Raw genomic sequence first — 56577 nt, 5'->3', positions numbered from 1 at the left:
GGTGCGTCTTTACGGCGAAATCGAATTCTGGTTTGCGATGATCAAAGTCACCACCATTATCGTGATGATCGTTATCGGCCTCGGCGTTATCTTTTTTGGCTTCGGTATCGGCGGTCAACCGACCGGCTTAGGTAACCTGACAGAGCACGGTGGGTTCTTTGCGGGTGGCTGGAAAGGCTTCCTGACGGCGCTCTGTATTGTCGTCGCCTCGTATCAGGGCGTGGAGCTTATCGGCATCACCGCTGGCGAAGCGAAGAATCCGCAGGTTACCCTGCGCAGCGCGGTCAGCAAGGTACTATGGCGTATTCTGATCTTCTACGTCGGTGCGATTTTCGTCATCGTGACGCTGTTCCCGTGGAATGAGATTGGCACCACCGGCAGCCCGTTCGTGCTGACGTTCTCCCGAATCGGTATTGTTGCTGCGGCGGGCATCATCAACTTTGTGGTACTGACTGCCGCGCTGTCCGGATGCAACAGCGGAATGTACAGCTGCGGCCGCATGCTCTACGCGCTGGCGAAAAACCGCCAGCTGCCAGCGGCGATGGGGAAAGTGTCGCGCAACGGTATCCCGGTTGCCGGGGTCGCGCTGTCGATCGCGATCCTGCTGATTGGCTCCTGCCTGAACTACATTATTCCGAACCCGCAGCGCGTATTTGTTTACGTCTACAGCGCCAGCGTGCTGCCGGGTATGGTGCCGTGGTTTGTGATCCTGATTAGCCAGCTGCGTTTCCGCAAAACGCACCGCGAGGCGATTGCATCACATCCGTTCCGCTCTATTTTGTTCCCGTGGGCAAACTGGCTGACGATGGCGTTCCTGATCTGCGTTTTGGTCGGTATGGGGTTGAACGAAGATACGCGTATGTCACTGATTGTCGGGGCCATCTTTATGGCGGCGGTCAGCATGGCGTATAAGTTATTTGGTTTACATCGCCATGTAATTACGACGAAAGCGGACGGATAAGAAGCAAAATGCGCAAAGCATAACCAAACGCGCATTTTCTTCAAAAAAGCACTAGACAGCTGGGCACGAAGTCCGTAGTATCCCCCTCCGCAACGGCGCTACGCGCCCGTAGCTCAGCTGGATAGAGCGCTGCCCTCCGGAGGCAGAGGTCTCAGGTTCGAATCCTGTCGGGCGCGCCATTTAGACAGGCGCTTGAGCTGCGGTGGTACGATGTTAGTGGTACCGCGTAAAAGAATACAGTGGTGGCTATAGCTCAGTTGGTAGAGCCCTGGATTGTGATTCCAGTTGTCGTGGGTTCGAGTCCCATTAGCCACCCCATTATTAAAAGAGTTCTGTGGAATGCGAAGGTGGCGGAATTGGTAGACGCGCTAGCTTCAGGTGTTAGTGTCCTTACGGACGTGGGGGTTCAAGTCCCCCCCCTCGCACCACAACTTAGATTGAACTAAAAATTCAAAAAGCAGTACATCGGCGAGTAGCGCAGCTTGGTAGCGCAACTGGTTTGGGACCAGTGGGTCGGAGGTTCGAATCCTCTCTCGCCGACCAATTTTGAACCCCGCTTCGGCGGGGTTTTTTGTTTTCCGCAATCTTCCTCAGCGTTCATAAGCCCTTCACTTTGTTCTCCTTTCTACTTTTCCTTTCCTTGCTTGTGCAGCACGGCTCGAGTCCACTGTCCTCTTTTAACGACAGCGCAGTACGCCATTGTCTCAATCAGGAGACATATAAGTTAATGATATTAATGATATTACCAGGATAAGAGGATAACTGTCGTCTGCTGGAGACAGCTCAGACCGCTGTCAGTGGATAAAAAGGCGGTTTTCCAGCCCAGTGCGGGCGCCAGCTAACGTCTTGTAAATCCTTGCCAAAAACCTGCTGATTTTGAGGATCTACAAACCTGGCACGATCTGTGCAATAATTATTGCGTAGATGCTCATTCCACTTCTTATGTTCGCCTCAGGCCTCATAAACCCAGGAATGACGCAGAGCCGTTTACGGTGCTTATCGTCCACAGACAGATGTCGCTGCTCCGCAGTCTCATCAGACACCATGGACATAACGTTGAGTGAAGCACCACAATAAGTTGTCTTAGACCTGTTTAGACCTGCCCTCGGGCAGGTCTTTTTTCTGCACGTCATCTTTCACGCACTGGCTGTGTTGGCTGCGTGCGCTCACCCCGGTCACTTACTGATGTAAGCTCCCGGGGATTCGTTTACTTGCCGCCTTGCCAGAACGCGAAATCTAACGCGCAGACGTGTAGCTGATCTTTCACGTTCTGACGGCGTTGGCTGCGTGCAGATATAAAAAACCCCTCCGGAGAGGGGTTGGCGTGTTATTGCGGGGCGTTGTTTTGCAGGGTGAGCAGTAGCCCATCGCGTCGCATGGTGGCGGCCTCTTCCGGCTGGTGCAGTCGGTCAAGGGTGTCGGCAAGCCAGGCGTAGTCGAAGGCATCCGGTCGCTGCTTCAGCGCTGCGCGGAAGGCGAGCGCTGCCTCCTGCCATTCGCCACGCTTCATGCGCAGCTGGCCGAGCGTACTCCACAGCAGCGGGCGATCGCCCAGCGTGCGGATCTGATGACGCAGCGCTTTTTCCAGCTGCTCTGGTTCGCTCGATTTCAGACGCGGCATCAGCAATACCAGACGCTCGTCATACTGGCGCTTCAGCCCGTCGAGAATAATCTCCTGCGCGGTATCGTGATCGTCACACTCAATCAGATGCTCCGCCATTGCCACCTGCAGGGCTGGCTCATGGCGCGTTTTGCGGCTCTGGTTTTTCCACCACAGCTTCAGCCCTTCGCTACCCTGATCGGCGCGCGCCTGATCCATCATGCCAATCCACGCCTGGCGCTGCAGAGCGATACGATGCTCTTCGTCACCGACCTGCGCTTTTTCCATAGAAGGAATGATGTCCAGCAGTGATGCCCAGGCACCGGTATGAATGTACGCCTGTTCGGCCAGGCGCAGCACTTCCGGATGGCGCGGCGAAATCTCCAGCAGCTTATCGATGCCGTGGCGTGCCGCGTGAAACTCGTTGCGGGCCAGCTGCAGGCGAACGCGGGTGATCTCTACCGGGATCGGGTCGTTATCCGACAGCTCGGCGGCGCGCTCTAGATGCTGATTGGCACGGATCTCATCCCCACGTTGCTGCGCGGCTTCTGCGGCGAGCAGGTAGTTCACCACCGGCTGTTCAGCGTGATCGGCATTGCGTGACATCAGTTTCTCAACCTGCTGATAGTCCCCTTCGGCCAGCTTGAGCAGCGCCTGATTAGTCTGCTTGTGTGCGCGACGGCGCTTGCGGCCCATGAACCAGCCGCGGGTATAGGCTCCGGTACGGAACAGGCGGCGCAGCAGCCACTCAACGGCAAACAGCACCACCAGCGACAGCAGCAGAATGATCACCAGCGCGGTGACGCTGGTTTCGATGTTGTAGTTGTCGGTCTGAATCAGCACGTAGCCCTGATGACCAGCCATCATCGGGCCAAGCACGATACCGGCGATTAGCAGCAGAAAGAGCAATAAAACTTTAAGCATGGTTACTCTCCCTGTGCCGGCGCGGCAGGTGCGGGTGCGGCGTCAGTGGCCGGTGCGCTCTGCGCGGTCGGCTGCGCCATCAGATTACGCACGCGGTTTTGCATCATTTTTTCCAGAATCGGCTGGCTTTGCAGCGCTTCCGGAATATCCATGCGGATGTTCTGCTGGCTCAGGTTATCCAGCTCCTCCAGGAATGCTTTGGTGGAGGCGTCGTCGGTATCGTAGTAAGCACGAACCCACGTCGAGACGTTATCCAGCGCCTGCTTGTAGGTTTCATCCTGATGGCGCGGCACGGCCTGGGCTGCGACCAGCAGACGTGAACGGATGTTTTCGCGCAGGTAGACGTCCTGATTTGGTGCCAGCAGCGGCACATCGGTATCATCGCGGCGACGAATGGTAATGAAGCTGTCCATAAAGTTGTGCCAGCTTTTTACCAGGTTAACGCGCCATTCGCTGAGCGAGCTGGAAAGCTCGCTGCTGTCAGCATCCATCGGCGCGCTGTCGCTGTTGTTGTCGGCCAGACGCAGGTTATCGATCTGGTTGGAGAGCTGGTTCACTTTAAGGATGATGCCGTCGTAGTCCACCTGCGTTACCGCAGAGAGGCTGGCGATATCTTCCGTAATGGCACGACGCGCGGTAATCAGGCTCGGATCGTTCATGTCCGCCAGGCTGGCATCGGCGCTTTTCAGCAGCGCGGCGGCGGTGGTGACATCCTGATCGCTCCACAGCTTACGGCCGGCGAGCTTCACGAGGAAATCTGACTGCGCCAGCAGCCAGGTTTTGGCATCGCTGCCGGAAATAGTGGCAACTTTCTGCTGCACTTCGTCAAGCTGACGCGTCAGCGTCGCCTGCTGGCGATTTGCCTCTTCCAACTGGCTGGCCTGCTGCTGAATGAGCTTTTCGAAATCCGCTTTCTGCGACGCCTGCTCTTTTTGCAGCGCGGTTAACTGATTCACCAGCGTATCGTTGGTCGTGCGCTGGGCGGAGGCCTGCTGTTTACCCCAGCTGTAGAGGCCTGCGCCCGCTGCCAGCGCAATAGCGATGGCAATCACGCTCAGCACCAGACCGGTACGGCCCGGCTTTGCCGGTTCCGGTGAACGCGGCGTTTCTGTCGCATCCCTGGTTTCTGCATCCACGGCGGAGATATTCTGTTGTTCCGTCATTATGGCTTCCCGTTATGAGATTTAGAGTAGCGCGCGCAGCAGCGCGTCATTGTCGGCGTTATCGGCAACCTTAATATCCTGCCAGCCCAGTTCCCGGGCGAGGGTTGCCAGCCGCTCGCTGACTACCACTGCCTTACAGCGCAGTAGCCAGCGGGTGCGATACCACTCAGGCACCAGTCTGAAAAGCTGATGCAGCATCTCACCGCTGGTGATCACCAGAGTATTCACTCCGCGCATCTGCCAGCGATGGGCTTCCTGAGCGCCATCGTAAACCTTTTCACAGCGTTGATAACATTCGCAAAACGTCACGTCGGCACCGCGTGCGGTCAGGGTTTCCCCGAGCAGTTCGCGTCCGCCGTTGCCGCGCAGAATCAACGCTTTTCTTCCGATAATATTTTGTAATTCAGGTAATTGTAGCAAGACTTCGCTGATTTCCCGATCGCGGGGATAATTGACCGGTTGCCCGCTCACCTGATGGAGCGCCAGCGCCGTAGAACGGCCTATCGCAAAATAGCGCAGCGAAGCCGGCCATGTGCGGCCCGCACGCGTAAGCGCCGCGTGGGCATGTTCTACCGCATGACGCGATACCATAAACACTAAATCGTCAGGCTGCAGGGCATCAAACAGGGCAGGAAGCTGCGTCAGCTCTGCGCCAGGGGCAAATTCAATCAGCGGAAAACTCCAGGCCACCAGACCCTGCATGCGCAGACGACTGACTAACGCTTCACCGTCAGGAGAGGGGCGGGTGACCAGGATACTCATGCCGGACCTTCACCGTCATAGACATCAGCCAGAATTTCGCGCGCGCCGTTGTTCAGCAGCTCTTCTGCCAGGGAAACGCCCAGCGCTTCTGCGGATTCAGGTTTGCCGCGACGTTCGCCGCGCACGATTTCAGACCCGTCCGGTGCGCCAACCAGCGCCCGCAACCAGAGTTCACCGTTCACCAGTTCGGCATAGCTGCCGATTGGCACCTGGCAGCCGCCTTCCAGCCGCGTGTTCATGGCGCGCTCAGCGCGCACGCGGATAGCGGTTTCCAGATCGTTGAGCGGGGCGAGCAGGGCGCGGGTCTGTTCATCGTCCAGACGGCACTCAATGCCGACGGCGCCCTGGCCCACGGCGGGAAGTGAAATTTCCGGCGGCAGCGCGGTGCGGATGCGCGCTTCCAGGCCAAGGCGTTTCAGCCCGGCCACGGCCAGTATAATGGCGTCGTAATCACCGCTATCGAGTTTGCTCAGGCGGGTGCCCACGTTACCGCGCAGCGAGCGGATCACCAGATCCGGGCGGCGGGCGGCAATCTGGCACTGGCGGCGCAGGCTGGAGGTACCCACTACGCTCCCCTGCGGCAGTTCATCAAGGCTGGCGAAGCGGTTTGAGACAAAAGCATCGCGCGGATCTTCGCGCTCGCAAATGGTCACCAGACCAAGCCCATCGGGGAATTCGACCGGCACGTCTTTCATTGAGTGCACAGCGATGTCGGCGCGGTTCTCAAGCAGGGCCATTTCCAGCTCTTTGACAAACAACCCCTTGCCCCCTACCTTAGCAAGCGGCGTGTCGAGAATTACATCGCCTTTTGTCACCATCGGCACCAGCTCCACATTGAGGCCGGGATGGCTGTCCATCAGGCGCTGCTTAACGTAGTGCGCCTGCCAGAGTGCGAGAGGGCTTTGTCGGGTGGCAATTCGAATTACTTTGTCTAACATGCTTGTTACCGTCTTTATCGTCCGCTGACCATCCTAACATTGTTAGCGAAACCCTGTCAGTTTTCACGCCGGGCGGCGTAAATAGCGAAGGAAGACCACCGCTGCCTTTACGGGTACGCTGTTTAAATCGTGAGCTAGCGCATCTTTCTTTACGGTCAACCAGCAAGGTGTTAAATTGATCACGTTTTGAACCGAAAATCAGCCTGCCATACTATAATTATCAAAGCGTCGAGCTGAGAGTCGGTCTTTTACCGTAATAGTTAAACGCCAGTGCGTCTCGGGTTGCAGTCTGTCCCGTAGCGCCCGGGGCATAACCATCAGGCGATACGTCTTGTACCTCTATATTGAGACACTGAAACAGAGACTGGATGCCATTAATCAACTGCGTGTGGATCGCGCGCTTGCTGCCATGGGGCCTGCGTTCCAACAGGTCTACAGTCTGCTGCCTACACTATTGCATTATCACCACCCTCTGATGCCGGGTTACCTTGAAGGTAACGTCCCCTCCGGTATCTGTCTCTACACGCCTGATGAAACCCAACAGCACTATCTGAACGAACTTGAGATCCGCGACGGCGTGCCGGTGCAGGAAACGCCGAAAGGTGAACTGCCAATCACCGGTGTTTACACCATGGGCAGTACCTCATCCGTCGGGCAGAGCAGCTCTTCAGATCTTGATATCTGGGTCTGCCATCAGTCCTGGCTGGATAACGACGAACGTCTGCTGCTGCAGCGTAAGTGCGGCCTGCTGGAAAACTGGGCGGCATCGCTTGGCGTGGAGGTCAGCTTCTTCCTGATCGATGAAAACCGCTTCCGCCATAATGAGAGCGGCAGCCTCGGCGGCGAAGACTGTGGCTCCACCCAGCACATCCTGTTATTAGACGAATTCTACCGCACTGCGGTGCGTCTGGCCGGGAAGCGTATTCTGTGGAATATGGTGCCGGACGACGAAGAAGAGCACTACGACGACTACGTCATGTCGCTCTACGCTCAGGGCGTGCTGACGCCGAACGAGTGGCTGGATTTAGGCGGCTTAAGTTCGCTTTCCGCTGAAGAGTATTTCGGTGCCAGCCTGTGGCAGCTCTATAAAAGCATCGACTCGCCGTACAAGGCGGTGCTGAAAACGCTGCTGCTGGAAGCCTACTCCTGGGAGTATCCCAACACGCGCCTGCTGGCAAAAGACATCAAACAGCGCCTGCACAATGGCGAGATCGTCTCGTTCGGCCTCGACTCCTACTGCATGATGCTGGAGCGCGTTACCCACTATCTGACCCAGATCGACGACATGACGCGTCTCGATCTGGTGCGTCGATGTTTCTACTTAAAAGTGTGCGAAAAACTGAGCCGCGAACGCGCCTGTGTCGGCTGGCGTCGCGAAGTGTTAAGTAGCCTGGTAAAAGAGTGGAACTGGGACGATGCTCGTCTGGAGATGCTCGACAACCGGGCCAACTGGAAAATCGACCGGGTGCGTGAGGCGCACAACGAACTGCTTGATGCGATGATGCAGAGCTACCGTAACCTCATCCGCTTTGCGCGCCGCAACAACCTGAGCGTCTCTGCCAGCCCGCAGGACATCGGCGTGCTGACCCGTAAACTGTATGCCGCTTTCGAAGCGCTGCCGGGGAAAGTGACGCTGGTTAACCCACAAATTTCGCCGGATCTCTCCGAGCCGAACCTGACGTTTATCCATGTACCGCCGGGCCGCGCCAACCGTAGCGGCTGGTATGTCTATAATCGCGCCCCGAGTATGGACTCCATCATCAGCCATCAGCCGCTGGAGTATAACCGCTACCTGAATAAGCTGGTGGCCTGGGCGTGGTTTAACGGCCTGCTGACGTCGCGCACGCGCCTGTTTATCAAGGGCAACGGCATTGTCGATCTGCCGAAGCTGCAGGAGATGGTGGCGGATGTGTCGCACCACTTCCCGCTGCGTCTGCCGGCCCCGACGCCGAAAGCGCTCTACAGCCCGTGTGAAATTCGCCATCTGGCGATTATCGTCAACCTGGAATATGACCCGACGGCGGCATTCCGCAATCAGGTGGTGCACTTCGATTTCCGTAAGCTCGACGTGTTCAGCTTCGGTGAAGAACACAACTGCCTGGTCGGCAGCATCGATCTGCTCTATCGCAACTCGTGGAACGAAGTGCGTACCCTGCACTTCAACGGCGAGCAGGCGATGATCGAAGCGCTAAAAACCATTCTCGGTAAGATGCATCAGGACGCCGCGCCGCCGGACAGCGTGGAAGTGTTCTGCTACAGCCAGCACCTGCGCGGCCTGATCCGTACCCGCGTACAGCAGCTGGTGTCGGAGTGCATTGAGCTGCGCCTCTCCAGCACGCGTCTGGAGCCGGGCCGCTTCAAAGCGCTGCGCGTGGCCGGGCAGACCTGGGGACTGTTCTTCGAGCGCCTGAACGTGTCGGTGCAGAAGCTGGAAAACGCGATCGAATTCTACGGCGCGATTTCCCACAACAAGCTGCACGGTCTGTCGGTGCAGGTTGAGACTAACCACGTACAGCTGCCGTCCGTGGTGGATGGCTTCGCCAGCGAAGGGATTATTCAATTCTTCTTTGAACCGACGAAAGACGAGAAGGGCTTTAATATCTATATTCTGGATGAAAGCAACCGCGCGGAAGCCTATCACCACTGCGAAGGCAGTAAAGAGGAGCTGGTGCGCGACGTGAGCCGCTTCTACTCCTCGTCGCATGACCGCTTCACCTACGGCTCCAGCTTTATCAACTTCAACCTGCCGCAGTTCTACCAGATTGTGAACGCCGACGGGCGCCAGCAGGTGATCCCGTTCCGCAACCAGAGCCTGAATATCGCAGCGCCTGTCGGTCAGGACGATGACGCTGCGTTGTTGCAGCAGTATCAGTCGTAATTAACGAAAGCTGACCGCTTCGCCAGCCTGCTGGCTGGCCGCGTTTTCCAGTACATCCCAGAAGTTCTCACCGCTGCGATCGCAGACCCAGTCGTTACCCTTCAGGGAAAAATGGTAGCCGCCGTGCTTGGCCGCCAGCCATACCTGGTGCAGCGGCTCCTGGCGATTGATAATGATTTTAGTGCCGTTTTCGAAGCTCAGCGTCAGCACGCCGCCGTTGATTTCGCAGTCGATATCGCTGTCGCCATTCCAGTCATCCAGGCGTTCTTCAATGGTCAGCCACAGGCTGTCGGCGAGGCGGTGAAATTCACTGTCGTTCATGTCTGCTTCCTGTTATAGGTGATGGCGGCAAGTATAAAAGGTCTAAAAACGAATAGAAACCACACGCCGCGGCAACGAACCGGTTGTTAAGCAGCAACGCGAAAGGCAAACTCTTGCTTTTCAGGGTTCACCTGCGATGATAGACAGCAGAAAGCATGGACTACAGGCATCCCATAATGAAACAACTTTTCCGTCCGCTGGCGGTTGTGCTGGCGTTATTCACCCTTGCGGGCTGTGGCCTGAAAGGGCCGCTCTATTTCCCGCCGGCTGATAAAAATGCCGCACCGCCAGCGCGTCCGGCTGCAGATGAAACCCAGAGCACGACCCCTGTGCGTAACGATCGCGGTCAGGGCGATAAGCCCACGCAGGTGATTTACTGAGATTAACGTTGTTGATGCCGCGGTACGGAGCACATGATGCAATTCGCTAAAATGCATGGTCTGGGTAACGACTTTATGGTCGTGGACGCGGTAACGCAGAATATCTTCTTTTCACCTGAGCTGATCCGCCGCCTGGCGGATCGTCATCTTGGGGTCGGGTTTGACCAGCTGTTAGTGGTGGAACCGCCCTACGATCCCGACCTTGATTTTCACTACCGCATCTTTAACGCCGACGGCAGCGAAGTGGCCCAGTGCGGCAACGGTGCGCGCTGCTTCGCCCGCTTTGTACGCCTGAAAGGGCTGACCAACAAGCGCGATATCCGCGTCAGCACCGCCAACGGCCGAATGGTCCTGAGCGTCAGCGAAGACGATCTGGTGCGCGTGAACATGGGCGAGCCGGTATTCGATCCGGCGCAGGTGCCGTTTCGCGCTAACAAAGCGGAAAAAACCTACATCATGCGCGCCGCCGAGCAAACGATACTGTGCGGCGTAGTGTCGATGGGGAACCCGCACTGCGTCCTGCAGGTCGACAGCGTCGATACCGCGCCGGTGGAAACTCTCGGCCCGGTGCTGGAAAACCACGAGCGTTTTCCCGAACGCGCCAATATCGGCTTTATGCAGGTAGTGAACAACGAACATATCCGGCTGCGCGTGTTTGAGCGCGGGGCCGGTGAAACCCAGGCCTGCGGCAGCGGCGCGTGCGCGGCGGTGGCCGTCGGGATCCAGCAGGGGTTACTGGCAGAACAGGTGCGGGTCGATCTGCCTGGCGGACGTCTCGATATTGCCTGGAAAGGGCCGGGACAACCGCTGTTTATGACCGGGCCTGCAACACACGTTTATGACGGATTTATACATCTATGAGTAACACCGGGGAACAGCAGCAGAACGTTACGGAACTCGACGATCGGGACGTGGTGGAGTATCTGATGCGGCACCCGGATTTCTTTATTCGCAACGCCGCTCAGGTCGAGCAAATGCGCGTACCGCATCCGGTGCGCGGCAGCGTTTCGCTGGTGGAGTGGCATATGGCGCGCTCGCGCCAGCACATTGACCAGCTGCGCGAAAACATGTCGCTGTTAATGGAGCAGGCCCAGACCAACGAAAGCCTGTTTTCACTCGTGTTGACGCTGCAGGGCCAGCTTGCCGCTGCGTCCAGCCTGCAGGATATGCTCAACCGCCTGCACCGTTGGGCGCGTGATATGGGCCTTGCGGGTGCCAGCGTGCGGCTGTTCAGCGACAAATGGCGCATCGGCGCACCTTCCGGCTTTACCGAACTGGCGCTCAACCGCACCGCTTTCGAACCGCTGCGCATCCAGCGCATGGGCGACGCACAGCACTACCTCGGCTCGCTGAACGGCCCCGAGCTACTGCTGGTACTGCCTCAGGCAAAAGCTATCGGCTCGGTGGCGATGTCGATGCTGGGCGGCGACGCGTCGCTCGGGTTGATTATTTTCTCCAGTCGCGATCCGCACCACTACCAGCCGGAGCAGGGGACACAGCTGCTGCAGGAAGTGGCGATGCTGCTGCCGGGTCTGCTGGAGCGCTGGGTTGAACGTGCATGACCGCGCCATTACTTCAGGAGAGCGTTGAGCGCTTCCTGCGCTATCTTAAAGTTGAGCGTCAGCTCAGCCCGCTGACGTTGCTGAACTACCGCCGTCAGCTGGATACCATCATCGCGATCCTCACCGACATGAAGCTGACGCGCTGGGAACAGTGCGATGCTGCTGCCGTGCGCAGCCTGGCGGTACGCAGCCGCCGCGCCGGGCTGGGGGCCGCCAGTCTGGCCCTGCGGCTGTCGGCGCTGCGTAGCTTCTTCGACTGGCTGGTCAGCCAGGGCGAGCTGAAAGCCAATCCGGCGAAGGGCATTTCTACGCCAAAAGCGGGCCGGCATCTGCCGAAGAATATCGACGTCGATGACATGAACCGCCTGCTGGAGATCGACCTGAACGACCCGCTGGCGGTGCGCGACCGGGCGATGATGGAAGTGATGTACGGGGCCGGGCTGCGTCTCTCAGAACTGGTCAATATGGATTGCGGCCACCTCGATCTCACCACCGGCGAAGTATGGGTTATCGGCAAAGGCAGCAAAGAGCGCCGTCTGCCGGTCGGCCGCAGCGCGGTGGAGTGGGTGGAGCACTGGCTCGACCTGCGCGAGCTGTTTGGCCCGGAAGATGACGCGCTGTTTCTCTCAAACCAGGGGAAACGTATCTCCACCCGCAACGTGCAGAAGCGATTTGCCGAGTGGGGCATCAGGCAGGGGCTGAACAGCCACGTGCATCCTCATAAGCTTCGCCACTCGTTTGCGACCCACATGCTGGAGTCGAGCGGCGATCTGCGCGCCGTGCAGGAGCTGCTGGGCCACGCCAATCTGTCAACGACGCAAATCTACACCCATCTTGATTTCCAGCACCTTGCAACGGTGTATGACGCAGCGCATCCGCGCGCTAAACGGGGGAAAAAATAATGCGCTTTTACCGCCCGCTGGGGCCAGTTACCGCCCTGACGTTCGATCTCGACGATACGCTCTATGACAATCGCCCGGTCATTTTACGCACCGAGCAGGAGTCGCTGGCGTTCATGCGCAGCTACCATCCCGATCTGAGCCAGTTTGAAGCGGCGGAATATCATCGCCTGCGCCAGGCGCTGCGCGAGGCGGAGCCGGATATCTGTCACGACGTTACCGAGTGGCGACGCCGCGCCGTTGAGCGCGCGATGCTGGACGTCGGGTTAAGCCCGGATGCCGCTGCCGCCGGGGCGCAGGCGGCGATGGAAAACTTCGCCAGATGGCGCAGTCTGATTGACGTCCCGCAGGAAACCCACGACACCCTCGCCGCGCTGGCGGAAAAGTGGCCGCTGGTGGCGATCACCAACGGCAACGCTGACCCGCACGCGTTCGGGCTGGGCGACTATTTCAAATTCGTGCTGCGCGCCGGTCCTCACGGGCGCTCAAAACCCTTTGGCGACATGTATGAGCTGGCCGCGCAAAAGCTGGGTGTGGCACCGGGCGAGATCCTGCACGTTGGCGACGACCTCACGACTGACGTCGCGGGGGCGGTGCGCCACGGCCTTCAGGCCTGCTGGATTAACCTGCGCGGCGGCGATCTGATGCAGATTCACGACAGCCGTCTGTTACCGCACCTCGAAATTACACGGTTGGCATCCCTCACCACGCTGATATAATCGCCAGCAGTTCTGTATAAAATACCAGTATTCATCACCGGCGGTGCCAATGGACGTTTCTTACCTGCTCGACAGCCTTAACGATAAACAGCGTGACGCCGTGGCGGCAGCGCGCACCAATATGCTGGTGCTGGCTGGGGCGGGCAGCGGCAAGACGCGCGTGCTGGTGCACCGTATCGCCTGGCTGATGAGCGTTGAGAACTGCTCTCCATACTCCATCATGGCGGTGACTTTCACCAATAAAGCCGCAGCGGAGATGCGTCACCGTATAGGCCAGCTGATGGGAACTACCCAGGGCGGTATGTGGGTCGGCACCTTCCACGGTCTGGCGCACCGTCTGCTGCGTGCGCACCACATGGACGCCGGGCTGCCGCAGGATTTCCAGATCCTCGACAGCGAAGACCAGTTGCGCCTGCTTAAGCGCCTGATCAAAGCGCTGAATCTGGATGAGAAGCAGTGGCCGCCGCGCCAGGCGATGTGGTTTATCAACGGTAAAAAAGATGAAGGGCTGCGCCCGCACCATATCCAGAGCTACGGCAACCCGGTAGAGCAAACCTGGCAGAAGGTGTATCAGGCATACCAGGAAGCGTGCGATCGCGCCGGGCTGGTGGACTTCGCCGAGCTGCTGCTGCGCGCCCACGAGCTGTGGCTCAATAAACCGCACATCCTTAATCACTACCGCGAGCGCTTCACCAATATTCTGGTGGACGAATTCCAGGACACCAACAGCATCCAGTACGCGTGGATCCGTCTGCTGGCGGGGGACACCGGCAAGGTAATGATCGTCGGCGACGATGACCAGTCGATCTACGGCTGGCGCGGTGCTCAGGTTGAGAACATTCAGCGTTTCCTGAACGATTTCCCCGGCGCAGAAACCATCCGTCTGGAACAGAATTACCGCTCAACCAACAATATCCTGAACGCGGCCAACGCCCTGATCGCTAACAACACCGGGCGTCTGGGGAAAGAGCTGTGGACTGACGGCAGCGACGGCGAACCCATTTCACTCTACTGCGCCTTCAACGAGCTGGACGAAGCGCGCTTCGTGGTCAACCGCATCAAAACCTGGCATGAGAACGGTGGCCAGCTGGCCCAGTGCGCCATTCTTTATCGCAGCAACGCCCAGTCGCGCGTGCTGGAAGAGGCGCTGCTGCAAGCGAGTATGCCGTACCGCATTTACGGCGGGATGCGCTTCTTCGAACGCCAGGAGATCAAAGATGCGCTCTCCTACCTGCGCCTCATCGCCAACCGTAACGACGACGCGGCGTTTGAGCGTGTAGTGAATACCCCGACGCGCGGCATCGGCGATCGCACGCTGAACGTGGTGCGTCAGACCGCCCGGGAACGACAGCTGACGCTGTGGAGCGCCTGCCGCGAGCTGCTGCAGGAAAAAGCGCTGGCCGGTCGCGCAGCCAGTGCCCTGCAGCGTTTCCTGGAGCTGATCGACGCCCTGGCCCACGAGACGGTTGATATGCCGCTGCACGTCCAGACCGATCGGGTGATTAAAGACTCCGGCCTGCGCCAGATGTATGAGCAGGAGAAAGGTGAAAAGGGCCAGACCCGTATCGAAAACTTAGAGGAACTGGTGACGGCAACGCGCCAGTTCAGCTACAACGACGAAGATGAAGACCTGATGCCGCTGCAGGCGTTTCTCTCCCACGCTGCGCTGGAAGCGGGGGAAGGGCAGGCGGATACCTGGCAGGACGCGGTGCAACTGATGACCATGCACTCCGCGAAAGGGCTGGAATTCCCGCAGGTATTCATCGTCGGAATGGAAGAAGGGATGTTCCCGAGTCAGATGGCGCTGGATGAAGGCGGTCGTCTGGAGGAAGAACGCCGTCTGGCCTACGTGGGCGTGACTCGCGCCATGCAGAAGCTGACCCTGACCTACGCGGAAACCCGCCGGCTTTATGGCAAAGAGGCCTATCACCGTCCGTCGCGCTTCATCGGCGAGCTACCGGAAAACTGCGTGGAAGAGGTGCGTTTGCGCGCCAGCATCAGCCGCCCGGTAAGCCATAAACAGATGGGCACGCCGATGGCGCAAAACGATTCCGGCTATAAGCTCGGCCAGCGCGTGCGTCACCCGAAATTCGGTGAAGGCACCATCGTTAACCTTGAAGGCAACGGCGAGCACAGCCGCCTGCAGGTGGCGTTCCAGGGGCAGGGGATCAAGTGGCTGGTTGCCGCTTATGCGAAGCTCGAAACCGTGTAAGTCATCGTAAATTCACATAATTCTCCGCCCGTCTGCTACCCTTTATGTATTACGGGCATTTATTATTCTTTGGCGCCCCCGTTGCGTGTTGACGCTGGTTTTTCGCTGGCGTAACATGCGCGCACGATTACGCTAAGAGGACATTCGCCTTGGACACACCCAGTAGATACTGGCTCAACCTGTCATCCAGGAACAACTCCTAAGGCTATCTCCTCGCGCTGATGGCCTTAGTGGTTGTCAGCGACCTGTTATCCCCTTCTCGTCGCGCTGAGTCAGACTGTCAATGGTCTGAAACCTTACGTTTCTGTGTGCCCACCGAACTGTCCGATAATTTTATGCATTGGGAGTCCCGGTCATGCTGAGCGCATATCAACTGGAAAAAAACCGTCTTTCACGCCTCGAATCCGATGAGAAGCAGCTTCTCGCTGCCTCCGTATGGGTCGATCTGGTCGAGCCGGACGACAGCGAGCGTCAGTACGTTCAAACCGAGCTGGGTCAGAACCTCGCCACTCGCCCGGAACTGGAAGACATCGAGGCGTCGGCGCGTTTCTTCGAAGACGAAGACGGTTTGCACATTCACTCTTTCTTCTTCTTCGAAGATGCGGAAGGGCACTCCGGTAACTCAACCGTGGCCTTTACCATTCGCGAAGGGCGTCTCTATACCCTGCGCGAGCGCGAACTGCCGGCGTTTCGCCTGTACCGCATGCGCGCCCGCAGCCAGGAGATGATGGACGGCAACGCCTACGAGCTGCTGCTCGACCTGTTTGAAACCAAAATCGAACAGCTGGCGGACGAAATTGAAAACATCTATAGCGATCTGGAAAAGCTAAGCCGCGTCATCATGGAAGGTCATCAGGGCGATGAATATGACGAAGCGCTCTCGACGCTGGCCGAGCTGGAAGACGTGGGCTGGAAGGTGCGTCTGTGCCTGATGGATACCCAGCGCGCCCTGAACTTCCTGGTGCGTAAAGCGCGTATTCCTGGCGGACAGCTTGAGCAGGCGCGTGAGATCCTGCGCGATATCGAATCCCTGCTGCCGCACAACGAATCCCTGTTCCAGAAGGTGAACTTCCTGATGCAGGCGGCGATGGGTTTTATCAACATCGAGCAGAACCGCATCATCAAGATCTTCTCGGTGGTCTCGGTGGTGTTCCTGCCGCCGACGCTGGTGGCCTCCAGCTACGGGATGAACTTCGAGTTTATGCCAGAGCTGAAGTGGAGCTTCGGCTACCCCGGTGCAATCATCCTGATGCTGCTCGCCGGACTGGCGCCGTATCTCTACTTCAAGCGCCGTAACTGGCTGTAAAAACAGGGAGCGAAAGCTCCTTTTGATGTTTTCTGTGCGGCGCTTTTTATCTGATACGCGATCTACGCTGGGTGTATATCGCATCCATCACGAAGACCGCCAGCGCGATCCAGATAAAGGCGAAGGTCACCATCTTATCGGCACCCGGCACTTCGTCGTAGAACAGCACCGCCAGCAGGAACATCAGCGTCGGACCAATGTACTGGAAGAAGCCGAGCGTGGAGAGACGCAGGCGCGTTGCGGCACCGGTGAAGCACAGCAGAGGAATGGTGGTCACCACACCGGCAGCGATCAGCAGCAGGTTGAGCGACATCGGGTTGTTGCCCATGTGGCTGGTCGGGCTGTCGGCGTAGAAGAACAGGTAAAACGCCGCGACCGGCAGCAGCCACAGGGTTTCAAACAGCATACCGACCTGCGCCTCGACGGCGATCTTCTTGCGCACCAGACCATAGAACGCAAAGCTGAAGGCGAGGCCCAGGGCGATGATCGGCAGCGAGCCGAAGGTCCAGAGCTGTACCAGTACGCCGCCCACGGCCAGCAATACCGCGACCCACTGCATACGGCGGAAGCGTTCGCCGAGGAACACCATCCCGAGCAAAATATTCACCAGCGGGTTGATAAAGTAGCCGAGGCTGGCCTCCAGCATATGATGGTTATTCACGGACCAGATAAACAGCAGCCAGTTACCGCCAACCAGTACCGCACTCAGCGCGAGGGCAAACACTTTTTTCGGGGTCTGGAACAGGCGCTTGATCTGCCCCCACTGGCGCGTAATGGCGATCAGCGCCACCATAAAGAAGAACGACCAGATAACGCGGTGGGTCAGGATCTCATCCGCCGGAACGTAGTGAATGAGCTTGAAATAGGCCGGGGCGATACCCCAAATAAAATAAGCGGCCAGCGCGAGTAACACGCCCTGCCGCGTCTGCTTAGCATCCATGAAAACAACTCGTCGTAAAATCGTGGAGGCATCTTATCATTCAGCGCAGATTTACCCTACCTACCCCACCATGTAGGTTGCGGTGGCGCTGGCGATATGGCGCAGCTCTTCATTATGCAGTTCGACGCGGGCCACCGAGACTTTATTCCCGGCGCGCAGCAGCGTGCTGGTTGCGGTGAAGCGCGTACCGCGGCCGGGGCGCAGGTAGTCCACGCGCAGATCGATAGTGCCCATCTTTGACAGGCGCTGACGCAGTTCCTCTTCGGTGATACTCTCGTGGCGCGTCAGCGTACTGCCGACGCACACCAGCCCGGCGGCCACGTCCAGCGCCGAGGCGATCACGCCGCCGTGCAGAATGCTTTGCGCCCAGTTACCCACCATCATCGGCTGGTTACTGAAGGCGAGCTGCGCGAACGCCGGCTCGTAGCGCTCCAGTTCGAGGCCCAGAGCGCGGTTAAACGGCATATGATAGACGAAGATTTCACCGACAAGTTGTAACGCCTGGTCGGCGCTCAGGGTGGTAGACATGGTGCATCCTTAGACCAGCAAACAGCATTGGTTAATAGAATGTTGATTTTATGATTATGATTTGTTGGTTTCCACTTTAAGAAACGATAACCGCGCAGATATGCCGGAAATATGTAGAATAGCTCGCAGTAAATAATAACTACGCAATAATCAGGTTCGGGAGAACATTCAGATGCGTTCGTTTCTGGGTTTTGTAATGGCAGCAATTCTGCTGCCCTGCGCCGCTCTGGCACAGGAAGCCACGATTAAAGAAGTCCATGATGCGCCTGCGGTACGCGGCAGTATCATCGCTAACCTGCTGCAGGAGCACGACAATCCGTTCACGCTCTATCCGTATGAAAGCAACTATCTGCTCTATACCGTCACCAGCGATCTGAATAAAGAAGCTATCGGCTCCTATGACTGGTCAGATAACGCCCGTAAGGACGAAGTTAAATTCCAGTTAAGCCTGGCGTTCCCGTTCTGGCGCGGCATCATGGGGCCGAACTCGGTGCTGGGCGCATCCTATACCCAGAAATCCTGGTGGCAGCTCTCCAACAGCGGCGAATCGTCCCCGTTCCGCGAAACCAACTATGAACCGCAGCTGTTCCTCGGGTTCGCAACGGACTACCGCCTGGCGGGCTGGACGCTGCGCGACGTGGAGTTTGGCTACAACCACGACTCTAACGGTCGCTCAGATCCGACCTCACGCAGCTGGAACCGTCTCTATACCCGCCTGATGGCGCAAAACGGTAACTGGCTGGTGGAAGTGAAGCCGTGGTACGTGATGGGCAGCACCGATGACAACCCGGATATCACGAAGTATATGGGCTACTACCAGCTGAAGCTGGGCTACCAGATTGGCGAAGCGATCCTCAGCGCGAAAGGCCAGTACAACTGGAACACCGGCTACGGCGGTGCGGAGCTGGGCCTGAGCTATCCGGTCACAAAACACGTGCGTCTCTATACCCAGGTGTGGAGCGGCTACGGAGAATCGTTAATCGATTACAACTTTAACCAGACACGCGTCGGTGTCGGGGTTATGCTTAACGATCTGTTCTAAAGCATTGCAGTTTCTGACGCAGGCGCTGAAAATAGCGCCTGTTTTATTTTTAAGGTAGTGGGGTAAGCGTGGCGCAGGCGGAAGTTATGAATCAGGAATCGCTGGCTCGACAGGTTTTGCAGGAAACCTTCGGCTACCAGCAGTTTCGCCCGGGCCAGGAAACCATCATCAATACCGTGCTCGGCGGGCGCGATTGTCTGGTGGTGATGCCTACCGGCGGCGGTAAGTCACTGTGCTATCAAATCCCGGCGCTGGTCAACGACGGCCTGACGGTGGTGGTATCGCCGCTCATCTCGCTGATGAAAGACCAGGTCGATCAACTGCTCGCCAACGGCGTGGCGGCGGCCTGCCTCAATTCCACCCAGAGCCGCGACCAGCAGCTTGAGGTGCTTGCCGGCTGCCGTACCGGCCAGGTCCGCTTACTCTATATCGCGCCCGAGCGGTTGATGATGGATAACTTCATTGAACAGCTCAGCCGTTGGCCGCTGGCGATGGTCGCGGTGGATGAGGCGCACTGTATTTCCCAGTGGGGCCACGATTTCCGCCCGGAATATGCCGCGCTGGGCCAGCTGCGCGAGCGCCTGCCGAACGTCCCCTTTATCGCACTGACCGCCACTGCGGACGATACCACGCGTCTCGACATCGTCCGGCTGCTCGGTTTGCACGATCCGCTGATTCAGATCAGCAGCTTCGACCGCCCGAATATCCGCTACATGCTGATGGAGAAGTTTAAGCCGCTCGATCAGCTGATGCGTTACGTTCAGGAGCAGCGCGGTAAATCCGGCATTATCTACTGCAACAGCCGGGCGAAAGTGGAAGACACCGCCGCGCGTCTGCAAAGCAAAGGCATCAGCGCCGGTGCCTATCACGCCGGGCTGGAGCCGCAGGTGCGCGCCGATGTGCAGGAAAAATTCCAGCGCGACGATCTGCAAATCGTGGTGGCAACCGTGGCGTTCGGTATGGGGATCAACAAGCCCAACGTGCGCTTCGTGGTGCACTTCGATATTCCCCGCAACATCGAATCCTACTACCAGGAAACCGGACGCGCCGGGCGCGACGGCCTGCCTGCGGAAGCGATGCTGTTTTACGATCCGGCGGATATGGCCTGGCTGCGCAAATGTCTCGAAGAGAAACAGCCTGGTCCGCTGCAGGATATTGAACGCCACAAGCTCAACGCGATGGGCGCGTTTGCCGAAGCGCAAACCTGCCGCCGTCTGGTGCTGCTTAACTATTTCGGCGAAGGTCGTCAGCAGGCCTGTGGCAACTGCGATGTTTGCCTCGATCCGCCGCGCCGCTACGACGGGCTGGTGGACGCCCAGAAAGCGCTCTCCTGCATCTACCGTGTCGGCCAGCGCTTTGGCATGGGCTATGTCGTGGAAGTGCTGCGCGGCGCGAATAACCAGCGCATCCGCGAGCTGGGCCACGACAAGCTGAAGATTTACGGCGAAGGCCGCGATCACACCACCGAGCACTGGGTGAGCGTCATCCGCCAGCTCATTCACCTCGGCGTAGTGACGCAGAACATCGCTGCGCATTCGGCGCTGCAGCTCACTGAAGCGGCGCGCCCGTTCCTGCGCGGTGAAGCGCCGCTGATGCTCGCCGTGCCGCGCGTCGTGGCGCTGAAACCGCGCGTGGCGCAGAAGTCCTACGGCGGTAATTACGATCGGAAGCTGTTCGCCCGGCTGCGCAAACTGCGCAAGGCCATCGCGGATGAAGAGAATATCCCCCCTTACGTGGTGTTCAACGATGCCACGCTCATTGAGATGGCGGAGCAGATGCCGGTGTCACCGGGTGAAATGCTGGGTATCAACGGCGTCGGCACCCGCAAGCTGGAGCGCTTTGGCCGCGAGTTTATGGCCTGCATCCGCAGCCACGTCGACGGGGACGATGAAGAGTAGCCACGTTGGCCCGAACGTGGCAGGATAATCCCCCTTCACTTTTTTTCCGCGAGTCATGTTTATGTTGATGCTGTTCCTGACGGTGGCGATGGTGCATCTCGTTGCCCTGCTGAGCCCCGGCCCCGATTTCTTTTTCGTCTCTCAGACGGCGGTCAGCCGTTCCCGTAAAGAAGCCATGATGGGCGTGCTGGGTATTACCGCAGGCGTCATGATTTGGGCGGGCGTGGCGCTGCTCGGCCTGCACTTAATCCTCGAAAAAATGGCGTGGCTGCACAACATTATTATGGTCGGCGGTGGGCTTTATCTGTGCTGGATGGGCTATCAGATGCTGCGCGGTGCGCTGAAGAAGGGCGAGCCGGCGACCGATGCTCCGGCGGTTGAACTGGCGCACGGCGGACGCAGCTTTATTAAGGGGCTGCTGACCAATCTGGCGAACCCGAAAGCCATCATCTATTTTGGCAGCGTCTTCTCGCTGTTTGTCGGCGACAGCGTGGGCAGCGCCGAGCGCTGGGGCATCTTTGTGCTGATTGCTGTGGAAACCCTGGCCTGGTTTAGCCTGGTGGCCAGCCTGTTTGCGCTGCCAAAAATGCGTCGCGGCTATCAGCGGCTGGCGAAATGGATCGACGGCGTCGCCGGCGTACTGTTTGCCGGGTTCGGTATCCACCTGATTATCTCGCGCTGAACCGCGCACGTTAGCGCTGAATCACAACGCCCGCCAGCTGCGGGCGTTGTCGTTTTCATCAGCCGCGATCGTCTTTCGGGCCGAGGAAGTAAAAGCCAAACGGCAGCGAGCCGAGAATGGTAAAGACGATGGTATAGATAAAGGTCCAGACGCCCTGCATGATGAACAGCGACACCGGCCAGTTTTCCATCGGCAGGTTGTACTGGTCCTCGACGCCTTCAAACGTCACCGTCGAAATGACGGACCCGGCGATCAAAAAGACAATAACCAGGCAGAGAAGGAATTTCTTTCCTTCCGGGGTGCGTAATTTTTCCCGCATGGGTTCTCCGATAGCTGCACGTCGTTGCGAAGCCGACACTGTATAGCCTGTTGCTCAGAAAATCGACCCGCAATCAGTGAGAACGTGCGGTCGCCAGCAGCGCGCCTATCGCCATAAACAGCGAACCGAACACCCGGTTCAGCGCCTTCATCTGGCGCGGGCCTTTGATCCAGGCCGCAATGCGGGTGGCGAGTGTGGCGTATCCGATCATCACAATGATATCCACCACCACGGTAGTGACGCCCAGCACCACATACTGCATCACCTGCGGCTGCTGCGGGACGATGAACTGCGGGAACAGCGCGGCAAGAAACACGATGCTTTTCGGGTTGGTCAGGTTCACAAACACCGCGCGCTTAAACAGCCGCCCGCGCGACTGGGTATGGGCCAGGGTATTGAGATCGAGCGCGCCCGCTGCGCGCCACTGCTGGATGCCGAGCCAGATGAGGTACGCCGCGCCAGCCCACTTCAATATTTCAAACGCCAGCAGCGAGCGTGAGAACAGCGTGCCCAGCCCGACGCCCACCAGGACGATATGGATCGCCAGCCCGGTCTGCAACCCGGCGATGGACGCCGCCGCGCCACGATAGCCGTGACTGATGGCGGTGGTCATGGTGTTAATCGCCCCGGAGCCGGGAGATACGCTTAAAATCACCGAGGTAAGAAGATAGGCAAACCACCAGTCGAGGGTCATGTCTGATTCCTGGATGTACACTTTTATGCCACAATACGCTATTGCTTGTAGTTGTGCTACGAATCACAGAAAAGCGTTTAACTCACGATAATACGGCGCAAATCACCCTATGTTTCAGCACAAATCCGAATGGAAATCGCGGGAGGACGCGTTCGCTGCGTTCACCATGGGGCCGCTGACCGCGTTCTGGCAGCAGCGTGAAGAGGGCGAACTGACGGGCGTAGACGGGATACCGGTGCGCTTCGTGCGTTTCCGTGGCGTCAACAACGATCGGGTGGTGGTGATCTGCCCGGGCCGCATCGAAAGCTACGTGAAGTATGCCGAGCTGGCGTACGATCTGTTCCACTGCGGGTTCGATATTCTGATTATCGATCACCGCGGCCAGGGCCGCTCCGGGCGGATGCTCGATGATACCCACCGCGGGCATGTGGTGAACTTCAGCGACTACGTCGATGACTTTGCCGCCTTCTGGCAGCAGGAAGTGGCTGCCGGGCCGTGGCGTCAGCGTTTTATTCTGGGTCATTCCATGGGCGGTGCTATCGCCACGCTGTTTTTGCAGCGTCAGCCGGATGCCTGCGACGCCATTGCGCTCTGCGCGCCGATGTTTGGCATCGTGATGCGTCTGCCGGAGTGGATGGTGCGTCAGATCCTCGACTGGGCGGAGGGCCATCCCCGGGTACGCGACGGCTATGCCATCGGCACCGGTCGCTGGCGGGCACTGCCGTTCAGCGTCAATGTTCTGACCCACAGCCGCCAGCGCTACCGGCGCAATCTGCGCTTCTATGCCGATGAGCCACGGCTGCGCGTGGGCGGGCCGACGTATCACTGGGTGCGCGAAGGCGTACTGGCCGGGGAGCAGGTGATGGCAGGTGCCACTGCCGTTACCACCCCGATGCTGCTGATTCAGGCCGAAGAGGAGCAGGTGGTGGATAACCGCATGCACGACCGCTTCTGCGAGCTTCGCGCCGCGGCAGGCTACCCGTGTGAGGGGGGTAAACCTTACGTCATAAAAGGCGCATACCATGAGATCCTGTTTGAGAAGGACGCGATGCGTGCAGTTGCACTCCATGCCATTGTCGGGTTTTTTGACCGGCACCGTTAATCTACTGCGGCCCGCCCGCATCGCATTTACTATCAGAGGTTGAATTATTCTTATGTATCAGGTTGTTGCGTCCGATTTAGATGGCACATTGTTATCCCCCGAACATCGCCTTACGCCCTATGCGAAAGAGACGCTGCGCCTGCTGACGTCACGCGGTATCCACTTTGTTTTCGCCACCGGTCGTCACCATGTTGACGTCGGCCAGATCCGCGACAACCTCGAAATTGAAGCCTACATGATCACCTCGAATGGCGCGCGCGTGCACGACACCGCCGGTAATCTGGTGTTCACGCATAACCTCGATCGCGACATCGCCACTGACCTGTTCGGCATGATGCATAACCACCCGGACATCATTACGAATATCTACCGCGACGACGAGTGGTTCATCAGCCGCCACCGTCCCGATGAGATGCGCTTCTTCCAGGAAGCGGTATTCCAGTACTCGCTCTACGAGCCGGGCCTGCTGGAGCCGGAAGGGATCAGCAAAGTGTTCTTTACCTGCGACACCCACGAAACGCTGCTGCCGCTCGAGCAGGCGATCAATGCCCGTTGGGGTGACCGCGTTAACGTCAGCTTCTCAACCCTGACCTGCCTGGAAGTGATGGCGGGCGGCGTCTCGAAAGGCCACGCGCTGGAAGCAGTATCCAAAGCAATGGGCTATAACCTCGCGTCCTGCATCGCCTTTGGCGATGGCATGAATGACAAAGAGATGCTGTCGATGGCGGGGAAAGGCTGCATCATGGATAACGCCCATCAGCGCCTGAAGGATCTGCTGCCCGAGCTGGAAGTGATCGGCAGCAACGCCGACGACGCGGTGCCGCGCTACCTGCGTAAGCTGTTCCTCGACTAAATGTGCCCATGACGAGTGGTTAATATTAAGCCACTCGTCAACCAAATAGTCGCACGCGTTTATTTTTGCTTCGCTACAATGCCCTCTCATCAACATGAGAGATTCTTGCCGTGGCGCTACTGATCATTACCACCATCCTCTGGGCCTTTTCGTTCAGCCTGATCGGCGAATATCTGGCGGGGCAGGTGGACAGCTATTTTTCCGTTCTGATGCGCGTCGGTCTGGCCGCACTGGTGTTTCTGCCGTTTTTACGCGTCAAAGGCCACAGCCTGAAAACCCTGAGCCTGTATATGCTGGTGGGCGCGATGCAGCTCGGCATCATGTATCTGCTGAGCTTCCAGGCCTATCTCTATCTTACGGTCTCTGAATTCCTGCTGTTTACCGTCCTGACGCCGCTCTACATCACGCTGATTTACGATCTGCTGAGCAAGCGCCGTCTGCGCTGGGGCTATCTGCTGAGCGCCGGGCTGGCGGTGATTGGTGCGGCGATTATTCGCTACGACCAAGTCAGCGACCACTTCTGGATTGGCCTGATTCTGGTACAGCTGGCAAACATCAGCTTTGCAATCGGCATGGTGGGCTACAAACGCCTGATGGAAACGCACCCGATGCCGCAGCACAGCGCGTTTTCCTGGTTCTACCTCGGGGCGTTTATCATCGCGGCGCTGGCGTGGGTGGTGATGGGCAATCCGCAGAAGCTCCCGACCACCGGCCTGCAGTGGGGCATTCTCATCTGGCTGGGTGTGGCGGCTTCGGGTATCGGCTACTTCATGTGGAACTACGGAGCGACGCAGGTTGATGCCGGCACGCTCGGCATCATGAACAATATGCATGTGCCTGCCGGGCTGCTGGTCAACCTTGCCATCTGGCACCAGCAGCCGCACTGGCCGAGCTTTATCCTTGGAGGGGCAGTGATAGTGGCGTCACTGTGGGTCCATCGCCGGTGGGTCGCTCCGCGCTCTTCACAAACGGCAGATGTTCGCAGGCGTGATTCCGCGCAAAGCGAATAAACGCCTCTGCAGCCGGTTGACGCTGTTCGCCATCGCGCACCGCCGCGTACAGCCGGCTCCATAAGCCTTCGCCCAGGGTTCGGGTGACCACCAGGCCCTGGCGCTCAAAACTCTCCACCACCCAGTGCGGCAGCGCCGCAATGCCCATGTTCGCCGCCACCATCTGGATCAGCAGCAGGGTGTTATCCACGCTTTTCAGCGACGGGCTGACTCCAGCCGGCTGAAGGAAGTGCCGCCAGATATCGAGCCGGCCACGCTGCACCGGGTAGATCAGCAGCGTCTCGCTGGCCAGATCGTCCGGCGTGATGTGCGGGTTCGCCGCCAGCGGATGATCCGGCGCCAGCACCAGCCGCACTTCAAAATCAAACATCGGCGAGTAGTGCAGACCGCTGCGCGGCAGGATGTCTGACGTCAGAACAATATCCAGCTCGCCCTGTTGCAGCGCTGGCTGTGGGTCGAAGGTCACGCCCGATTTAAAGTCCATCTCCACCTGCGGCCACTGGCGGCGGAAATTCTCCAGCGCGGGCGTCAGCCACTGAATACAGCTGTGGCACTCAATGGCGATGCGCAGCCGCGTCTGCTGCGGCTCATGACAGGACTGCAACGCGCGGCTTATCTGCGGCAGAACCTGTTCGGCCAGCTGCAGCAAAATTTCGCCCTGCGGCGTGAAGCGCAAAGGCTGACTCTTGCGCACGAAGAGGCGGAATCCGAGCCGCTGTTCCAGATCGCTGAACTGGTGCGACAGGGCCGACTGGGTCTGATGCAACGTGGCCGCCGCTGCCGCCAGAGAGCCGCAGCTTCGCAGTGCCTGAAGCGTTCGCAGGTGTTTAATCTCGATCATGAAAGTCCTTCACTTCGCCATGAACAATTTGCGCTTGAGGAATATACAGTAACCGCGAATTATAGCGGTGTAAACATCTGGACGTCTAAACCACCGGATTAAACTGAATCCTAAGAGGCAAAACAATGAGTATCTATAATCACACCCTCGGTTTCCCCCGCGTCGGCCTGCGTCGCGAACTGAAAAAAGCACAGGAAAGCTACTGGGCGGGTAACAGCACCCGTGAAGAATTACTGGCGGTGGGCCGCGAGCTGCGTGCCCGCCACTGGGAACAGCAAAAACAGGCCGGTATCGACCTGCTGCCGGTGGGCGATTTCGCCTGGTACGATCACGTTCTCACCACCAGCCTGCTGCTGGGCAACATTCCCGCGCGTCACCAGAATAAAGACGGCTCCGTCGATATCGACACCCTGTTCCGCATTGGCCGCGGCCGCGCACCGACCGGCGAACCGGCGGCGGCGGGTGAAATGACCAAATGGTTCAACACCAACTACCACTACATCGTGCCGGAGTTCACCAAAGGCCAGCAGTTCAGCCTGAGCTGGACCCAGCTGCTGGACGAGGTGGACGAAGCGCTGGCGCTCGGCCATCAGGTGAAGCCGGTACTGCTGGGCCCGGTAACGTACCTGTGGCTGGGTAAAGTGAAGGGCGAGCAGTTTGACCGTCTGTCACTGCTGAATGACATTCTGCCGGTGTATCAGCAGGTGATCGCCGAGCTGGCGAAGCGCGGCGTGCAGTGGGTGCAGATTGATGAACCGGCGCTGGTACTGGAGCTGCCGCAGGCATGGCTTGATGCCTTTAAACCGGCGTATGACGCGCTGACAGGCCAGGTAAAACTGCTGCTGACCACCTACTTTGAAGGCGTAACGCCGAATCTTGATACCATCGCTGCACTGCCGGTACAGGGCCTGCACGTGGATCTGGTGCATGGTAAAGACGACGTGGCGCAGCTTCATCAGCGCCTGCCGGCTGACTGGCTGCTTTCGGCTGGCGTGGTTAACGGGCGTAACGTCTGGCGCGCCAATCTGACGGAAAAATATGCTCAGCTCCAGGCGATCGTCGGCAAACGTGAATTGTGGATCGGGTCATCCTGCTCGCTGCTGCACAGCCCGATTGACCTGAGCGTTGAGACGCGTCTGGATGCTGAAGTAAAAAGCTGGTTCGCCTTTGCGCTGCAAAAATGTGAGGAGCTGGCGCTGCTGCGTGATGCCCTGAACAGCGGCGATACCGCCAAAATCACTGCGTGGAGCGCCCCGATTCAGGCGCGTCGCCACTCCAGCCGCGTCCACAACCCGGCGGTGGAGCAACGCCTGGCGGCCATCACGGCTAAAGACAGCCAGCGCCAGAGCGACTACCAGCAGCGTGCCGCCGCCCAGCGCGAGCGTTTCAACCTGCCGGCATGGCCGACCACCACTATCGGTTCCTTCCCGCAGACCACTGAGATCCGCGGCCTGCGTCTGGACTTCAAAAAAGGTAACCTCGACGCCAGCAACTACCGCACCGGCATCGCGGAGCACATCAAGCAGGCCATCGTTGAGCAGGAGCGCCTGGGGCTGGACGTGCTGGTTCACGGTGAAGCCGAGCGTAACGACATGGTGGAGTACTTCGGCGAGCACCTCGACGGCTTCGTGTTCACCCAGAACGGCTGGGTGCAGAGCTACGGTTCCCGCTGCGTGAAGCCGCCAGTGGTGATCGGCGACATCAGCCGCCCGGAAGCGATCACCGTTGAATGGGCGAAGTATGCCCAGTCCCTGACCGACAAACCGGTTAAAGGCATGCTGACCGGGCCGGTCACCATTCTCTGCTGGTCGTTTCCGCGCGAAGACGTTTCCCGCGAAACCATCGCCCGACAGATTGCCCTGGCGCTGCGCGACGAAGTACAGGATCTGGAAGCGGCAGGTATCGGCATCATCCAGATTGATGAGCCAGCGCTGCGCGAAGGACTGCCGCTGCGTCGCAGCGACTGGGATGACTATCTGAAGTGGGGCGTGGAAGCATTCCGTATCAATGCTGCCGTGGTGCGCGACGATACCCAGATCCACACCCACATGTGTTACTGCGAGTTCAACGACATCATGGATTCCATTGCTGCGCTGGATGCGGACGTAATCACCATTGAAACCTCACGTTCCGACATGGAGCTGCTGGAATCGTTTGAGGAGTTCGAATACCCGAACGAAATCGGGCCGGGGGTGTATGACATTCACTCGCCGAACGTACCGAGCGTGGAGTGGATTGAAGCCCTGCTGCAAAAAGCGGCGCAGCGTATCCCGGCGGAGCGTCTGTGGGTGAACCCGGACTGCGGCCTGAAAACCCGCGGCTGGCCGGAAACCCGCGCCGCGCTGGCGAACATGGTGAAAGCCGCGCAGAACCTGCGCACGGCGTAATAACCTGAGCGCGCCAGGGATGGCGCGGCAGTTAACCCGGCAACGGGCAGGGTGGGTGCGCGATGTCCCTGCCCTGGGATCGTACCGGGCTGGCTGTACCCACCGTTCCCCATCTAACCCGGCAGCGGTTACTCCCGCCCGAACCACTGATTTTTTTTCTGCTTCATCACGGCGAACTGCCTGGGTGTTGGCGGCCGGTCGCTTATCACGAAATCAAAATCCCCCACGCTGCCGTTCTGGCAGATAGCGCTGCGGCCAAACTTGGTGCTGTCCACCACCAGCACGCTCACTGCCGCACTGGCGACCAGCGCCTGACGCGCCGCGACCTCATCATCGTTATAGTCATACAGTTCACCCGCCTCGCCGATCCCCCCTACCGACACCACTCCGGCGTCCACCCGGTAACGGCTAAAAAAGGACTGGGCATCGCTGCCGATCACGTCCAGATCGCGTTTGCGCACGCGTCCGCCCGCCACCGTCAGCTCGCAGGCGGCGAGACGACTCAGCGCGTCGGCGGCATGCAGGTTATTGGTAAACACGGCCAGCCGGGTTTCCGACGGTAGCGCCCGGGCCACCATCTCCACCGTAGTGCCAGTGCCAAGAAAGCAGCTCATGTAGTTTCCCAGCAGCACCGCCGTGCGCTCGCCGATCCAGCGCTTGCCCTGAATGTTGACGATCTCCCGCTGCTGATAGCCAATATTTTCGCGGGCGAAAGGGGCCACCATGCCATGACGCCGCAGCAGCAGGCCGCCAGCGGTCAGCATCCGCAGATCGCTGCGCACGGTTTGCAGCGAGACACCAAAGTGCTGCGCCAGTTGCTCAATACTGCTCTCGCCATGCGCCGTCACCAGTTCGACGATCGCCGTGCGGCGGGATTCAGGGGTCATTGTTCGCTCCTCGTGGCACCCTTTTTTCGTCATCCTGACACGCGAATGTGAAAATATTACTACGAAAAAAACTGGTCATATTTTTGTCAGATTCCCCTGTTTTAATCATCACAACGAAAACAGAGGGGATACACCATGAGTAAGCACCTTGCGCTGGCCGCCGTTATCATGACTGCATTAAGCGCACCGGCTTTCGCCGCATCCACACTGACGCTCTACACCAGCCAGCCGAACGAAGATGCGCAGATGACCGTCAGCGCATTTGAAAAAGCGCATCCGGACATCGAAGTGAAGTGGATCCGCGACGGCACCACCAAACTCACCGCGCGCCTGCAGGCTGAACTCGCCGCAGGCGGTGCCGCCCCGGACGTGCTGCTGATCGCCGACAGCGTCACGATGGAGTCCCTCAAAAAGCAGGATTTACTGGCGGCGTATCGCTCTCCCGAGGCCAGCCGCTACGATGCCCAGCTGTACGACCCGCAGGGCTACTACTACGGCACCAAGCTCATCACCACCGGCATCGCGTATCACACCCGAGCGCCGGTGAAGCCCACCTCCTGGCAGGATCTGCTGAAGCCTGAACTGAAAAACATGACCACGCTGCCCAGCCCGCTCTACTCCGGCGCAGCGCAGATCCACATGGCAACGCTGATGAACGATCCGCAGCTCGGTTTTGCCTGGTATCAGAAGCTGAAAGCCAACGGCGCGATGCCGCAGAGCGGTAACGGCGGCGTGATGAGCGCGATTACCTCCGGCAGCAAAGCCTATGGCGTGCTCGTGGATTACATGGCGATCCGCGAGAAAGCGAAGGGCGCACCGATTGATTTTGTGTTCCCGAAAGAGGGCGTCAGCATTGTTACCGAACCGGTAGCGATGATGAAAAACGCGAAGAATCCGGACGGTGCGAAAGCGTTTATCGACTTCGTGCTGTCGGATGAAGGCCAGCGGCTGGTGCTGAAGCAGGGTTATCTGCCTGCCGATCCGAAGTTGCCTGCCCCGCAGGGCTTCCCGGCACGCGACAGCATCAAACTGATGCCGTTTGACCCGGCGAAAGCGCTGGCGGATACCGACGCCAACAAAAAACGCTTCGCCGATCTGTTTGGAAATCGCTAGTTGATGACCAGCATGACCCTCCGTCAACCCGCCAGCAGCGGCCCGCCGAAAGGGCTGCTCTGGCTGTTACTCGTCCTGGTCGCGCTGCTGAGTCTGCTGCCGAGCCTGCGACTGCTGATCTCGGCTCTGCTTGACTGGCAGCAGGGCAGTAACAGCAGTCTCGGGCGCGTCCTGAGCAACCCGGCGACCTGGACGGCGCTTTACAACAGCCTCTACACCAGCGGGCTGGGAACGCTACTCTCCCTGCTGCTGGGCGGCCTGTTTGCCTTCTGCCTCGCGCTCACCAACATCCGGCTCAAGCAGACGTGGGTATTTCTGTTTATGCTGCCGATGATGATCCCGCCGCAGGTGACCGCCCTGAGCTGGCTGCAACTCTTCGGCCCGAGCAGTATTGTGCTGACCAGCCTCGGCATCGCACCGTCGTTCGGCAGTACTAATCCCCTTTATTCTGCCGAAGGCATCGCCCTGCTGCTGGGCATTCAGCACGCGCCGCTGGTGTTCCTGGCGCTGCGCACCCAGCTCCAGTGCCTGCCGAAAGAGCAGATCGAAGCCGCACGGCTCAACGGTGCCTCGCTGTGGCGCGTGTTTATCGACATCGTGCTGCCGCTGTGTCGCACGGCGCTCTGGGCCGGCGCGGCTATCGCGTTTGTCTCCGCGCTGGGCAACTTTGGTATTCCGGCGATGCTCGGCATTCCCATCTCTTATTTTGTCTTGCCGATTCAGATCTACCAGTCGCTGTCGAGCTTTGGACCGTCCATGCTGAGTGACGTTGCGGCGCTGTCGGTGCTGATGGGCGTGCTGGCAATCGGCATCGTGTCGCTGCAGGGCTACTTACAGCGTCGCCACGCGCTGCCGCTGATTGGCATGGCTGGTCGGGCGCTCGATTTTCAGCTGGGAAAATGGCGGCTGGTGACTGAGCTGCTGCTCGGCACGGTGCTGTTCGCCATCCTGGTGGCGCCGCTGCTGGCGCTGATCACCACCTCGCTGGTACCGACGCTGGGCGTGCCGCTGAATGCGCAGACCCTAACGTTTAACGCGTACCACGCGATGCTGGAGAGCGGGAGTGCTACCTGGCGGGCGCTGAGCAACAGCCTGCTGCTCTCGGTATCGGCGGCGCTGGTTCTGATGCTGCTGAGCCTGCCGCTGGCATGGCTGCTGGTGCGGTTTCCGACGCGCCCGCTGCGCTGGCTGCACAGCGCCATCGATATTCCCTACACCCTGCCGGGCGTGGTGCTGGCGATTGCCTGCATTCTGCTGTTTGCCCGCCCGCTGCCGCTGATCGGCATCAGCCTGAGCGGCACGCTGCTGATTATCTTCTTCGCCTATCTGGCGCGCTTTCTCACCGTCTGCCTGAAGCCGCTGCACAACAGCATGTTACAGCTCGATCCGGCGATGGAAGAGGCTGCCAGTCTGGCGGGCGCTAACTTCTCCCAGCGCCTGCGCCACATTGTGCTGCCGCTGCTGGCTCCCGCCGCGTTCGCCGGCGCGCTGCTGGTGTTCCTCACCGCCGTCAATGAGCTGACCGTGTCGGCGCTGCTGTGGAGCGCGGGCAAAGAGACGCTTGGCGTGGTGATTTTCAACCTCGATGAGAGCGGCGATAAGGTGCTGGCCTCCGCCATTTCGGTACTGGTGGTGGCCCTCGTGGCGCTGGTGATGTTGATGTTAAGCGGTCTTGGCCGCTATCTACCCAAAGGAGTTATTCCGTGGCAGAACTGAAACTGGAGCGCCTGAGCAAAACCTTCGGCGACCAGACCGTGGTGCGCGATCTCAGCCTGACCATTCCTGAAGGCGCGTTTACCGCGCTGCTCGGGCCGAGCGGCTGCGGCAAGACCACCACGCTGCGTATTCTGGCCGGGCTGGAGCGCCTGTCGCAGGGACGCCTGATGCTGGGCGATCGGCTGCTGGCCGACGCTACCACCCACCTGCCGCCGGAAGCGCGCAACATGGGCATGGTGTTCCAGTCCTACGCGTTGTGGCCGCACATGACGGTGGCAGAGAACGTGGGCTACCCGCTGAAGTTAAAAAAGGTAAACGGTGCGGCGCGACGTAAGCAGGTGATTGACGCCCTGGAGGTGGTTGAGCTGGCGGCGTATGCCGATCGCTCACCGCAGGCGTTGAGCGGCGGTCAGCGTCAGCGCGTGGCGCTGGCCCGCTGCCTGGTCTCTGAGCCTCAGGTTGTGCTGCTGGATGAGCCGCTGGCGAATCTCGATCGGCACCTGCGCGCCACCATGGAGCAGACGTTTCGCGAATTTCACCGCCGTACCGGAGCGACATTCGTCTACGTCACTCACGACCAGGCCGAAGCGATGGCGCTGGCCAGCCACATTGCAGTGATGCACCGTGGCGAGCTGATGCAGTGGGGCACCCCACAGACGCTGTACCAGCATCCGCATAACGCCTGGGTCGCGGGCTTCATCGGTAAAGGCAGCGTGCTGTCGCTGGCGACCGGCTCGCCGGATCGTCACCTTGACGGCGGGCAGCTGCATCGCGGGCTGAGCAGCAGCGAAACGGCGCGTCAGCCGGTACTGGTGCGCCCGGAGCATGTCGGCATTGCTGACGACGGCATTACCGCCACCGTTGAGAGCTGCATCTATCAGGGGGAACGCTACCTGCTGGCGCTGCGCCTGGCGGACGGGCAACGCCTGACGGCGTTCCATCACCTGCCGCTGCGCGAACAGCAGACCATCGCGGTACGCCTGCATCAGGGCTGGCGACTGGAGGCGGCGTGACCACTCAGATTGAGATTATCAGCGGGCAGCAGCACAAAGCGCCCGCCGCCATTCTGGTGACCACACCCACCCAGCGTATTTTGCTGGATGCCGGCGGTTCGCTGGAGCCGGACGCGGAGGCGTGGCCGGTCCCGGATCGTCTGGATGCGGTATTGCTCAGCCACGATCATGTTGATCATATTGCCGGACTAGCGCATGTTCCTGCGTCAGTGCCGATCTACTGCAGCGCGGTGACGGCCCGGGCGCTGCCGCCGGGGCGGAACGTGCATCCCGTGGCGGTGCGCGGCACCTTTTCCCTGGGCGACCTGACGGTCACTACCGGGAGCAGCGGTCACGCCTGGGGCGGCATCTGGTTTCACCTGAATGTGCCCGGAGGCGTGTTTTACAGCGGTGACATCAGCCTGGAGTCGGCGCTGTTTCATTTCGATGCCCCGCCGCCGGCCGCGCTGGCGCTGGTGGATGCCTCTTACGGCCTGTACGACACGCCGCAGCCTCAACAGCTTGATGCCCTGTGGCCGCACCTGGAGCAGCCGGTGCTCTGCCCGGTTCCGCCCTCCGGGCGGGCAATAGAGATGGCGCTGCTGCTGGCGCGCCGTGGTGTGCGTAATGTGGTGATGGACGATGCCTGCCGGACCATGCTGGCGCTGATGGCAGAGCATAACGACGGCAGTCTGAACCCCGGCGTGGAGCATGAGCTGCGCCTGCTGCTGGCTGCGCTGCCACCGTTTTATACCGATGCGCCGGTCATTCTGGCCGCCGATCCGGACGGACAGCAGGGTGTGGCCGGGGAACTGCGCCGCCGCGCTGATTTCCGCCATCGCATCCTGTTTACCGGACATATGAATCATTACGCCCGCGAGCAGCACCGGATGGGCGAGGTCGATTTTTGCCGCTGGAACGTCCACCCCACCCGACGCTGCCTGCAAAGGCTGGCGGCGATGCTGGAATGCCACCAGCTGGTGCCGCTGTTTACACCGATTGATGACGCTGCACGCTGGCAGCATACGCTGGGCTGCGACATCGTCACCCGGCCCGGTTTCAGGATGGAAACATGACGCTACTGCCAAAACCCTTTGTTTTTGTTCGTCACGGCGAAACGCCGCTCAACCGCGATCGCCTGATTGGCGGGCGCACCGACGTGCCGCTCTCGGCGCGGGGCGAAGATCAGGCCCAACACGCGTCGGCGCTGCTGGCGCAGCGTCGCTGGAGCCTGGTTGCCGTCAGTCCGCAGCAGCGCGCGCGTCGTACCGCCGAACTGGCGTTGCCCGGCGCGGCGATGACCATTGTGCCTGACCTGCGCGAGCGCGACTGGGGCGATCTGGAGTGCCGCCCGCTCAGCGAACAAACCCCGTATGAAGTGACGCCGCCGAACGGCGAAGCCTGGCTGCCTTTCTGCGCCCGTGTGACGGACGCGCTGAATGCGCTGCTGGCTGACTACGATACGCCGTTAGTGATCGCCCACTCTGGCGTGTTTCGTGTGATCCGCCTGCTGGCAACCGGCACGCCCCACGGCGAACGGGTCGGCAACGTCGCCCCGCTGTGGATCCTGCCCAGCGCCTCCCCTGACGACTGGAAAATTATTCCCCTGGAGAAGATGAATGCATTCTGAACACTGTGTGATTGTGGATATCGACGGCACGCTGGCCGAATTTGATGCTGAAGCGGTGCGCGAGTGGGTGTTAGGCCCGGAGAAGCAGTGGCAGCCGTTCTTTGAGCACATGGCGGAGGCGCAGCCCTGCGAGGCTATCAGCCGGCTCGTAGGCATTCTGAGCGCTCAGCAGCAGAAGATCGTGCTGTGCAGCGGACGCCCCGCCGCTTTTCGTCGCCATACCGAGACGTGGCTTGAGCGTCATGGTATTCCGTTCGATGCGCTCTATCTGCGCCCGGATGGGGAAGATACGCTGCCGGATGAAGTGGTGAAACAGGCGCTGCTGCGCCAGATAAAAGCGGACGGCTATACGCCGTGGCTGGTGATTGACGATCGCCAGGCGGTAGTGGATTTCTGGCGCGCGGAAGGGCTGACCTGTCTGCAGTGCGCACCGGGCGATTTTTAAGCCGCCCGGCGGCGGGAGTTTAGCCTTTCTTATTACCGTACTGCGCGAACCAGGCCAGCATACGCTGCCAGCCATCTTTCGCAGAGGCTTCGTGATAGCTCGGACGGTAATCCGCATTGAACGCATGACCGGCGTCCGGGTAGACGACAATCTCGGTTTTATCGGCATTGGCAGCGCGTAGCGCCTGGCGCATGGTTTCCACGCTCTCCAGCGGTATACCGGTATCCTGCGCGCCGTACAAACCGAGCACCGGGGCCGTGAGTTCGGTCGCAATATCCACCGGATGGGTTGGCGAGTTCAGGGTCTTGTCTCCCACCAGCTTGCCGTACCAGGCCACCGCGGCCTTCAGTTGCGGGTTATGCGCCGCGTACAGCCAGGCGATGCGTCCGCCCCAGCAGAATCCGGTCACCATTAAGCGATGGGCATCGCCGCCGTTGCGACCCGCCCAGTTAGCGACATGATCGAGATCCGCCAGCACCTGCGCGTCCGGCACTTTTGACACCAGATTACTCAGCAGCGACTGCATATCGGTGTACTCACTGGCATCGCCCTGGCGGAAATAAAGCTCCGGCGCCACAGCGAGATAACCTTCCAGCGCCAGACGGCGGCAGATATCGCGGATGTGCTCGTGAACGCCAAAAATTTCCTGAATAACAATCACAACCGGCAGCGGCCCGCTTACTTCTTTTGGACGCGCATGCCAGGCGGGCATGTTATCGCCCTGGGTCGGAATAGTGGTTTCGCCCGCGTGAATCGCGTTGTCGGGGGTCTGAATGGTCGTTTCCGCGACCGGTGTCACCGCACTGGCGAATCCCGGCTTATTATTGGTTGTGCTGTCAGTCGTCATGGCAGTCTCCGTACCCGTTAGTAGCGCATTCAAATAACTATAGACTGCACGTTACCAAATCACAGCGCCGGGAAAAGGGCATACGGATGAAAACGACGCGCGGCAGAGCTAAATTATGTGATTGTTATCACTAAATTATGGAAAATGAGTGCAACAACTTTCCACCAAAGTGAATGCGGTCACGAAATTTCCGGAAGTGCTTCGGTAAAGTACCGTTTTGCTGCTTCTGACAAACCGAACTACAGAGGAGTCACTTATGTCCAGGTCTGATGTTTTTCATCTCGGTCTCACCAAAAACGATTTACAGGGCGCAACGCTGGCCATTGTGCCCGGCGACCCGGAGCGAGTGGAAAAGATCGCCGCGCTGATGGATAACCCGGTGAAACTGGCGTCGCACCGCGAGTTCACCTCCTGGCGTGCCGAACTGGATGGCAAACCGGTGATTATCTGCTCTACCGGCATCGGCGGTCCGTCTACCTCTATTGCTGTGGAAGAACTGGCGCAGCTCGGCATTCGCACTTTCCTGCGCGTGGGAACCACCGGCGCTATTCAGCCGCACATTAACGTCGGCGACGTGCTGGTGACCACCGCCTCGGTACGCCTTGACGGTGCCAGCCTGCATTTCGCGCCGATGGAATACCCGGCGGTGGCGGATTTCGCCTGTACTACCGCACTGGTGGAAGCGGCAAACGCCGTGGGCGCGACCACGCATATCGGTGTAACGGCATCGTCCGACACCTTCTATCCGGGCCAGGAGCGCTATGACACCTTCTCCGGCCGCGTTGTCAGCCGCTACAAAGGCTCGATGGAAGAGTGGCAGTCTATGGGCGTGATGAACTACGAAATGGAATCGGCCACGCTGCTGACCATGTGTTCCAGCCAGGGCCTGCGTGCCGGGATGGTGGCCGGGGTGATCGTCAACCGCACCCAGCAAGAGATTCCGAACGCGGAAACCATGAAAAAAACCGAAAGCCACGCGGTGAAAATCGTGGTCGAGGCGGCGCGCCGCCTGCTGTAGTCTTCCCTCAGGCCAGCGCTCGCTGGCCTTTATTTTGCGTAACGCCTCGCACGAAACCACTTCTCGCCCTAAAAACGCTTCCAAACTGGACATCTGTACAGCACAATTCGATTTTGCATCAAGTACGTGGTTCATGCAGGAGGCGTAATGGAAATTTCACTGTTGCTGATGGTCGCCGTGGCGCTGGTTGGCGTGCTAACCGGCTGGCTCGGCGCAAGCCTGCGCAACGCGCAACGTCAGGCGGCACTGCTGGCCGAGCAGCGCGATCTCTACGGTGAGCTGAGCGCCGCCCGCCAGCAACTGGCCCAGAGCGAACACTGGCGCGACGAGTGCGGCCTGCTGGATAACGAACTGCGTAGCCTGCGCGAAATCAACAGCTCGCTGGAAGCGGACCTGCGTGAAGTATCGACCCGGCTGGAAACCACCCGGATGAACGCGGACGATAAGCTGCGACAGATGATCAACAGCGAGCAGCGCCTGAGCGAGCAGTTTGAAATCCTCGCTAACCGCATCTTTGAACAGAGCCATCGCCGGGTGGAAGAGCAGAACCGCCAGAGCCTGAACGGGCTGCTTACTCCGCTGCGCGAGCAGCTCGACGGCTTTCGTCGTCAGGTGCAGGACAGCTTCGGGCAGGAAGCGCGCGAGCGCCATACGCTGGCCCATGAAATCCGCAATCTGCAGCAGTTGAACGCCCAGATGGCACAGGAGGCGGTCAACCTGACGCGCGCGCTGAAAGGCGACAATAAAACCCAGGGCAACTGGGGCGAAGTGGTACTGGCGCGGGTGCTTGAGGCATCCGGCCTGCGCGAAGGCCACGAGTACCAGACCCAGGTCAGCATCAATACCGAAGCGCAAAGTCGTATGCAGCCTGACGTTATAGTGCGTCTGCCGCAGAATAAAGATGTGGTGATCGACTCGAAAATGACGCTGGTGGCGTGGGAACGTTACTTCAACGCGGAAGATGACTACACCCGCGATCTGGCGCTTACTGAACACATCGCCTCGGTGCGCAACCATATCCGCTTGCTGGGGCGCAAAGATTACCATCAGCTTCCCGGCCTGCGCTCGCTGGACTACGTGCTGATGTTTATTCCGGTCGAACCCGCTTTCCTGATGGCGATCAACCAGCAGCCGGAGCTTATCAACGAAGCCCTGAAAAATAACATCATGCTGGTCAGCCCTACCACGCTGCTGGTGGCGCTGCGCACTATCTCTAACCTCTGGCGCTACGAGCACCAGAGCCGTAACGCCCAGCAAATCGCTGACCGGGCGAGCCGCCTGTACGACAAAATGCGCCTGTTTGTGGACGACATGTCCGCCATCGGGCAGAGCCTCGATAAAGCGCAGGACAATTACCGCGAAGCGATGAAAAAGCTCACCACCGGACGTGGAAACGTGCTGGCGCAGGCCGATGCGTTTCGCGAGCTGGGGGTAGAAATCAAGCGCGAGATTAATCCGGAACTGGTGGATCAGGCGACGGCCCAGGACGTTGAGTTTCGTCTGCGCGCCGGGCGGGATGACGTATAACCCGCTAAGCTGAACAAGCACTTAGCGGCGGCATCGTTGCCGTAACATGCGGGTACAGCGGGTGGCGAAGGCGGTTGAATCATAGGGCAATTGCGCCCAATCTGTTACACTTCATGGACATTTCATTAATAAGCAGGCATCGAGATGGCTGAAAATTCTCAAGAGACGACGCACTTTGGTTTCCAGACCGTAGCAAAAACGGAAAAAGCCGAGAAAGTGGCGCAGGTTTTTCACTCCGTTGCGGCCAAATACGACGTAATGAACGACCTGATGTCGTTTGGCATCCACCGTTTGTGGAAGCGTTTCACAATTGACTGCAGCGGCGTGCGTCGCGGTCAGAAGGTGCTCGACCTGGCAGGCGGGACCGGCGATCTGACCGCAAAATTCTCCCGCCTGGTTGGCGAGTCCGGCAAGGTTGTGCTGGCAGATATTAACGACTCGATGCTGAAAATGGGGCGTGAAAAGCTGCGTAATGTTGGCGTTGTCGGCAACGTTGAGTACGTGCAGGCGAACGCGGAAGCGCTGCCGTTCCCGGACAACACCTTTGACTGCATTACCATCTCTTTTGGCCTGCGTAACGTCACCGATAAAGAAAAAGCGCTGCGCTCCATGTTCCGCGTGCTGAAGCCAGGTGGTCGTCTGCTGGTACTGGAATTCTCTAAGCCGACCATTGAGCCGCTGAGCAAAGCTTATGACGCCTACTCGTTCCACGTGCTGCCGCGCGTCGGCGAGCTGGTAGCCAGCGATGCAGAAAGCTATCGCTATCTTGCCGAGTCCATCCGCATGCATCCGGACCAGGAAACCCTGAAAGCCATGATGGGCGACGCAGGCTTTGAAAACGTTAACTATTTCAATTTGACCGGCGGGATTGTCGCGCTACATCGCGGCTACAAGTTCTGACAGGAGAGGGCGGATGCCATTCACACCACTCATTACGGCAGGTATTGAAGGCGTACTGAATAACGTGCTTTACCAGCCGCGTGCGCTGAAATCACCGCGTCAGCGCCTGCAGGGGAAAGTGCTGCGGGTGGTACTGCAGGAGTTCTCTTCACCGCTGGTGATGGTTTTCAGCGAGCAGCAGGTCGACGTGCTGGCGCAGTGGGAGGGTGAGGCAGATTGCTCGGTGATCACGCGCCTGTCGGTGTTACCGAAGTTGCGCGACAAACAGCAACTCACGGCGCTTATCCGTAGCGGCGAACTGGAAGTGCAGGGTGATATTCAGGTGGTACAGAATTTCTCCTCGCTGCTGGATTTAGCGGAGTTTTCCCCGGAAGAGCTGCTGGCACCCTATATCGGCGACATCGCCGCGCACGGCCTCGGCAAAGCGGTGGCGGGTGGCTTTAAAGCCATTACGACGCGGGCGCAGCGTAATCAACGCTATGTTGCTGAAGCGCTGACCGAAGAGTGGCGCATGGCGCCGGGTCCGCTGGAAGTGGCATGGTTTTCAGAAGAGACAGCGGCGCTCGCACGCGCCGTAGATACCCTGACGAGTCGGCTGGAAAAACTGGAGGGCAAATGACGCCAGGTGAAATTCGGCGCCTTTATTTCATCATCAAAACCTTTCTGAGTTACGGGCTTGATGAACTGATTCCTCGCATGCGTATTACGATCCCGCTTCGCCTGTGGCGTCGGACGCTATTCTGGATGCCTAACCGTCATAAAGACAAATTGCTGGGGGAGCGGCTGCGGCTGGCGCTGCAGGAGCTGGGTCCGGTATGGATTAAGTTCGGCCAGATGCTCTCTACCCGCCGCGATCTTTTCCCTCCAGCCATTGCCGATCAGCTGGCTCTGCTGCAGGACCGTGTGGCACCGTTTGACGGGCGCCTGGCAAAACAGCAGATTGAAAAATCGATGGGCGACCAGCCCGTTGAAGCCTGGTTCGACAATTTCAATATCGAACCGCTGGCATCGGCGTCGATTGCGCAGGTTCACACCGCGACGCTGAAATCGAACGGTAAAGAGGTGGTGATTAAGGTCATTCGCCCGGATATTCTGCCGATTATCCGTGCCGATATGCGCCTTATCTATCGTCTTGCGCGTTGGGTTCCACGCCTGCTGCCGGATGGACGCCGCCTGCGCCCGCTGGAAGTGGTGCGCGAGTATGAAAAAACGCTGATTGATGAACTGGATCTGCTGCGTGAATCTGCCAACGCCATTCAGCTACGCCGCAATTTTGAAAACAGCCCGATGCTCTACGTGCCGGAAGTCTATTCCGACTACTGTAGCCCGACCATGATGGTGATGGAGCGCATCTACGGTATTCCGGTTAACGACGTCGCCGCGCTGGAAGCTAACGGTACTGACATGAAGCTGCTCGCTGAACGTGGCGTGCAGGTGTTCTTTACCCAGGTATTCCGCGACAGCTTCTTCCACGGTGATATGCATCCTGGCAATATTTTCGTCAGCTATGAGCACCCGGAAAATCCGCAGTATATCGGCATCGACTGTGGCATCGTTGGCTCGCTGAACAAAGAAGACAAACGTTACCTGGCAGAGAACTTCATCGCCTTCTTCAATCGCGATTATCGTAAGGTGGCGGAGCTGCACGTGGATTCAGGCTGGGTGCCACCGGATACTAACGTCGAAGAGTTTGAATTTGCCATCCGTACCGTCTGTGAGCCGATCTTTGAAAAACCGCTGGCGGAGATCTCTTTCGGGCACGTACTGCTGAACCTCTTCAACACTGCGCGGCGCTTCAATATGGAAGTGCAGCCTCAGCTGGTGCTGCTGCAGAAAACGCTGCTTTATATTGAAGGCGTCGGCCGCCAGCTTTATCCCCAGCTCGATCTGTGGAAAACAGCGAAGCCGTTCCTGGAAAGCTGGATTAAGGACCAGGTCGGTTTGCCGGCGCTGATCCGCTCCATTAAAGAGAAAGCGCCGTTCTGGGTCGAGAGAATGCCGGACCTGCCGGAACTTTTTTACGACAGTTTACGTCAGAACAAACAACTGCAACAAAGCGTTGATAAGATTGCCCACGAGCAACAGCGTCAGCATAAACGTCAGGGGCAGTCGCGCTATCTCTTTGGTATGGGAGCAATCCTGTTGCTGAGCGCTACGCTACTCCTGATCAACCGCCCGGACTGGGGGATGAGTCCACTCTGGTTGATGGGTGCTGGGGCCGTTATCTGGCTGGTCGGCTGGCGCCGGACAAGCTGAATTTAACATCGTCATGACTAGTCGGGTGCCGTATAATGCGCCACCTGTAATCTTTATTGCTGTCTCGGAGTGAGTATGGGTATTAGCTGGCCACAACTTTTAATCATTGCCGTTATCGTCATTCTGCTCTTCGGTACCAAAAGGCTGAGTTCGCTCGGTTCTGACCTGGGCGCGACTATCAAAGGCTTTAAGAAAGCCATCAAAGATGATGACGCAGATAAAACTGACAAGTCTGCGACAGACGCCGATTTCACTGCGAAATCCATCGAAGACAAGCCTGAGAGCGTCAATAAAGACGACGTAAAACGTACCGACAAAGAGCAGGTGTAAGTCGTGTTTGATATTGGTTTTGGCGAACTGCTGCTGGTCTTTGTCATCGGCCTCATCGTTCTTGGTCCCCAACGCTTACCGGTAGCAGTGAAAACCGTTGCCGGCTGGGTGCGCGCCCTGCGCTCGCTGGCGACCACCGTGCAGAATGAACTGAGCCAGGAGCTGAAACTGCAGGAGTTTCAGGAGAGCCTGAAAAAGGTAGAAAAAGCGAGCATGGACAGCCTGACGCCAGAACTGAAAGCGTCGATGGACGAACTTCGCGAAGCCGCCGACTCCATGAAACGCTCATACAGCGCCAACGATCCGGAGAAGGCGAGCGACGAAGCGCACACCATTCACAATCCGGTGGTTAAAGGCAATGAAGCTGAGCACGAAGGCGTTACGCCGGGTACTGCCGATCGCGTAGCGGTCGCCACCGAGCAGGCACCTGCTGTCACGCCTGACGACGTGCCTGACGAAAAAGCTCAGCCCGTCTCGCAGCCCGCGCCGGCAGCGCCAAAACCAGTTTCTCCCACCCCCTCAACCAGTGATAAAGCATAAAACATGGCTGTTGAAGATACCCAACCGCTGATCAGCCATCTTATTGAGCTGCGTAAGCGTTTACTGAACTGCATCGTTGCGGTGCTGGTGATCTTTCTGGGGCTGGTCTATTTCGCCAACGATATTTACCAGTTCGTTTCCGATCCGCTGATCAGCAAGATGCCGCAAGGCTCGACGATGATCGCCACCGACGTGGCCTCGCCGTTCTTTACGCCGATTAAGCTGACCATAATGGTGTCGGTGATCCTCTCCGCGCCGGTCATTCTTTATCAGGTCTGGGCCTTTATCGCCCCGGCACTCTACCGGCATGAACGTAAGCTGGTCATTCCCTTACTGGTATCCAGTACGCTGCTGTTTTACCTCGGTATGGCCTTCGCCTATTTCGTGGTGTTCCCGCTGGCGTTTGGTTTCCTCACCCATACCGCGCCGATAGGCGTTGTGGTATCGACCGATATCTCAAGCTATCTCGACTTCGTGATGGCGCTGTTTATGGCGTTCGGCGTGTCGTTTGAGGTGCCGGTAGCGATTGTGCTGCTGTGCTGGGTTGGCGTAACTACACCAGAGGATCTGAAAGCCAAGCGGCCTTACGTGCTGGTGGGTGCATTCGTGGTGGGCATGCTGCTCACGCCGCCGGATGTGTTCTCCCAGACGCTGCTGGCGATCCCGATGTACTGTCTGTTTGAAGTGGGCATGTTCTTTGCGCGCTTCTACGTCGGCAAAGGGCGTCGGGATATGCCGGACGAGCCTGAAGAAGCTCAGGCCGAAAAACCGCAGGAATAATCACAGCCGCCCTCAGGGGCGGTTTTTTACAGGTAACGACTTATGTTTGATATCGGCGTGAACCTCACCAGTTCGCAGTTCGACCCGGACCGGGATGAGGTAGTGGCGCGTGCCGCAGCGGCGGGCGTAACCGGTATGCTGCTTACCGGCACTAACCTGCATGAAAGCCAGCAGGCGGCTGCCCTGGCAGCGCGCTACCCGAACTGCTGGTCTACTGCCGGCGTGCATCCTCACGACAGCAGCAGCTGGCAGGCAGAGAGTGCCGATGCGCTGCGCGTGCTTGCCAGCCAGCCGCAGGTGGTGGCTATCGGCGAGTGCGGGCTGGATTTTAACCGTAATTTTTCGACACCTGATGAGCAGGCGCGCGCGTTTACCGCCCAGCTGGCGCTGGCGGCAGAGCTGTCGCTGCCGGTGTTTATGCACTGCCGCGATGCGCATGAACGCTTTCTTGAGCTGCTCGACCCGTGGCTGGATAAGCTACCGGGCGGGGTGCTGCACTGCTTTACCGGTACCGCGCAGGAAGCGCAGGCCTGTCTGGATCGCGGTCTCTTTCTGGGTATCACCGGCTGGGTATGCGACGAACGTCGTGGCCTTGAACTACGCGAGCTGCTCCCGCTTATTCCGGCTGACCGGCTGATGCTGGAAACCGACGCGCCTTATCTGCTACCGCGCGATCTGCGGCCGAAACCTGCATCGCGCCGCAATGAACCCTGCTATTTACCCCATATTCTGCATCAGGTAGCCCACTGGCGTGGTGAAGATCCCCATACGCTGGCGGAAATCACGACCGCTAACGTTGAGCGGCTTTTTTCCCTGGCCGACGCCCGCCGTCACACCGGCACCTAAAAACCCTTTTTTCCGCAGTGCTATCCTCGCGCGGCAGGAATATCCCTGCCAGGTTTAGCAATTCGTCATAAAAGGGAATGCGATGAAACGTAAGGCGACGGGAATAATTATTCTGTCTGCGCTGCTGTGTGGTCCGGCGTTGGCGATCGACAAAACGGCAACCGGCGCGCTGCTGGGGGCGACGGCGGGCGCGGTCGCGGGCAAAAGCGTGAAAAGCGCGGTCGGCGGTGCAGTTGTCGGAGCTGGCACCGGCGCGATGCTGAAGCACGGTGACAAAGGTAAAGCCGCCCGTAAAGGGGGAGCGGTCGGCGCCGTTGTTGGCGCAGGCGCAGCGGCGATGACCGGGAATAGCGTGCTGAAAGGTGCGGCGGTCGGTGCAGGAGCCGGTGGCGTTATTGGTGAAGCCACCCATTAAACGTTAAGGCCCGGATAAACCGGGCCTTTTTCAAATCTTTTTGAATTCGGTATTTCTGACGCTCTGCAACACCTGCTTGTTGAGGAAGTTCAGCAGCAGCATGGAGCGCGCCTCGCCGTCCGGCTCGGTGAAAATGGCTTCCAGCCCCTTAAACGCGCCCTTGGTGATCACCACGGTATCGCCCGGCCACGGCGTATGTTCATCTACCACGTTTTCCGGCTGATACTCCATCAGCTGCTGGATCACGGTAAGCGGAACGATGGCCGGCTGGGTGCCAAAACGCACAAAGTGGCTGACGCCGCGCGTGGCGCTGATGGTCGTGGTGTGAATGACTTCCGGATCGAAATGCACAAACAGGTAGTTAGGAAACAGCGGCTCACTGACTGCAGTTCGCTTTCCGCGCACAATTTTTTCCAGCGCGATCATCGGCGTCAGACAGGCAACCTGTTGACGTTCCAGATGCTCTTTCGCCCGCTGGAGTTGCCCGCGTTTGCAATACAGGAGATACCAGGATTCCATAATGTCTCTTTTCCGGATGTCAGGCGCGAAAGGATAACAAAACCCGCCGCACTGAGGTAGTGAGAACAGTATATACCCGTCATACTTCGCGTTGCAGCCAGGCGTCCGGCGGCGCATTGTCACGTCTGATTAACAAAATTACAGCATGGCTGCGGCTAACACCGTATAATGGCAAGCCAGCAAAGAGGCCACGAAAAACTGCATGAAATACCACGATCTACGCGATTTTCTTGCGCTGCTTGAGCAGCAGGGCGAACTCAAACGTATTGCCATCCCGGTCGATCCGCATCTTGAGATGACGGAAATTGCCGATCGCACCCTGCGTGCTGGCGGTCCTGCGCTGCTGTTCGAAAACCCGAAGGGGTACGACATGCCGGTGCTCTGTAACCTGTTCGGCACGCCGAAGCGCGTAGCGATGGGGATGGGCCAGGATGACGTAACCGCGCTGCGCGAAGTGGGCAAGCTGCTGGCCTTTCTCAAAGAGCCGGAGCCGCCGCGCGGTTTCCGCGACCTCTTCGACAAGCTGCCGCAGTTTAAGCAGGTGCTGAATATGCCGACGAAACGTCTGCGTAGCGCCCCGTGCCAGGAAGTGGTGCAGGAGGGCGACGCGGTCGATCTGACGCGTATTCCGGTCATGCAGTGCTGGCCGGGCGACGTAGCGCCACTGATTACCTGGGGGCTGACCGTCAGTCGCGGTCCGCACAAAGAGCGTCAGAATCTGGGAATTTATCGCCAGCAGGTGATCGGCAAGAACAAACTCATCATGCGCTGGCTCTCCCATCGCGGCGGCGCGCTCGACTTTCAGGAGTGGTGCGCTGCGCATCCGGGTGAGCGTTTCCCGGTTTCCGTGGCGCTGGGTGCCGATCCGGCAACCATTCTCGGTGCGGTAACGCCGGTACCGGATACGCTCTCTGAATACGCTTTCGCCGGGCTGTTGCGCGGCACCAAAACCGAAGTGGTGAAGTGTGTGTCGAACGATCTCGAAGTGCCAGCCAGCGCGGAAATCGTGCTGGAAGGGTATATCGAGCCGGGCGAGATGGCACCTGAAGGTCCGTACGGCGACCACACCGGTTATTACAATGAAGTGGATAACTTCCCGGTGTTTACCGTTACGCACATCACCCGGCGTAAAGATGCAATTTACCACTCCACCTATACCGGCCGTCCGCCGGATGAACCGGCGGTGCTGGGCGTGGCGCTCAACGAAGTGCTGGTTCCCATTCTGCAAAAGCAGTTCCCGGAAATTATTGATTTCTATCTGCCGCCGGAGGGGTGTTCCTATCGCCTCGCTGTGGTCACCATCAAAAAACAGTATGCCGGTCATGCCAAGCGCGTGATGTTTGGTGTCTGGTCGTTCCTGCGCCAGTTTATGTACACCAAATTTGTCATCGTGTGCGATGACGACGTTAATGCCCGCGACTGGAACGACGTAATCTGGGCCATCACTACACGCATGGACCCGGCGCGTGATACGGTGATGGTAGAAAACACGCCGATCGACTACCTCGATTTCGCCTCGCCGGTCTCCGGCCTCGGGTCGAAAATGGGGATGGACGCCACCAACAAGTGGCCTGGCGAAACGCAGCGTGAATGGGGTACTCCCATTGAAAAAGACCCGGAAGTGGTGGCAAGAATTGACGCTATCTGGGATGAACTGGCTATATTTGACTTGCGGTAAGCGCCGTGGCGCTATCGTTGTGCTTACGTTTTTTTGACCCGACAGAGGGAACGCATGACAACCTTAAGCTGTAAAGTGACCTCGGTAGATGCCATCACGGATACGGTGTATCGCGTCCGTTTAGTACCCGAGGCCGCGTTTTCATTTCGCGCCGGGCAGTATCTGATGGTGGTAATGGACGAGCGTGACAAGCGCCCGTTCTCGATGGCGTCCACCCCGAGTGAACAGGAGTTTATCGAGCTGCATATCGGGGCTTCGGAACTGAACCTCTACGCGATGGCGGTGATGGACCGCATCCTGCAGGATCGTGAAATCCTGGTGGATATTCCGCATGGCGATGCCTGGCTGCGTGAAGAAGATGACCGTCCGCTGATCCTGATTGCCGGTGGTACCGGGTTCTCTTATGTGCGTTCTATTCTGTTAACCGCCCTGGCGCGCAACCCGGATCGTGACATCACGATTTACTGGGGCGGCCGCGAAGACAAGCACCTCTACGATCTTCCGGAACTGGAAGCGCTGGCGCTGAAGCATCCGAAGCTGCGCGTTGAGCCGGTGGTTGAGCAGCCGCACGATGAGTGGCGTGGCCGCTCCGGTACCGTGCTGACTGCGGTAATGCAGGATTTCGAGACCCTCTCCGGGCACGATATCTATATTGCTGGGCGGTTTGAGATGGCGAAAATCGCCCGCGACCTGTTCTGCAACGAGCGTGATGCGCGCGAAGATCGCCTGTTCGGTGATGCCTTCTCGTTTCTTTGATCCCTCGTCCTTCCGTTCAGGCTCCGGTATCCGCCGGGCCTGACGCCTTACTTCCGCGTGTTGAAATAGACATAGAGCGGCCGATCGTTATTCAGCAGGCATAGCATAGTGGCGGCATCGCCCTGACGGCTGCGAAGCCCGGCGCTGAGCTCGGTGGCAATATGCTGGCTGCCCACGTTTGCGTCGTAGCGGTTCTCGACCACGCTATCTGGCTCAATATGCATCGCACTCAACAGGTTACGCATTTCGGCGTTCTCTGCCATCTGCTGCTTACCGTACTCCAGACATACCTGCGCGCTATCGGCCCATGCGCTTACCGGAAGGCACAGCGCCAGAAGTGTTGTTATCAGTTTCATGGTGACGTCCTTTTTAATATTAATCAGCGCGACGCTACCACAGACCCTCCCGCAATCCTGCTACGCGATTTTCTGAAATAAAAAAACCCGCCCCTGACAGGCGGGAAACACGGCAACTCAACTTTTTTGGAATATCTCTGCGGGCTAAGGGCGCTCAAACACCGTGGCGATGCCCTGGCCCAGACCGATACACATGGTCGCAAGGCCAAACCGGGCGTCTTTACGCTCCATCAGGTTAATCAGCGTGGTGCTGATACGTGCACCGGAACAGCCAAGTGGGTGGCCTAAGGCGATGGCGCCGCCGTTCAGGTTGATCTTCTCGTCGATCTGCTCCATCAGGCCTAGATCCTTAATGCACGGCAGGATCTGCGCGGCGAAGGCTTCGTTCATCTCGAACAGGTCGATATCGCTGGCGCTCAGCCCGGCCTTTTTCAGGGCCAGCTTCGAGGCCGGAACCGGACCATAACCCATGATGGACGGGTCGCAGCCCACCACCGCCATCGAGCGGATAATGGCGCGCGGCGTCAGGCCCAGTTCCCGGGCGCGGCTTTCGCTCATCACCAGCATGGCTGCTGCGCCGTCGGAAAGCGCCGATGAGGTGCCCGCCGTGACGGTGCCATTAGCCGGGTCGAAAGCCGGTCGCAGGGTGGCTAAGCTCTCCACGCTGGTTTCCGGGCGGATCACTTCGTCGTAGTCGTAACGCTTGAGTACGCCGTCGGCATCGTGACCGCTGGTGGGCACGATCTCCTGTCTGAACGCTCCCGACTGGGTTGCAGCCCAGGCGCGCTGATGCGAGCGGGCCGCGAAGGCGTCCTGCATCTCGCGGCTAATGCCATGCATGCGCGACAGCATCTCTGCCGTCAGGCCCATCATGCCTGCGGCTTTTGCCACGTTGCGGCTCAGCCCGGGGTGAAAATCAACGCCGTGATTCATCGGCACATGACCCATATGCTCCACGCCGCCAACTATGCACACCTGCGCATCGCCGGTCATGATCATCCGCGCTGCGTCGTGCAGTGCCTGCATGGAGGAGCCGCACAGGCGGTTCACCGTCACCGCTGGCACCGAGTGCGGGATCTCAGCCAGCAGCGCGGCGTTACGCGCAATGTTGAAGCCCTGCTCCAGAGTCTGCTGCACGCAGCCCCAGTAAATGTCGTCAATGGCGCTGGCTTCAAGCTGCGGATTGCGCGACAGCAGGCTGCGCATCAGGTGCGCGGAGAGATCTTCCGCCCGCACGTTGCGGAATGCGCCGGCTTTTGAACGGCCCATCGGGGTACGAATCGCATCAACAATGACTACCTTTTCCATACGTCGCTCCTTAAGCCGTTTTCAGGTTGCCAACGGGACGCGCGGCGTCCACCGATGGATACCAGGTATCGTCACTGCGGGCCTTATCGCGCAAGCTCGCGGGCACGTCGTACAGCGCACCGAGCTGCTGATACTGCTGGGCCATATCGAGGTAGCGGGCGTTGCCCTGGGTGTCGAGCCAGCGGAAGGCGCCGCCGTGGAACGGCGGGAAGCCGAGGCCGTATACCAGCGCCATATCGGCTTCCGCCGGGCTGGCGATGATGCCTTCTTCGAGGCAGCGCACCACTTCGTTGACCATCGGGATCATCATGCGGGCGATAATCTCTTCATCGCTGAAGTCGCGTCGCGGCTGGCTGACGTCGGCCAGCAGACCGTCCACCGCGCTGTCTTCCTCTTTCTTCGGCTTACCTTTGCTGTCTTCTTTATAGCGCCAGAAGCCAAGACCGTTTTTCTGCCCGAAGCGGCTGGCATCAAACAGTGCATCGATGGCGTCGCGGTAATCTTTCTGCATACGCTGCGGGAAGCCCGCCGCCATGACGGCCTGGGCGTGATGCGCAGTATCAATCCCGACCACATCCAGCAGATACGCCGGACCCATCGGCCAGCCAAACTGCTTTTCCATCACCTTATCGATTTTGCGGAAGTCTGCACCGTCGCGCAGCAGCTGGCTGAAGCCGGCGAAGTAGGGGAACAGCACGCGGTTGACGAAGAAGCCGGGGCAGTCGTTGACCACGATAGGCGTTTTGCCCATTTTGCTGGCCCAGGCCACCACTTTCGCAATGGTGGCATCCGAAGTTTTTTCACCGCGGATCACTTCGACCAGCGGCATGCGGTGCACCGGGTTGAAGAAGTGCATACCGCAGAAGTTTTCCGGGCGCTTCAACACGCTTGCCAGCTCATTAATGGGAATGGTCGAGGTATTTGAGGCGATGACGGCATCTGGGCGCACCTTCTCTTCGGTTTCCGCCAGCACCGCTTTTTTCACCTTCGGGTTTTCCACTACCGCTTCGACCACCAAGTCCACGCGTTCAAAACTGGCGTAGTCGAGCGTCGGATGGATAGTGCCGATAACGCCTGCCAGCTTCAGGCCGTCAATCTTACCGCGCTCCAGCTGTTTGTTGAGCAGCTTGCCGGCTTCGTTCATGCCGAGATGCAGCGACTTCTCATTGATATCCTTCATGATCACCGGCACGCCTTTCCAGGCAGACTGATACGCGATGCCGCCGCCCATGATGCCCGCGCCCAGAACTGCGGCCTGCTTCGGCATCTCTGTCTCTTTCGTGAGCTTTTTCGCTTTGCCTTTGATGAACTGATCATTGAGGAAAATGCCGACCAGCGCGCGCGCTTCGTTCGAGCGCGCCAGCGGTACAAAGCTCTCATTTTCCAGCTTCAGCGCCTCGTCGCGCCCCAGCCCGGCGGCGGCTTCAATGGTTTTCACGGCAGTGATCGGGGCCGGATAATGCTTACCTGCGGTCTGCATCACCATGCCTTTAGCGATGGTGAAACTCATGGCCGCCTCGATTTTGCTGAGCTTCAGCGGTTCGAGCTTCGGCTGACGCCGCGCTTTCCAGTCCAGCTCGCCGTTAATGGCCTGACGCAGCACGGCCAGCGCACCGTCGCGCAGCTTCTCCTGTTTCACGACGCCATCAACCAGACCAATTTTCAGCGCCTGGTCAGCAGAGACGTCTTTCCCGGCGGCGATGATCTCCAGCGCGCTGTCGGCACCCAGCAGGCGCGGCAGACGCACAGAGCCGCCGAAGCCCGGCATAATGCCCAGTTTGGTTTCCGGCAGGCCGATACGCGCATCCGGCGTCGCAAGACGGAAATCCGTCGCCAGCACGCATTCGCAGCCGCCGCCTAACGCATAGCCGTTAATGGCGGTAATAGTCGGGACCGGCAGGTCTTCCAGGCGATTGAACACGCGATTGGCGAAATGCAGCCAGTCGCTGAGCTGGGCGGCAGGCACCTGAAACAGGCTGAGGAATTCGGTAATGTCGGCACCTACGATGAAGGCCGCTTTTTCGGAGCGCAGCAGCAGGCCTTTCAGGTCGCGTTCATTTTCAAGCACCTCCAGCGCATGACCAAGACTGGCCACGGTAGCGGTGTCGAGTTTGTTAACGGAGCCGGGGGCGTCGAACACCAGTTCAGCAATGCCATCTTCCAGCCAGTCAAGGTACAGGGTGTCGCCTTTGTAAAGCATGTCAGTCTCCTGAATCCGCAAGGGGATCTGGTCATACCAGATGAAGCGGAGTGTGGATTTGATGTTAATGAAATGCAAATTACTGTTTAAATTTTTGCTGCGTCGATCACGAACAGCTGAAACGCGCGGGTGCGCCGGACGGTGTGCTAAGATGCGGGAATTCAGGGTTACTACAGAGAAGGGTAAAACATGGAATCACTGGCCGCTCTATATAAGAATCATATTGTTACCTTGCAGGAACGCACGCGTGATGTACTGAGTCGCAGCAAGCTGGATGCGCTGCTGATCCACTCAGGCGAACTGATGACCGTCTTTCTCGACGACCACGCTTATCCCTTTAAAGTGAACCCGCAGTTTAAAGCCTGGGTGCCGGTTACGCAGGTGCCGAACTGCTGGCTGCTGGTGGACGGGGTCAACAAACCTAAGCTGTGGTTCTATCTGCCGGTCGATTACTGGCACAGCGTTGAACCGCTGCCGACGTCATTCTGGACCGATGAAATCGAGATTATCGCCCTGCCGAAAGCCGACGGTATCGGCAGCCAGCTTCCAGCGGCGCGCGGCAATATTGGCTATATCGGGCCGGTACCGGAACGCGCCCTGCAGGTTGATATCAGCGCGGCAAACGTCAACCCGAAAGCAGTGATTGATTACCTGCATTACCACCGTTCTTACAAAACCGATTATGAACTGGCCTGTATGCGTGAAGCGCAGAAGACGGCGGTGATCGGTCACCAGGCGGCGCACGAAGCGTTCCTGTCCGGCATGAGCGAGTTCGATATCAACCAGGCTTACCTCACTGCCACCGGGCATCGCGATACCGATGTGCCTTACGGCAACATCGTGGCGCTTAACGAGCATGCGGCCGTGCTGCACTACACCACGCTTGAGCATCGCGCGCCGTCGGAAATGCGCAGCTTCTTACTGGATGCCGGTGCTGAGTACAATGGCTACGCAGCCGATCTGACCCGCACCTGGGCGGCCAACGGCGACAGCGAGTTTGCGGAGCTGGTGAAAGAGGTAAACGAGGAGCAGCTGGCGCTTATCGCCACCCTGAAAGCCGGGGTGCGCTACACCGACTACCACGTTCAGTTCCATCAGCGCATCGCGAAGCTGCTGCGTCGTCACCAGATCGTGACTGACATCAGCGAAGAGGCGATGGTAGAGAACGATCTGACCGGGCCGTTTATGCCGCACGGGCTGGGCCATCCGTTGGGTCTGCAGGTGCATGACGTTGCCGGGTTTATGCAGGATGAGAACGGCACCCACCTTGCTGCGCCGTCGAAGTATCCGTACCTGCGCTGCACCCGCGTGCTGGCGCCGCGTATGGTGCTGACCATTGAGCCAGGTCTCTACTTCATTGAGTCGCTGCTGAAAACCTGGCGCGAAGGCCCGTACAGCAAACACTTTAACTGGCAGAAGATCGAGGCGCTGAAACCTTACGGTGGTATTCGTATCGAAGATAACGTCGTGATCTATGAGAACAGCATCGAAAACATGACGCGGGATCTGAAGCTCGCATAATGGAAGGCTGGCTAATTCCGGCGCAGCCGGTGGCGTTCACCGAAGAGATCAAGAAAAGCCGCTTTATCACGCTGCTGGGCCATACCGATGGCGTGGAGGCGGCAAAGGCTTTTGTGGAAGCGACACGCGCTGAGCACCCGGACGCACGCCATCACTGCGTGGCGTGGGTTGCCGGGCCGCCCGGCGATTCGCAGCAGCTTGGGTTTTCGGATGACGGTGAACCCGCGGGTACAGCTGGAAAACCGATGCTGGCTCAGCTGATGGGCAGCGGCGTCGGTGAGATTACCGCCGTGGTGGTGCGCTATTACGGCGGTATTCTGCTTGGCACCGGTGGGCTGGTAAAAGCTTACGGCGGTGGCGTGCAGCAGGCGCTGAACCTGCTGTCGACCCAGCGCAAAGTGCCGCTGACCGAATATACTTTGCGATGTGATTACGCGCAGCTTGCCGGCGTCGAGGCGTTGCTCAAACAGCATGAGGGGCTGATTGTGCACAGCGATTTTCTGGCGGACGTAACCTTACGCGTGGCGCTGCCCGCCTCCGTTCTGCCCGCGTTTACGGCAAAGCTGGCGGATTTTAGCCGCGGTGCATTGCATTTGCTCCCCATTGAACAATAATCCCCCCTCCCCAATGTTTGACTTCAAAGGAAGCGTCTGAGATGCATTTTCGCGCCATAACCCGAATCGTTGGATTACTGGTTATCCTTTTTTCCGGAACGATGATCCTCCCCGGGCTGGTGGCCTTGCTCTACCGCGACGGGGCCGGGCGGGCGTTTACCCAGACGTTTTTCGTTGCGCTGGTTATCGGCTCCCTGCTGTGGTGGCCGAACCGTCGTGAAAAAGGCGAACTGAAATCGCGCGAAGGCTTTCTGATCGTGGTGCTGTTCTGGACCGTGCTGGGAAGCGTGGGGGCGCTGCCTTTTATCTTTGCCGAGCGGCCAAACCTCACCGTTACCGATGCCTTCTTTGAATCGTTCTCCGGGCTGACCACGACGGGTGCGACGACGCTGGTCGGGCTGGATTCTCTGCCGCACGCAATCCTGTTTTATCGCCAGATGCTGCAGTGGTTCGGCGGGATGGGGATCATTGTGCTGGCGGTAGCGATACTGCCGATTCTGGGCGTCGGGGGCATGCAGCTTTACCGGGCCGAGATGCCGGGGCCGCTGAAGGATAACAAAATGCGCCCGCGCATCGCCGAGACGGCAAAAACGCTGTGGCTGATTTATGTCCTGCTGACTGTAGCCTGTGCCCTGGCGCTGTGGTTTGCCGGCATGCCGGCGTTTGATGCCATCGGGCATAGCTTCGCGACGATTGCTATCGGCGGCTTTTCAACCCATGACGCCAGCATCGGTTATTTCGACAGCCCAACCATCAACACCATTATCGCCATCTTCCTGCTGATCTCCGGCTGTAACTACGGCCTGCACTTCTCTTTATTAAGCGGTCGTAACCTTAAGGTGTACTGGCGCGACCCGGAATTCCGCATGTTTATCGGCGTGCAGCTGACGCTGGTGGCCATCTGTACGCTGGTGCTCTATTTCCATAACGTTTATGAGAGTGCGGTCACCACGCTGAATCAGGCCTTCTTCCAGGTGGTATCGATGGCAACCACCGCCGGCTTCACCACCGACAGTATCGCTAAATGGCCGCTGTTCCTGCCGGTGCTGTTGCTTTGCTCGGCATTTATCGGCGGCTGCGCCGGGTCAACCGGTGGCGGGTTGAAAGTTATTCGTATCCTTCTTCTGTTTAAGCAGGGCAACCGCGAGCTTAAACGTCTGGTTCACCCAAATGCCGTTTACAGTATTAAGCTCGGCAACCGTGCGCTGCCGGAACGCATTCTTGAAGCAGTATGGGGTTTCTTCTCGGCTTACGCGCTGGTGTTTATTGTCAGCATGCTGGCGATCATCGCGACCGGCGTGGATGACTTCTCAGCGTTCGCCTCCGTAGTGGCGACGCTTAACAACCTTGGCCCAGGGCTTGGCGTGGTGGCAGATAACTTTGCCAGCATGAACCCGACGGCAAAATGGATCCTGATTGCCAATATGTTATTCGGCCGTCTGGAGGTGTTTACCCTGCTGGTGCTGTTCACCCCCACCTTCTGGCGCGAATAACCGGAGAGTATTGTGACGACCCTGATTTTGTTTTCGACCCGCGACGGTCAGACCCGCGATATCGCAGCGGCCATTATTAATGAACTTAGCGCCCAGGGCGTGACCAGTGAAATGATGGACCTGCATAACGCAGAGCATATCGACTGGGCCCGCTATGACAGCGTGGCGATTGGCGCGTCAATTCGCTACGGCCATTTCCATCCTTCATTAATGCGTTTTGTCACTCAGCATGCGGCGGCGCTTAATACGTTGCCGGGCGCGTTCTTCTCGGTAAACCTGGTGGCGCGTAAAGCGGATAAGCGCACGCCGGAGACCAACAGCTATACGCGTAAGTTTCTTGAGGCCGCGCCGTGGAAACCGCAGCTGGCTGCTGTGTTCGCCGGTGCGCTGCGTTACTCGCGTTATAAATGGTACGACCGCATGATGATCCGCCTGATTATGAAGATGACCGGCGGTGAAACGGATACTTCAAAGGAAGTGGTGTATACCGACTGGGAACAGGTGAAGGATTTTGCCCGTAATATTGCGCGTTTAGCGAACAATTCGTCGGTAATCTAAACGGATTGCGTGAAAAGAAGGCGAACGGAAAAAAATTTAGGATTTCCTCTTGTCAGTTTCTGAGAACTCCCTATAATGCGCCTCCACTGACACGGAACAACGGCGAACAGGCCGGCCTGTCAGGTGAAGGCGAGCGAAATAAATGCTTGACTCCACAGCGGGATGGCGTAGTATACGCAGCCCGCGCCGCTGACAAATAAGCGAGGCGGCACTGCTCTTTAACAATTTATCAGACAATCTGTGTGGGCACTCGGGGCACTGATATCTTTCACGTCGCAAGACGAAAAAGCATTATCAAGTCTCAAGAGTGAACACGTAATTCATTACGAAGTTTAATTCTTTGAGCATCAAACTTTAAATTGAAGAGTTTGATCATGGCTCAGATTGAACGCTGGCGGCAGGCCTAACACA

55 protein-coding genes and 4 tRNA genes (1 of these 59 only partly in view) are annotated in these 56577 nt (G+C 58.7%); 43 read left to right on the top strand and 16 right to left on the bottom strand.

What is annotated here, in order from left to right:
- The 5 genes from thrP to ET34_RS0116030 all read left to right on the top strand — a co-directional run.
- A protein-coding gene (thrP, locus tag ET34_RS0116050; protein WP_031523755.1) for a bifunctional threonine/serine APC transporter ThrP crosses the window boundary here: on the top strand, window positions 1-961 show its 3' portion. 425 nt of this gene lie to the left of the window's left edge; only the last 961 of its 1386 coding nucleotides appear in the window; the start codon falls outside the window, past its left edge; it ends in the stop codon at window positions 959-961.
- A 102-nt stretch (window positions 962-1063) separates the two neighbouring features.
- A tRNA-Arg gene (locus ET34_RS0116045) sits at window positions 1064-1140 on the top strand.
- 63 nt (window positions 1141-1203) lie between these two features.
- A tRNA-His gene (locus ET34_RS0116040) sits at window positions 1204-1279 on the top strand.
- Between the two features lie 23 nt (window positions 1280-1302).
- A tRNA-Leu gene (locus ET34_RS0116035) sits at window positions 1303-1389 on the top strand.
- Between the two features lie 38 nt (window positions 1390-1427).
- Window positions 1428-1504 (top strand) — tRNA-Pro (locus ET34_RS0116030).
- Window positions 1505-2288: 784 nt separating this feature from the next.
- On the opposite strand, the gene hemY is transcribed toward ET34_RS0116030, so the two are convergent.
- The 4 genes from hemY to hemC are packed head-to-tail and all read right to left on the bottom strand — an operon-like array spanning window position 2289 to window position 6348.
- Window positions 2289-3485: a protoheme IX biogenesis protein HemY gene (gene hemY / locus ET34_RS0116025; RefSeq protein ID WP_031523753.1), complete on the bottom strand. Its 1197-nt coding sequence runs from the start codon at window positions 3483-3485 to the stop codon at window positions 2289-2291.
- A gap of 2 nt (window positions 3486-3487) precedes the next feature.
- Window positions 3488-4648: a uroporphyrinogen-III C-methyltransferase gene (gene hemX, locus ET34_RS0116020; protein WP_031523751.1), complete on the bottom strand. Its 1161-nt coding sequence runs from the start codon at window positions 4646-4648 to the stop codon at window positions 3488-3490.
- 21 nt (window positions 4649-4669) lie between these two features.
- Window positions 4670-5410: a uroporphyrinogen-III synthase gene (hemD, locus tag ET34_RS0116015; protein ID WP_031523749.1), complete on the bottom strand. Its 741-nt coding sequence runs from the start codon at window positions 5408-5410 to the stop codon at window positions 4670-4672.
- A complete protein-coding gene (gene hemC / locus ET34_RS0116010) occupies window positions 5407-6348 on the bottom strand; it encodes a hydroxymethylbilane synthase (RefSeq protein ID WP_031523746.1) in 942 nt (313 codons plus the stop codon). The genes hemD and hemC overlap by 4 nt, the downstream gene beginning before the upstream one ends.
- A gap of 331 nt (window positions 6349-6679) precedes the next feature.
- On the opposite strand from hemC, the gene cyaA reads away from it, so the two are divergent.
- Window positions 6680-9226 carry a class I adenylate cyclase gene (gene cyaA, locus ET34_RS0116005; RefSeq protein WP_031523745.1) on the top strand — a complete coding sequence of 849 codons (2547 nt, stop codon included), beginning with the start codon at window positions 6680-6682 and terminating at the stop codon, window positions 9224-9226.
- Here cyaA and cyaY read toward each other — a convergent pair whose 3' ends face one another.
- Window positions 9227-9547: an iron donor protein CyaY gene (gene cyaY / locus ET34_RS0116000; protein WP_031523743.1), complete on the bottom strand. Its 321-nt coding sequence runs from the start codon at window positions 9545-9547 to the stop codon at window positions 9227-9229.
- 176 nt (window positions 9548-9723) lie between these two features.
- Between cyaY and lptM the strand changes: the two genes are divergently transcribed.
- The 8 genes from lptM (at window position 9724) to corA (ending at window position 16625) form a co-directional block, all read left to right on the top strand.
- Complete coding sequence (gene lptM / locus ET34_RS0115995) at window positions 9724-9927, top strand: LPS translocon maturation chaperone LptM (RefSeq protein ID WP_031523741.1); 204 nt, start codon at window positions 9724-9726, stop codon at window positions 9925-9927.
- A gap of 36 nt (window positions 9928-9963) precedes the next feature.
- A complete protein-coding gene (gene dapF / locus ET34_RS0115990) occupies window positions 9964-10788 on the top strand; it encodes a diaminopimelate epimerase (RefSeq protein WP_031523739.1) in 825 nt (274 codons plus the stop codon).
- Window positions 10785-11489 (top strand): DUF484 domain-containing protein, encoded by a 705-nt coding sequence (locus tag ET34_RS0115985; protein ID WP_031523738.1) that lies wholly within the window; start codon window positions 10785-10787, stop codon window positions 11487-11489. The genes dapF and ET34_RS0115985 overlap by 4 nt, the downstream gene beginning before the upstream one ends.
- Window positions 11486-12391 (top strand): tyrosine recombinase XerC, encoded by a 906-nt coding sequence (gene xerC / locus ET34_RS0115980; protein WP_031523736.1) that lies wholly within the window; start codon window positions 11486-11488, stop codon window positions 12389-12391. The genes ET34_RS0115985 and xerC overlap by 4 nt, the downstream gene beginning before the upstream one ends.
- The gene (gene yigB, locus ET34_RS0115975) at window positions 12391-13107 is read left to right on the top strand and encodes a 5-amino-6-(5-phospho-D-ribitylamino)uracil phosphatase YigB (RefSeq protein ID WP_031523734.1); all 717 of its coding nucleotides are present in this window, start codon (window positions 12391-12393) and stop codon (window positions 13105-13107) included. The genes xerC and yigB overlap by 1 nt, the downstream gene beginning before the upstream one ends.
- A gap of 49 nt (window positions 13108-13156) precedes the next feature.
- Window positions 13157-15319 (top strand): DNA helicase II, encoded by a 2163-nt coding sequence (uvrD, locus tag ET34_RS0115970; RefSeq protein WP_031523732.1) that lies wholly within the window; start codon window positions 13157-13159, stop codon window positions 15317-15319.
- A gap of 149 nt (window positions 15320-15468) precedes the next feature.
- Window positions 15469-15522 carry a YsgD/CorL family protein gene (gene ysgD / locus ET34_RS22995; RefSeq protein WP_219927035.1) on the top strand — a complete coding sequence of 18 codons (54 nt, stop codon included), beginning with the start codon at window positions 15469-15471 and terminating at the stop codon, window positions 15520-15522.
- Window positions 15523-15674: 152 nt separating this feature from the next.
- Complete coding sequence (corA, locus tag ET34_RS0115965) at window positions 15675-16625, top strand: magnesium/cobalt transporter CorA (protein WP_031523730.1); 951 nt, start codon at window positions 15675-15677, stop codon at window positions 16623-16625.
- A gap of 46 nt (window positions 16626-16671) precedes the next feature.
- Here the strand turns inward: corA and rarD are convergent, their stop codons facing one another.
- Both rarD and yigI read right to left on the bottom strand, forming a co-directional pair.
- Window positions 16672-17565 (bottom strand): EamA family transporter RarD, encoded by an 894-nt coding sequence (rarD, locus tag ET34_RS0115960; protein WP_031523729.1) that lies wholly within the window; start codon window positions 17563-17565, stop codon window positions 16672-16674.
- 60 nt (window positions 17566-17625) lie between these two features.
- A complete protein-coding gene (gene yigI / locus ET34_RS0115955) occupies window positions 17626-18093 on the bottom strand; it encodes an acyl-CoA thioesterase YigI (RefSeq protein ID WP_031523727.1) in 468 nt (155 codons plus the stop codon).
- A gap of 172 nt (window positions 18094-18265) precedes the next feature.
- Between yigI and pldA the strand changes: the two genes are divergently transcribed.
- The 3 genes from pldA (at window position 18266) to rhtC (ending at window position 21715) form a co-directional block, all read left to right on the top strand.
- Window positions 18266-19135 (top strand): phospholipase A, encoded by an 870-nt coding sequence (pldA, locus tag ET34_RS0115950; RefSeq protein ID WP_031523725.1) that lies wholly within the window; start codon window positions 18266-18268, stop codon window positions 19133-19135.
- 68 nt (window positions 19136-19203) lie between these two features.
- A complete protein-coding gene (gene recQ, locus ET34_RS0115945; protein WP_031523724.1) occupies window positions 19204-21033 on the top strand; it encodes an ATP-dependent DNA helicase RecQ in 1830 nt (609 codons plus the stop codon).
- A 61-nt stretch (window positions 21034-21094) separates the two neighbouring features.
- Complete coding sequence (rhtC, locus tag ET34_RS0115940) at window positions 21095-21715, top strand: threonine export protein RhtC (RefSeq protein ID WP_031523722.1); 621 nt, start codon at window positions 21095-21097, stop codon at window positions 21713-21715.
- A gap of 58 nt (window positions 21716-21773) precedes the next feature.
- Here rhtC and ET34_RS0115935 read toward each other — a convergent pair whose 3' ends face one another.
- Both ET34_RS0115935 and rhtB read right to left on the bottom strand, forming a co-directional pair.
- Window positions 21774-22034, bottom strand: a complete 261-nt coding sequence (locus ET34_RS0115935; protein ID WP_031523720.1) for a DUF2534 family protein — start codon at window positions 22032-22034, stop codon at window positions 21774-21776.
- Between the two features lie 73 nt (window positions 22035-22107).
- Entirely contained in the window at window positions 22108-22728 is a 621-nt protein-coding gene (gene rhtB / locus ET34_RS0115930) for a homoserine/homoserine lactone efflux protein (RefSeq protein ID WP_031523718.1), read from the bottom strand.
- A 109-nt stretch (window positions 22729-22837) separates the two neighbouring features.
- On the opposite strand from rhtB, the gene pldB reads away from it, so the two are divergent.
- The 3 genes from pldB (at window position 22838) to ET34_RS0115915 (ending at window position 25693) form a co-directional block, all read left to right on the top strand.
- Window positions 22838-23830 (top strand): lysophospholipase L2, encoded by a 993-nt coding sequence (gene pldB, locus ET34_RS0115925; RefSeq protein ID WP_031523716.1) that lies wholly within the window; start codon window positions 22838-22840, stop codon window positions 23828-23830.
- A 52-nt stretch (window positions 23831-23882) separates the two neighbouring features.
- On the top strand, window positions 23883-24683 hold the full coding sequence (yigL, locus tag ET34_RS0115920) for a sugar/pyridoxal phosphate phosphatase YigL (RefSeq protein ID WP_031523714.1): 801 nt from the start codon (window positions 23883-23885) through the stop codon (window positions 24681-24683).
- Window positions 24684-24793: 110 nt separating this feature from the next.
- A complete protein-coding gene (locus tag ET34_RS0115915; RefSeq protein WP_031523711.1) occupies window positions 24794-25693 on the top strand; it encodes a carboxylate/amino acid/amine transporter in 900 nt (299 codons plus the stop codon).
- Here ET34_RS0115915 and metR read toward each other — a convergent pair.
- Window positions 25578-26534 carry an HTH-type transcriptional regulator MetR gene (gene metR, locus ET34_RS22035; protein ID WP_072002047.1) on the bottom strand — a complete coding sequence of 319 codons (957 nt, stop codon included), beginning with the start codon at window positions 26532-26534 and terminating at the stop codon, window positions 25578-25580. The two genes, ET34_RS0115915 and metR, sit on opposite strands and share 116 nt — an antisense overlap.
- 125 nt (window positions 26535-26659) lie before the next feature.
- Here metR and metE point away from each other — a divergent pair, with 125 nt between their 5' ends.
- Entirely contained in the window at window positions 26660-28921 is a 2262-nt protein-coding gene (metE, locus tag ET34_RS0115895; protein ID WP_031523708.1) for a 5-methyltetrahydropteroyltriglutamate--homocysteine S-methyltransferase, read from the top strand.
- Between the two features lie 128 nt (window positions 28922-29049).
- Here metE and ET34_RS0115890 read toward each other — a convergent pair whose 3' ends face one another.
- Window positions 29050-29808, bottom strand: coding sequence for a DeoR/GlpR family DNA-binding transcription regulator (locus ET34_RS0115890; RefSeq protein ID WP_035891579.1), 759 nt, complete (start codon window positions 29806-29808; stop codon window positions 29050-29052).
- A 135-nt stretch (window positions 29809-29943) separates the two neighbouring features.
- Between ET34_RS0115890 and ET34_RS0115885 the strand changes: the two genes are divergently transcribed.
- Genes ET34_RS0115885 through ET34_RS0115860 form a run of 6 tightly spaced genes read left to right on the top strand, consistent with a single transcriptional unit; the run spans window position 29944 to window position 35704 of the window.
- A complete protein-coding gene (locus ET34_RS0115885; protein ID WP_031523704.1) occupies window positions 29944-30921 on the top strand; it encodes an ABC transporter substrate-binding protein in 978 nt (325 codons plus the stop codon).
- Window positions 30922-30933: 12 nt separating this feature from the next.
- A complete protein-coding gene (locus ET34_RS0115880; RefSeq protein ID WP_081826949.1) occupies window positions 30934-32637 on the top strand; it encodes an ABC transporter permease in 1704 nt (567 codons plus the stop codon).
- On the top strand, window positions 32625-33650 hold the full coding sequence (locus ET34_RS0115875; RefSeq protein ID WP_031523701.1) for an ABC transporter ATP-binding protein: 1026 nt from the start codon (window positions 32625-32627) through the stop codon (window positions 33648-33650). The genes ET34_RS0115880 and ET34_RS0115875 overlap by 13 nt, the downstream gene beginning before the upstream one ends.
- Window positions 33647-34705: an MBL fold metallo-hydrolase gene (locus tag ET34_RS0115870; protein ID WP_031523698.1), complete on the top strand. Its 1059-nt coding sequence runs from the start codon at window positions 33647-33649 to the stop codon at window positions 34703-34705. The genes ET34_RS0115875 and ET34_RS0115870 overlap by 4 nt, the downstream gene beginning before the upstream one ends.
- The gene (locus ET34_RS0115865; protein ID WP_031523696.1) at window positions 34702-35259 is read left to right on the top strand and encodes a histidine phosphatase family protein; all 558 of its coding nucleotides are present in this window, start codon (window positions 34702-34704) and stop codon (window positions 35257-35259) included. Before ET34_RS0115870 ends, ET34_RS0115865 begins: the two co-directional genes overlap by 4 nt.
- Entirely contained in the window at window positions 35249-35704 is a 456-nt protein-coding gene (locus ET34_RS0115860) for a phosphatase domain-containing protein (RefSeq protein ID WP_031523695.1), read from the top strand. Before ET34_RS0115865 ends, ET34_RS0115860 begins: the two co-directional genes overlap by 11 nt.
- 19 nt (window positions 35705-35723) lie before the next feature.
- On the opposite strand, the gene ET34_RS0115855 is transcribed toward ET34_RS0115860, so the two are convergent.
- Window positions 35724-36551, bottom strand: coding sequence for a dienelactone hydrolase family protein (locus tag ET34_RS0115855; RefSeq protein ID WP_031523693.1), 828 nt, complete (start codon window positions 36549-36551; stop codon window positions 35724-35726).
- A 256-nt stretch (window positions 36552-36807) separates the two neighbouring features.
- Between ET34_RS0115855 and udp the strand changes: the two genes are divergently transcribed.
- The 10 genes from udp (at window position 36808) to ET34_RS0115805 (ending at window position 45163) form a co-directional block, all read left to right on the top strand.
- Window positions 36808-37569: a uridine phosphorylase gene (udp, locus tag ET34_RS0115850; protein WP_031523691.1), complete on the top strand. Its 762-nt coding sequence runs from the start codon at window positions 36808-36810 to the stop codon at window positions 37567-37569.
- Between the two features lie 147 nt (window positions 37570-37716).
- Entirely contained in the window at window positions 37717-39096 is a 1380-nt protein-coding gene (rmuC, locus tag ET34_RS0115845) for a DNA recombination protein RmuC (RefSeq protein ID WP_035891577.1), read from the top strand.
- A 144-nt stretch (window positions 39097-39240) separates the two neighbouring features.
- Window positions 39241-39996, top strand: a complete 756-nt coding sequence (ubiE, locus tag ET34_RS0115840; protein WP_031523689.1) for a bifunctional demethylmenaquinone methyltransferase/2-methoxy-6-polyprenyl-1,4-benzoquinol methylase UbiE — start codon at window positions 39241-39243, stop codon at window positions 39994-39996.
- 13 nt (window positions 39997-40009) lie between these two features.
- On the top strand, window positions 40010-40615 hold the full coding sequence (gene ubiJ, locus ET34_RS0115835; RefSeq protein ID WP_031523688.1) for a ubiquinone biosynthesis protein UbiJ: 606 nt from the start codon (window positions 40010-40012) through the stop codon (window positions 40613-40615).
- Entirely contained in the window at window positions 40612-42252 is a 1641-nt protein-coding gene (ubiB, locus tag ET34_RS0115830) for a ubiquinone biosynthesis regulatory protein kinase UbiB (protein WP_031523687.1), read from the top strand. Before ubiJ ends, ubiB begins: the two co-directional genes overlap by 4 nt.
- Before the next feature lie 75 nt (window positions 42253-42327).
- Window positions 42328-42582 (top strand): twin-arginine translocase TatA/TatE family subunit, encoded by a 255-nt coding sequence (gene tatA / locus ET34_RS0115825; protein ID WP_031523686.1) that lies wholly within the window; start codon window positions 42328-42330, stop codon window positions 42580-42582.
- Between the two features lie 3 nt (window positions 42583-42585).
- A complete protein-coding gene (tatB, locus tag ET34_RS0115820; protein WP_031523684.1) occupies window positions 42586-43122 on the top strand; it encodes a Sec-independent protein translocase protein TatB in 537 nt (178 codons plus the stop codon).
- A gap of 3 nt (window positions 43123-43125) precedes the next feature.
- A complete protein-coding gene (gene tatC / locus ET34_RS0115815; RefSeq protein WP_031523683.1) occupies window positions 43126-43902 on the top strand; it encodes a Sec-independent protein translocase subunit TatC in 777 nt (258 codons plus the stop codon).
- A 42-nt stretch (window positions 43903-43944) separates the two neighbouring features.
- Window positions 43945-44748, top strand: coding sequence for a 3'-5' ssDNA/RNA exonuclease TatD (gene tatD, locus ET34_RS0115810; protein ID WP_031523681.1), 804 nt, complete (start codon window positions 43945-43947; stop codon window positions 44746-44748).
- Between the two features lie 82 nt (window positions 44749-44830).
- Window positions 44831-45163 carry a glycine zipper family protein gene (locus ET34_RS0115805; protein ID WP_031523679.1) on the top strand — a complete coding sequence of 111 codons (333 nt, stop codon included), beginning with the start codon at window positions 44831-44833 and terminating at the stop codon, window positions 45161-45163.
- 30 nt (window positions 45164-45193) lie between these two features.
- Here ET34_RS0115805 and rfaH read toward each other — a convergent pair whose 3' ends face one another.
- Entirely contained in the window at window positions 45194-45682 is a 489-nt protein-coding gene (gene rfaH, locus ET34_RS0115800; protein WP_031523677.1) for a transcription/translation regulatory transformer protein RfaH, read from the bottom strand.
- A gap of 202 nt (window positions 45683-45884) precedes the next feature.
- Here rfaH and ubiD point away from each other — a divergent pair, with 202 nt between their 5' ends.
- Both ubiD and fre read left to right on the top strand, forming a co-directional pair.
- The gene (gene ubiD / locus ET34_RS0115795; protein ID WP_031523676.1) at window positions 45885-47360 is read left to right on the top strand and encodes a 4-hydroxy-3-polyprenylbenzoate decarboxylase; all 1476 of its coding nucleotides are present in this window, start codon (window positions 45885-45887) and stop codon (window positions 47358-47360) included.
- A 54-nt stretch (window positions 47361-47414) separates the two neighbouring features.
- Complete coding sequence (gene fre, locus ET34_RS0115790) at window positions 47415-48116, top strand: NAD(P)H-flavin reductase (RefSeq protein ID WP_031523674.1); 702 nt, start codon at window positions 47415-47417, stop codon at window positions 48114-48116.
- 47 nt (window positions 48117-48163) lie between these two features.
- On the opposite strand, the gene ET34_RS22990 is transcribed toward fre, so the two are convergent.
- The 3 genes from ET34_RS22990 to fadB all read right to left on the bottom strand — a co-directional run bounded on the left by ET34_RS22990 (window position 48164) and on the right by fadB (window position 51980).
- Entirely contained in the window at window positions 48164-48472 is a 309-nt protein-coding gene (locus ET34_RS22990; protein ID WP_031523672.1) for a hypothetical protein, read from the bottom strand.
- 144 nt (window positions 48473-48616) lie between these two features.
- A complete protein-coding gene (gene fadA / locus ET34_RS0115780; protein ID WP_031523671.1) occupies window positions 48617-49780 on the bottom strand; it encodes an acetyl-CoA C-acyltransferase FadA in 1164 nt (387 codons plus the stop codon).
- Window positions 49781-49790: 10 nt separating this feature from the next.
- Window positions 49791-51980 (bottom strand): fatty acid oxidation complex subunit alpha FadB, encoded by a 2190-nt coding sequence (fadB, locus tag ET34_RS0115775; protein WP_031523669.1) that lies wholly within the window; start codon window positions 51978-51980, stop codon window positions 49791-49793.
- Window positions 51981-52169: 189 nt separating this feature from the next.
- Here fadB and pepQ point away from each other — a divergent pair, with 189 nt between their 5' ends.
- The 4 genes from pepQ to hemG are packed head-to-tail and all read left to right on the top strand — an operon-like array spanning window position 52170 to window position 56166.
- Entirely contained in the window at window positions 52170-53501 is a 1332-nt protein-coding gene (gene pepQ, locus ET34_RS0115770; protein ID WP_031523667.1) for a Xaa-Pro dipeptidase, read from the top strand.
- Window positions 53501-54115, top strand: coding sequence for an IMPACT family protein (locus ET34_RS0115765; RefSeq protein ID WP_031523666.1), 615 nt, complete (start codon window positions 53501-53503; stop codon window positions 54113-54115). The genes pepQ and ET34_RS0115765 overlap by 1 nt, the downstream gene beginning before the upstream one ends.
- 41 nt (window positions 54116-54156) lie before the next feature.
- Window positions 54157-55608 (top strand): Trk system potassium transporter TrkH, encoded by a 1452-nt coding sequence (trkH, locus tag ET34_RS0115760; protein WP_031523664.1) that lies wholly within the window; start codon window positions 54157-54159, stop codon window positions 55606-55608.
- A gap of 12 nt (window positions 55609-55620) precedes the next feature.
- Window positions 55621-56166 (top strand): menaquinone-dependent protoporphyrinogen IX dehydrogenase, encoded by a 546-nt coding sequence (hemG, locus tag ET34_RS0115755; RefSeq protein WP_031523662.1) that lies wholly within the window; start codon window positions 55621-55623, stop codon window positions 56164-56166.
- Window positions 56167-56577: the final 411 nt, after the last annotated feature.

This window comes from Siccibacter colletis (assembly GCF_000696575.1).
In the GTDB taxonomy this organism is placed as follows: Bacteria; Pseudomonadota; Gammaproteobacteria; order Enterobacterales; family Enterobacteriaceae; genus Siccibacter; species Siccibacter colletis.
This window is presented reverse-complemented; position numbering and strand designations above follow the sequence as displayed.

What these genes read in the sequence shown, in the direction of transcription:
- ET34_RS0115865 (WP_031523696.1), top strand. Translation starts at nt 34,702, where the DNA reads ATGACGCTACTGCCAAAACCCTTTGTTTTTGTTCGTCACGGCGAAACG.
- hemC (WP_031523746.1), bottom strand. Translation starts at nt 6,348, where the DNA reads ATGTTAGACAAAGTAATTCGAATTGCCACCCGACAAAGCCCTCTCGCA.
- pepQ (WP_031523667.1), top strand. Translation starts at nt 52,170, where the DNA reads ATGGAATCACTGGCCGCTCTATATAAGAATCATATTGTTACCTTGCAG.
- corA (WP_031523730.1), top strand. Translation starts at nt 15,675, where the DNA reads ATGCTGAGCGCATATCAACTGGAAAAAAACCGTCTTTCACGCCTCGAA.
- metE (WP_031523708.1), top strand. Translation starts at nt 26,660, where the DNA reads ATGAGTATCTATAATCACACCCTCGGTTTCCCCCGCGTCGGCCTGCGT.
- yigI (WP_031523727.1), bottom strand. Translation starts at nt 18,093, where the DNA reads ATGTCTACCACCCTGAGCGCCGACCAGGCGTTACAACTTGTCGGTGAA.
- fadB (WP_031523669.1), bottom strand. Translation starts at nt 51,980, where the DNA reads ATGCTTTACAAAGGCGACACCCTGTACCTTGACTGGCTGGAAGATGGC.
- ET34_RS0115935 (WP_031523720.1), bottom strand. Translation starts at nt 22,034, where the DNA reads ATGCGGGAAAAATTACGCACCCCGGAAGGAAAGAAATTCCTTCTCTGC.
- rhtC (WP_031523722.1), top strand. Translation starts at nt 21,095, where the DNA reads ATGTTGATGCTGTTCCTGACGGTGGCGATGGTGCATCTCGTTGCCCTG.
- hemD (WP_031523749.1), bottom strand. Translation starts at nt 5,410, where the DNA reads ATGAGTATCCTGGTCACCCGCCCCTCTCCTGACGGTGAAGCGTTAGTC.
- ET34_RS0115885 (WP_031523704.1), top strand. Translation starts at nt 29,944, where the DNA reads ATGAGTAAGCACCTTGCGCTGGCCGCCGTTATCATGACTGCATTAAGC.
- hemX (WP_031523751.1), bottom strand. Translation starts at nt 4,648, where the DNA reads ATGACGGAACAACAGAATATCTCCGCCGTGGATGCAGAAACCAGGGAT.
- ET34_RS0115765 (WP_031523666.1), top strand. Translation starts at nt 53,501, where the DNA reads ATGGAAGGCTGGCTAATTCCGGCGCAGCCGGTGGCGTTCACCGAAGAG.
- cyaY (WP_031523743.1), bottom strand. Translation starts at nt 9,547, where the DNA reads ATGAACGACAGTGAATTTCACCGCCTCGCCGACAGCCTGTGGCTGACC.
- fre (WP_031523674.1), top strand. Translation starts at nt 47,415, where the DNA reads ATGACAACCTTAAGCTGTAAAGTGACCTCGGTAGATGCCATCACGGAT.
- ET34_RS0115890 (WP_035891579.1), bottom strand. Translation starts at nt 29,808, where the DNA reads ATGACCCCTGAATCCCGCCGCACGGCGATCGTCGAACTGGTGACGGCG.
- tatA (WP_031523686.1), top strand. Translation starts at nt 42,328, where the DNA reads ATGGGTATTAGCTGGCCACAACTTTTAATCATTGCCGTTATCGTCATT.
- yigL (WP_031523714.1), top strand. Translation starts at nt 23,883, where the DNA reads ATGTATCAGGTTGTTGCGTCCGATTTAGATGGCACATTGTTATCCCCC.
- pldA (WP_031523725.1), top strand. Translation starts at nt 18,266, where the DNA reads ATGCGTTCGTTTCTGGGTTTTGTAATGGCAGCAATTCTGCTGCCCTGC.
- ET34_RS0115805 (WP_031523679.1), top strand. Translation starts at nt 44,831, where the DNA reads ATGAAACGTAAGGCGACGGGAATAATTATTCTGTCTGCGCTGCTGTGT.
- tatC (WP_031523683.1), top strand. Translation starts at nt 43,126, where the DNA reads ATGGCTGTTGAAGATACCCAACCGCTGATCAGCCATCTTATTGAGCTG.
- ubiJ (WP_031523688.1), top strand. Translation starts at nt 40,010, where the DNA reads ATGCCATTCACACCACTCATTACGGCAGGTATTGAAGGCGTACTGAAT.
- ubiD (WP_031523676.1), top strand. Translation starts at nt 45,885, where the DNA reads ATGAAATACCACGATCTACGCGATTTTCTTGCGCTGCTTGAGCAGCAG.
- pldB (WP_031523716.1), top strand. Translation starts at nt 22,838, where the DNA reads ATGTTTCAGCACAAATCCGAATGGAAATCGCGGGAGGACGCGTTCGCT.
- hemY (WP_031523753.1), bottom strand. Translation starts at nt 3,485, where the DNA reads ATGCTTAAAGTTTTATTGCTCTTTCTGCTGCTAATCGCCGGTATCGTG.
- xerC (WP_031523736.1), top strand. Translation starts at nt 11,486, where the DNA reads ATGACCGCGCCATTACTTCAGGAGAGCGTTGAGCGCTTCCTGCGCTAT.
- ET34_RS0115985 (WP_031523738.1), top strand. Translation starts at nt 10,785, where the DNA reads ATGAGTAACACCGGGGAACAGCAGCAGAACGTTACGGAACTCGACGAT.
- ubiE (WP_031523689.1), top strand. Translation starts at nt 39,241, where the DNA reads ATGGCTGAAAATTCTCAAGAGACGACGCACTTTGGTTTCCAGACCGTA.
- yigB (WP_031523734.1), top strand. Translation starts at nt 12,391, where the DNA reads ATGCGCTTTTACCGCCCGCTGGGGCCAGTTACCGCCCTGACGTTCGAT.
- ET34_RS0115880 (WP_081826949.1), top strand. Translation starts at nt 30,934, where the DNA reads ATGACCCTCCGTCAACCCGCCAGCAGCGGCCCGCCGAAAGGGCTGCTC.
- trkH (WP_031523664.1), top strand. Translation starts at nt 54,157, where the DNA reads ATGCATTTTCGCGCCATAACCCGAATCGTTGGATTACTGGTTATCCTT.
- uvrD (WP_031523732.1), top strand. Translation starts at nt 13,157, where the DNA reads ATGGACGTTTCTTACCTGCTCGACAGCCTTAACGATAAACAGCGTGAC.
- rmuC (WP_035891577.1), top strand. Translation starts at nt 37,717, where the DNA reads ATGGAAATTTCACTGTTGCTGATGGTCGCCGTGGCGCTGGTTGGCGTG.
- udp (WP_031523691.1), top strand. Translation starts at nt 36,808, where the DNA reads ATGTCCAGGTCTGATGTTTTTCATCTCGGTCTCACCAAAAACGATTTA.
- ubiB (WP_031523687.1), top strand. Translation starts at nt 40,612, where the DNA reads ATGACGCCAGGTGAAATTCGGCGCCTTTATTTCATCATCAAAACCTTT.
- rarD (WP_031523729.1), bottom strand. Translation starts at nt 17,565, where the DNA reads ATGGATGCTAAGCAGACGCGGCAGGGCGTGTTACTCGCGCTGGCCGCT.
- dapF (WP_031523739.1), top strand. Translation starts at nt 9,964, where the DNA reads ATGCAATTCGCTAAAATGCATGGTCTGGGTAACGACTTTATGGTCGTG.
- rhtB (WP_031523718.1), bottom strand. Translation starts at nt 22,728, where the DNA reads ATGACCCTCGACTGGTGGTTTGCCTATCTTCTTACCTCGGTGATTTTA.
- fadA (WP_031523671.1), bottom strand. Translation starts at nt 49,780, where the DNA reads ATGGAAAAGGTAGTCATTGTTGATGCGATTCGTACCCCGATGGGCCGT.
- ET34_RS0115860 (WP_031523695.1), top strand. Translation starts at nt 35,249, where the DNA reads ATGCATTCTGAACACTGTGTGATTGTGGATATCGACGGCACGCTGGCC.
- lptM (WP_031523741.1), top strand. Translation starts at nt 9,724, where the DNA reads ATGAAACAACTTTTCCGTCCGCTGGCGGTTGTGCTGGCGTTATTCACC.
- tatD (WP_031523681.1), top strand. Translation starts at nt 43,945, where the DNA reads ATGTTTGATATCGGCGTGAACCTCACCAGTTCGCAGTTCGACCCGGAC.
- ET34_RS22990 (WP_031523672.1), bottom strand. Translation starts at nt 48,472, where the DNA reads ATGAAACTGATAACAACACTTCTGGCGCTGTGCCTTCCGGTAAGCGCA.
- metR (WP_072002047.1), bottom strand. Translation starts at nt 26,534, where the DNA reads ATGATCGAGATTAAACACCTGCGAACGCTTCAGGCACTGCGAAGCTGC.
- rfaH (WP_031523677.1), bottom strand. Translation starts at nt 45,682, where the DNA reads ATGGAATCCTGGTATCTCCTGTATTGCAAACGCGGGCAACTCCAGCGG.
- ET34_RS0115855 (WP_031523693.1), bottom strand. Translation starts at nt 36,551, where the DNA reads ATGACGACTGACAGCACAACCAATAATAAGCCGGGATTCGCCAGTGCG.